The organism is Streptomyces sp. NPDC058000 (assembly GCF_042886435.1).
In the GTDB taxonomy this organism is placed as follows: Bacteria; Actinomycetota; Actinomycetes; order Streptomycetales; family Streptomycetaceae; genus Streptomyces.
The window spans coordinates 54,561-111,409 of sequence record NZ_JBHVQS010000013.1; the positions used below are offsets into that span (position 1 = coordinate 54,561).

Consider the following 56,849-nt stretch of genomic DNA (forward strand, 5'->3'; position numbering starts at 1 on the left):
TCTCGGCTGCCCCGCACCCCCCGCGGGGGTGGCCCGCCCCCCCGGCCCCCCCCCCCCACGCCCTGGACTGCCTCAGCCGCGCGGTGGTTCAGGAGGCGCCGCACCGGCGGTCTCGTGCCCCGGCGCAAGCTCGGCGACGTCCCCCCGATGTTCACCTGGCCGGCTGTCAACTCCTGTACGAGGAACCGGGGTTCGACGGCATGCGTCAGTACCACCATGGGAAGCAGCACGGGGGGGTGCCGCTGTGACAGAGCCGTTCGAGATGGGCGTGTTCGCACTGAGTGGTGAGGTGCGTCGACTCGGGCCTTACCGGCTGCTCGGCCAGCTGGCCACCGGCGGTATGGGCGTGATCTACCTCGGGCGGGATCCCGGTTCCGGCCGGATCGCCGCCGTCAAGACCCTGCTGGCCCCGGGCGGCGTCACCGCGGAGGCCCGCAAGCGTTTCGACCGCGAGGTCCGGCTCGCCCGCCGCGTCACGAGCACCAACACCGCCCGCGTGCTGGACTCCGACGTCGAGGCCGGTCGGCCCTGGATGGCCATGGAGTACGTGCCGGCGCCCTCGTTGGAGGCGCTGGTCGTACAGCAGGGGCCACTGGGGGACGAGCGCGCGGTGCGCTGGATCGGCGCCGGGGTGGTGCGGGCGCTGGCCGAACTGCACGGCAAGGGCATCGTGCACCGGGACGTCAAACCGCTGAACATCCTGCTACCCGCCGACGGTCCGAAGGTCATCGACTTCGGCATCTCCCACGCCAGCGACCTCACCAGCACCCGGCTCACCCTGGGGACCATCGCCTTCGCCGCGCCGGAACAGGCCGAGGGGCAGCCCAGCACCCCGGCCTCGGACATCTACGCGCTCGGCATCACGCTGTACTACGTGGCGTGCGGGAAACTGCCCTACCCGGAGACCCACGAGCCGCTCCAGCAGCTCAACTACGTGCGACGGGCCGCCACCAGCCTGGACGGGTTGTCCGCGGGCCTCACCGGGGTGATCGGCGAATGTCTCGCGGTGCGACCCGGCGACCGGCCGACCGCCGAGCAGCTGACCCGGCGCTTCGCCAAGGGCACCACCCGGGTCCTACCGCCCGGCTGGACGTCGCTGATCGGCCAGTACGCCGAGGAGGGCCGCCGGCTCCAGCGCGCCGCCGACCAGGCGGAGGCCGAGACGGTCACCCGCGGCTGGACCTCGGACCTGCCGGGCCGCACCAAGCTCCTCACCCAAGAGCGGCAGGACCGGGCGCGGGCACCGAAGCCGGTGCCGCGCCCGGAGCCGAAGAAGAGCGATCCGCCGCCGAAGCCGGGAGGCGGCGGGAAGAAGGAGGGCAAGGCCGACTGGGGCGCGATCTGTGGGGCGGTGCTCCTCGTTCTGGGCATCATCTGGCTGGTCCAGCACAACGTGGACCGGTCGAGGGACACTTCGGCCGGAACGCCGACGAGTAGCGCAACGACGCCCGGTAGCGACGGCCGGAACCTGAGCGCCGGCACGTCCAGCGGAGGCGCGGGCACGTCCGGCGGAGGCGCGGGCATCGACCCTCGCCCCACCACCTTCAGCCCCAGCCCCAGTCCGTACAGTCCCAGTCCCACGCCGCCCAGTGCCGAGGACATCGCCTTCGGCCGCGTCTCCACTGACGAATGCCTGGACAACTACCCCGGTACGGGCCTGGACTGGACCCCGTCCACCCCGACGGTGACCAGCTGCTCCGGCAGCGACGCCTATTACCGCGTGAAGTCGATCGAACAGTACGGGAGTTGCGCCTCGGACGATATGACGTGGTTCCACGGCAACCGCGACGGCACCCACACCAACCTCTGCCTGAATCGCAACTACGCCGACGGCCAGTGCATGTTCGCCGAGGCCAAGGGCCAGACGCTCTCCGTCTACCGGAACGCCGTCACCCCGTGCGGCGCCGGCATCCCGGACAAGTACCAATACACCGTGCAGGTCACGAGGGTGTACCCCAACGGTGCGCCGAACGACGCCTGCGGGAGCGACCGTCAATGGAAGGTCGACGACGGCAGCGTCTACTGCGGCAAGGCCATCTGGAAGCGCCACGGTCTGCCCAACATGTAGCGGAACGGCATACGGGCCTGCGCTCGCGGCCCGCTCGCCTACCCGCCTACGTGTTCGTGGCCGCGCCGCAGCCGCTGGGTCACCCGGTGGCCACCTCCACCAGCACCTTGCCGACGATGTTGTGCTGCACCGCGGCCTGCGCGTCGCCGGCCTTCTCCAGGGGGAAGCGGTGCAGCGGCAGTCCGGCGTCGTCCCCCACGTGCAGTGCGCCGTCCGCGACGGCTGCCGTGACGGCGGCGACGGCGTTGGCCTTCGCCGCTTCGGGGAGCGTGTAGACCAGCACCCCCTGCCACCGCAGGTTGGCGAACAAGAAGGGATGCACGGGGAGGTTGAGGGTGTCGCCACCGGTGTCGGCGAAGAACGCGATGGTGGCGTGGGGCGCCGCGACCTGGTGGTTGAGGGCGGCGTTCACCGCGGGGGCCACTTCGACGATGAGGTCGACGCCGCCCGGGGCCAGCTCGCGGATCGCCGAAGCCGCGTCGTCCGTGCGGTAGTTGACCACGTGGTGGGCGCCGGCCGCCCTGGCCAAGGTGGCCTTGTGCGGGCTGCTGACGGTCGTCACCACCGTGGCGCCGGCCCATCGGCTCAGTTGTATCGCCGCGTTGCCCACGGCACCGGCGCCGCCCGCGACGAGCACGGTCCGACCCGCGAGTGCGCCGGGAGCGAGGCGCCGCGGGCCGTCGTCGGCGACGGTCAGGCAGCGGTGGGCGGTGAGCGCGGGGATGCCCAGGCTCGCGCCGAGCTCGAACGAGGCGTGGTCGGGCAGGGCGACGGCCTGGGCCTGCGGAAGGACCACGTATTCCTGGGCGGTGCCGTTCGCGCGCTGCCAGGCGGCCTCCCAGATCCAGACCCGTTCGCCGATCCGGTCGGTGGGCACCCCGGCGCCGACCGCATCGATCGTTCCGGCGCCGTCCTGGTGGGGCACCTGGCCCTGATCGTCCGCGGTGCGTCCGAGGGTCGAGACCGTACGGGCCTTCCAGTCGGTCGGGTTGACCCCGGAGAGGTGGATCCTGACCCGGACCTCGCCGGGTCCGGGTGTGGGAATCGGCCGCTCTTCCAGGCTGAGGACGTCGGGGCCGCCGTGCTGTCGGTAAACAATCGCCTTCATACGACGGTTCAAGTCGCCGGTCGGCGGATTTCTTCCCGGCGCGGGCCGACGCCGGCTCCGCGTAGCCGTGCTGAGTACCCTTTCCGCGCGTACGTCCGGCCCTGTTGCCCGCCGACGGCCCTCAGATGCATGGTGGCCGCACTGCATCGATCATGGATGAGAAGGATGTTGAGGATGTCGGAAGAGAGGCTTCGCATGACGCACACCGTCCAGGAATGGCATCTGGCCGCACGCCCCGTGGGGCGCCCGGATCCCGGTGACTTCCGCCTCGTGGAACGGGAGTTGGGGTCTCCGGCCCAGGGGGAGGCGCTGGTCCGGAACACCTTTCTCTCGGTGGACCCCTACATGCGGGTGCTGATGGGCGCCCCGCAGCCGGGTGTGCCCGGCTACCCGTTGAACCGGCCGCTGACCGGCGGGGCGGTCGGTGTGGTCGTGGAGTCCCGGGCCGCGGGTCTGGTCCCCGGCGATCTGGTGCTCAGTGACTTCGGCTGGCGCACCGCGGCGGTCGCCCCCGCCCGGCAGTTCACCAGGCTGGAGCGGGTGGCGGGGGTGCCGGACTCGGCGTTCCTCGGCGTACTGGGAATGCCCGGGCTGAGCGCGTACGTCGGGCTGACCGAGGTCGCCGGGTTGCGCGAGGGGGAGCGGGTGTTCGTCTCCGGTGCGGCCGGTGCGGTGGGCAGCCTGGCCGGTCAGATCGCGCGGCTGCTCGGGGCGGAAGCGGTGATCGGCAGCGCCGGATCCGCGGACAAGGTGGCGTACCTGACCGAGGAGCTCGGCTTCACCGCCGCTTTCAACTACAAGGACGGTGACGTGCGCGCATCGCTCGCCCGGGCCGCTCCCGGCGGTATCGAGGTGTACTTCGACAACGTGGGCGGCGACCACCTTGAGGCCGCCATCGACGCCCTCGCCGTGGACGGCCGGGCCGCGCTGTGCGGAGCGATCTCCGGCTACCAGCTCAGCGAGCCGCCGCCGGGGCCGCGCAACATGATCGAGTTGGTGAAGAAGCGGCTCACCCTCCGCGGCTTCGAGGTCGGCGACCACATGGGCCGCCACCCGCACTTCGCCCGGTTGATGGGTGCCTGGCTGGCCGACGGGAGGATCACGTACCGGGAGACCGTCCAGGAGGGCATCGCCGGCGCCGTGGACGCCTTCCGCGGTCTCCTGGACGGCCGCAACACCGGGAAGGCAGTGGTCCGCGTCTGAAGCGTCCGGCCCGTCGCCCGCTACAGATCGCCGGCCCGCCACCGGGCCTCCTCGGCGTCCAAGTCGGCGCGGCGTGGTGTGCGGTGGCGCACCGCGGCCAGCCAGGTGTGCAGGTGCGGGCCGAGTGCGTCGGGGGTGGTCGGGGTCGGGTGACCGCCGTCGGCGAACAGCGCGAGGAGTCCGGCCGCGGCCGGGTCGTCCGGGTCGCAGGAGGCGCAGAGCACGGACTCCTTGAGGCCGTGGATCGGCTGTCCGGAGCGGTTGTGCCAGGTGTGGGGGTAGCGCGCGACCAGCAGTACCGGGGTCCGGCAGCGCGGGCAGGGCGGGGAGGCGGGGTCGGCGGTCCGTAGCGCTATGGGGTCCGGTCGGTCGGGGGTGGGCTTCATACGAGGCCCGCCCAGGCTTCCGCGCCGAACGCGCCCTTGACGTCGGAGGCGAGGGTGGTGGCGTTCACCTTGGCGGGCAGGGCGTAGACGGTGGTCTTGGCCGTGCCGCGGACGCTGAGGTGGACGGGGGAGTCGCCGGGGTGGTCGGTGAGGAGGCGCTTCAGTTCGCGCACCCCTCCCTCGGTGATCCGGTGGGCGGGGAAAGCCAGGCGCACCGGTGGCCTCCCACCGTGCTCGGCCGCGGAGACGTCCAGTACGGCCAGTTCCCGGCCGAAGACGTTCAGGGTGCCGTCGCGGTCCTCGATCCTGCCCCGGACGCAGATGACGGTGTCCTCGGACAGGGCGTGTTGTACGAGTTGGTAGGAGGCGGGGAAGAAGAGCACCTCGACGGCGGCGTCCCGGTCCGCGAGGGTGACGATGGCCCAGGCGTTGCCCTGTTTGGTCACCTTGCGCTGGATGCCGGTGATCAGCCCGGACAGCTGTACCTCCCCGGTGGTCCGGCCGGAGGCGAGCAGCTCGGCGAGCGAGCAGTCCCGCGCGCCCGCGAGGATGTGCTCGGCCCCGTCCAGCGGGTGGGCGGAGACGTACAGGCCCAGCATCTCGCGTTCGGTGGACAGCAGTTGGCGGCGCGGCCACTCCTCCTCGTCGAGGGGGAGGTCCAGCCCGAAGGCCGGCCCGTCGCCGTCCCCGCCGCCCAGTTCGGCGAAGAGGTCGTCCTGGCCGAAGCTCGCCGCCTTCTTCACCGGGATGATCGCGTCGATGGCGTCCTCGTGGACGGTCGTCAGGCCCTTGCGGGAGTGGCCCAGCGAATCGAAGGCGCCGGCTTTGATCAGGGATTCCACGGCCCGTTTGTTCAGCGCGGGCAGATCGACCTTGTCCACGAAGTCGGGGAAGGAGGTGAACTTCCCCTTCCGGCGGCGGGCGTCGACGACGGCTTCGATGACGGCGTCGCCGACGTTGCGGACGGAGCGCAGCCCGAACCGCACGTCGTCCCCGATCGCGGTGAACTCCGCGACGGATTCGTTGACATCGGGCTGGAGGACCCGGACGCCGTTCTTGCGGGCGTCGGCGAGGTAGACGGCGGCCTTGTCCTTGTCGTCGCCGACCGAGGTGAGCAGCGCGGCCATGTACTCGGCCGGGTAGTTGGCCTTGAGGTAGGCGGTCCAGTACGAGACGAGGCCGTAGCCGGCGGTGTGGGACTTGTTGAAGGCGTAACCGGAGAACGGCAGCATCACGTCCCACAGGGCCCGGATCGCCTCGTCGGAATAGCCGTTGCCCCGCATGCCACCGTGGAACGTCTCCCACTCCGCAGCCAGCACCTCCGGTTTCTTCTTGCCCATCGCGCGGCGCAGCATGTCGGCGCCGCCCAGGGTGTAGCCGGCCAACTGCCGGGCGATGGCCATGATCTGCTCCTGGAAGATGAGCAGGTGGTGGGTGGAGCCGAGGATCGGCTCCAGGGCCTCCTTGAGCTCCGGGTGGATCGGGGTGGGGTCCTGTTTGCCGTTCTGGCGCAGTGCGTAGTTGGTGTGGGCGTTGGCGGCCATCGGGCCCGGCCGGTAGAGGGCGTTGGCCGCGGCGATGTCCTCGAAGCGGGTGGGTTCCATCAGCTTGAGCAGGGCCCGCATGCCGCCGCCGTCGAGCTGGAAGACGCCGAAGGTGTTGCCCGCGGCCAGCAAGCGGTACGTCCGGGCGTCGTCCAGCGGGATCACGACGGTGGAGGGGTCGCCGTCCAGGGGGTCCACGGTGGCCAGGTTGACGCCCCGGTTCTCGCGGATGTTCGCCAGCGCCTGGTCGATGACGCCCAGGTTCCGCAGCCCCAGGAAGTCCATCTTGATCAGGCCCATCGCCTCGCACGACGGGTAGTCGAACCCGGTGATCTTCGTGCCGTCCGCGGCCCGCATGTGCAGCGGGATCCGCTCGGTCAGCCGCGTCTTGGACAGGATCACCGCGGCGGCGTGCACCCCGGTGCCGCGGGTCAGGCCCTCCACTCCGCGGGCGGTGTCGATCACCTGCTGCACGTCCGGCTCGGTGGCGTACAGCTGCCGGATCTCGCCGGCCTCGGCGTACCGCTCGTGCGCGGGGTCGAAGAGGGCGGCGAGCGGGGCGGACTTGCCGTTCTGGTCCGGCGGGAGCGCCTTGGTGATCCGTTCGCCGTGCGAGAAGGGGTAGCCCAGGATCCGTGCGGAGTCCTTGATCGCGTTCTTGGCCTTGATCTTGCCGAAGGTGTTGACCAGGGCGGTGAACGCGTCGCCGTACTTCTCGGTGACGTAGCGGACCATCCGGTCGCGCTGGCGGTCGTCGAAGTCGAGGTCGACGTCCGGCGGGTTGATGCGCTCGGGGTTCAGGAACCGTTCGAAGAGCAGACCGTGTTCCAGCGGGCACAGTTCGGTGATGCGGGTCGCGTAGGCCACGAGGGAGCCGGTGGCCGAGCCGCGGCCCGGACCGATCGGGATCCTGTTGTCCCGGGCGTACCGGCAGATGTCCGCCACGACCAGGAAGTACGAGCTGAAGCCCATCGGCCCGATGACCGCCATCTCGGTCTCGAACCGGTCCATGACCGGTGGGGGGACCGGGTCCCCGTAGCGCATGGTCAGGCCCTTGAGGACCTCCTTGCGCAGCCAGGACTCCTGGGTCTCGCCGTCGGGTACGTCGGGGAACTGCGGCATCTCGTCCACGTAGTCGAAGACCGCGTCGTAGGGCTCGACGCGCTCGGCGATCAGCAGCGTGTGGTCGCAGGCTTCCGGGAGTTCGGAGAAGAGGCGGCGCATCTCGGCGGCCGACTTGAGGTAGTAGCCGGAGCCGTTGAAGCGGAACCGGCCGGGGGCGTTCTTGTTCTTGCCGACGCCGATGCACAGCAGGTTGTCGTGGGCGTCGGCCTGGTCCTCGGTGACGTAGTGCGCGTCATTGGTGGCCAGGAGCGGGATGGCCAGTTCCTTGGCGAGGCGCAGCAGGCCGTCGCGGACGGTGCGCTCGATGTCCAGACCGTGGTCCATCAGCTCCAGGAAGTAGTTCTCCGGTCCGAAGATCTCCTGGTAGGCGCCGGCCGCGGCCCGCGCCTCCGGGTACTGGTTGAGCCGCAGACGGGTCTGGATCTCGCCGGAGGGGCAGCCGGTGGTGGCGATGATGCCGTCCGGTCGCTGCGCGATCAGCTCGCGGTCCATCCGCGGCTTGCCGGCCGGGAACTGGCCCTCGTAACTGGCCTGCGTGGAGAGCCAGAACAGGTTCCGCAGGCCCTGGACGTCGCGCGCCCACATCGTCATGTGGGTGAAGCGACCGCCTCCGGAGACGTCCTTCGACCCCTCGCCGTCGTTGCCGACGGCGCGCCGGCCTCCCGGCCCCCAGAACTCCTGTTTCCGGGCGAAGCGGGACGACGGCGCCACGTACGCCTCGATGCCGATGATCGGCCTGACGCCGTCGAAGCCCTTCGCGACCTGCGCGAACTCATAGGCCCCGAACATGTTCCCGTGGTCGCTCATGGCGATCGCCGGCATCTGCTGCCGGGCGACCTCGGCGAACATCGGCTTCAGCTTCTGTGCGCCGTCCAGCATCGAGTATTCGGTGTGGTTGTGCAGGTGGACGAAGGAGTCCGGCATGGCTGCGTCACCTCCGGGACGGGTGGGCGGCCCCACCCGGCCGGAGCCGCGGTGGTGGCCTTACGGGTGGCCGACGTCGTCAACGGAGCTGGCCGGAGCGGAGCGGACCGACGGCGCGGAGGGCGCGGACGCCTCGGATCGTTGTGGCACCTGGGACAACCATGTGTTGTCCGCTATGCTGCCGGGCTCCGCCGTGCGTCCGGCCCGCGAACGCCGACCGTGGCCTCGCCCGGTGCCGGCCGGCACCGGGTTGAACGGCCATGTCCTGTGCAATTCCTGGGAGTCCGAACCAGGCCCCCGTTGACGCCCGCCATCAAAGCCGCCATCCGGCTGGCAGATCAAACAACCGTGACGTCGGCGCGCCACAACGAAGGGTTGTGGCGATAGCCTAGGCGGCGTGGACCTCAACGCTGTGCGCACCTTCGTCGCGGTCGCGGAGACCGGGCAGTTCCAAAAGGCCGCTCTCGACCTCTCGCTCACCCAGCAGGCCGTTTCCAAGCGCATCGGCGCCCTGGAGGACGCCCTCGGCGTGCGGTTGTTCACACGTACGGCGCGGGGTGCCGGTCTCACCATCGACGGGCAGGCGTTCCTGCCGCACGCCCGCGCCCTCCTCCAGGCCGAGGAGCGGGCGGTCGCCTCCGTCCGGCCCGGCAGCCGCGCGCTCCGCGTCGACGTACTCGGCCGGCGGCTGTCGACGGCCGGCCTGCTGCGCGACTTCCACCGTGCGCATCCCGGGATCGCCCTCGACGTCGTCACGCTCTTCGACGCCGACGCGGCGATCGCCGCCGTCCGGGCAGGCACCATCGACGCCACCTTCCGCGCCGTCACCATGCCCGGCCGTCAGCTGCCCGACGACATCCGGGCCACCCTGGTCTTCGACGAGGCCCTCCAGCTGTGCGTCGGCCCGGCCCACGAGTTCGCCGCCGCTCCCGCGGTCACCCTCGCCCGGCTCGCCGGGCGCCGGATCTGGATGCCCGGCAACGCCCCCGGCACGGAGTGGCGGGCCTACTACGACGATTTGGCCGCCGCCTTCGGCCTCACCATCGACACGATCGGCCCCGACTTCGGCGTCGAGGCCCTCCTGGACACCCTTGCGGACTCCGCGACGCTGGCGAGCTTCTTCGGCCAACGGACGCCCCTCGTCTGGCCCACCGGCCACGACCTGCGGCGGATCCCGCTCCACGATCCGACCCCGGTGTACCCGCACTCGCTGCTCTGGCGCGGCGACAACCCGCACCCCGGCCTCATCGCGCTCCGCGACCACCTCGACGCCCTGCCCCCCAACCACCCCGACACCGAGACCTGGCGCCCGAGTTGGGCCCAACGCCCCGCGCCACCCCGCTAGGGCCGGCCCGGCGGGCCGGCGTGGGCCCGGGGCCCGGCGGGCGGGGTCAGTCGTCCGCCAGGGGTTTCCGGTAGACCGTGGAGCTGCGGCGGACCGTCATGCCCACGCGCAGGTACAAGGCGAGCGCGCCGGTGTCCGAGTGGGTCCACAGGGTGCAGGCCCGCCGGCCCTGCCGGTGGAAGGCGCGGAAGGCGTGGCGCAGCAGCAGGCGGGCGATACCCCGGTTGCGGTGGTCGGGGTGGACCGCGACCTGCTCGATGTAGCCTTCGCCGGCCTCCGGGAGGTCCAACGACATGACCGCGCCGATGAGTTGGTCGCCGCTGTAGGCCAGCGCCGACAGGGCGGGGGCGAAGGCGGGCCGGTCGACGGTGTGCCGGGCCCACTCCTCGTAGGACTTGCGGCGTGGCTGCCACTCGTCGAAGGCGTCCTCGATGAGGTGGTGGGCGGCGGGCGCGTCGCCGGAGCGGAACGGCCGAACCGTGAGGCCCGCGGGCGGTGCGGGCACCGCCGGCTCGTCGGTCAGGGGGAACTCCAGCTGCCAGGCCGTCACCAGCGGCTGGTAGCCGCGGGACCGCACGAGCGCGACGGCGTGGGTGTCGTCGTCCGGCACGGTCTGTACGATCCCCTCGCTCCCCGCCTGGCGGGCCCGGGCCTCGACCCAGTCCAGCAGTGCGGTGCCCAGGCCGCGGCCCCGGTGCGCGGGGTGGACGTCCACTTCGGAGCGCCGGTTCACCCAGGCCCGGGCGGCCAGTTGGCCCGCCGGGTCGTGGACCAGCAGGGTGTCCCGCTCCGGGTCCAGGCCCGGTCGGCCGAGGTCCGCGGCGATACCGCCGGGATCGGTCTGCACCCGGCCGTACAGCGCGCGCTCGCAGGCGGCGACCAGGCGGTGGATCGCGGTCACGTCGTCGGCCGTGGTCGGCCGCCCCTCGTAACCCGCGGGCAGCGTCGGTAGGAGAACAGGCACCGGCGGAGACTACTCCCGGTTCGGGGACCCCGCCACGGCCCCTTGGGCGGTGTCCGCCTCGGTGTCGATGGTGGTGCGGCCCACCAGGCGTTCGTAGCGCTGCCGGGCGGCCTGCGGGGTGCCCAGGCCGAGGCCGAAGGAGATCTCCTGCCAGGTCATGCCGCGGCCGCGGGCCATCTGGAGGAGTCCGGCCTCCAGCTCGTCCATCTCCCCGCGCACCATCGGGACCAGGCTCAGGGCGGCGGTGACGTCGGCGCGGTCCACCTCTGGTTCGCCGTCCTGGAGGAGGGCGGCCCCGCTGAGCAGGAACGAGACGAGGCGGACGGCTTCGTGGGGGCCGACGAAGGCGGGGTGCACCTGGCGCCGGCGCTGCTCGTCGGTGGCCGCATGCCGTTCGGCGATCCGGAAGAGGGCGGCGTGGGCGCGGTGCGCGCGGGCCTGGCCGGGGTCCGGGGGAGTGAACGGGTCGGTGGATTCGGTGGATTCGGCGGTCTGGTCGGATTGAGCGGTGGGGGTGGGCTGTTGGGGCTGTCCCGAAGTCGCTGACATAGTGTCAGGATGCCGGCTTGCGTGACCCGTTGTCAATGACATGTTGTGAACGGATCGTTTAAGCTGGGGGGCGGGGGATCGGGGGAGCCTTTTCATCCTCGTCTGGCAGGTGCACGAAGGGTGCTTCGGCGACACCGACCTGTCCGGGCTCGGCGTGGTCGCACTGGGCGAGTTCACCGGCAACATGTGGATCGGGACCCCAAGCGCTGATGTCGCTGGCGTTCGTCATCGACGCCCGGGCGGACACCGCCCAACGGCACGCCCTGGAGCGGACCTTCACCGACGAGGAGTGCGGCTGGCAAGCACTTCGCGTTCGACTGGCGCCCGCAGTGACGGAGCCGGCCGGGCGGGGGTGGCGGACGCTGGTGGACTTCCGACATTGTCGGTCCCCCTCCTGAAGGAGGGGGAGTAGAGAGAAACGGATTCTTGTCCGGTGGTTGAAGCTGTCAACCATTCTGGCGCTGTCGGGCATGCGAACGGCCACCCTCCGTGACGGTTGGAGGGTGGCCGTTGGGTTCGGGCGTCAGCCCGTGAGTTCAGCTATGCACACAGCAGATGCCCGTGGTCATGAAGCAAGTCGCCAACTTCGGAGACCTCCTTGAACTCTTCAAGCCGATGGAGCACAACACGAGCACGTGAGGTGATGCGGTCGCTGGCCATGTCTGTGGAAGCGATCACAACGCGTCGGGCTTCCTCCGCCGCCTGTTCAGGTTCGTTGGCGTCAGCGAGAGCGACGGCGAGCCATGACCGGTATAGGGCGACTTCCCGGGCGTGCGTGGCGTCATAGCGGGTGAGGACGTGGGTCAACAACGGGACGGCCCGCAACGGACGATGCAGCTCGGTGAACACCCGGGCGTCCATCACCTCTAGCTCTTCCCTGCTCACCCAGTAGGCCCACGTGGGTGCTTCCACGTCGTCGGCATCTGCTAGTGCGTCGTGTGCCTGCCCGAGAGCCTGCATGGCAGGTTGCGCCTCTCCGACGCGTGTGTGAGCCCACGCGATCCGGTCGAAGAACAGTGCACGTGTCTTGGCCGGAGCGTCGGCCCCAGCTTCATCAAGTGCAGCACGGGAGAGATCAAGGCCCGCACGTTCTTGTCCGGTGTTGCTGAACTGGTAGGCGAGACTCCCCGCAAGGTTCGCGACCAAGGGGCCGTTGTCCGCCTGCCGTGCCGCGTCGATGCCGATGCGGTAAACGCGTTCAGCCTGGGCGTGCTGTCCGCCGTCGCTGGCGATCCAACCCGCGATTTGAGCAAGTTCGCCAATCTGGGACAGGAGAGCGCTGCCTACTGCCTCTGTATGGGTGCTCTCGCGATACTGCCGCATCGCGGAATTGAGTTCGCGGAACACGGGCGTCATCAGGTCTCCCCCGGTAAGCACGTCATCGGCGAGCCGAAAGCCGTGTACCCGGGCGGCAAGGGTCGCTACGTCCTCCTGGCCGATGCGGCGGCCTGACCTTGTGCTGAGCGGCGCTAGTGAGTCGCCTGGCGGAATCAGCTCAGCAAGGATCATGGCGGCCCCGAACGGCGGTCCGTCCGATTCTCCTCGGGCGTAGCTGGCGGCCCGCTCTAGTTCCCCAAGGGGAACCCCCAGGACTTCCGCGACGAACTGAAGCCAGGAATCAGGAATGCGCCCTCCGCGCTCCCACCGGGACACCTCGTTCCGCGTGAGGGACTGCGTGCCGGAGACATCGCACAGCATCGCAGCGAACTGCCGTTGACTCTTATGCGCATCCTTTCGTAGCCGTGCCAAGTACGCGCCGAACCACTGTCGCCGGTCATTACTCACGTGCTGGCCCCCCTCTCCACTCCAGTGTGGCCCCTCCCTGGCCCCCCGTGCGGCTCCTCTCTCAGATCACCCCCAACGGTTGGATGAAGGTTCTGTCATCGGCAGACCCCCGCGACCGTGGCGACGGCCCGGGGGCATGGCCATCAACCGGTAGGAGGTTGACGACATGCGCAAACATAGCGCGTGGATCTTCGAACTGCTGTTGGATCTGCTCTTCCCCGCACGGGGCCGGCATCGGTCGGCCGACGCACCGCCCGCCGCTGAGTGCCCGGACACCCCCACCCTCACCATCCCCCGCGTACCTGCCGAGCAACGGCTGTTGCGGGGTGAGGACGTGGCGTTGCTCCGGCCGTACATCCTCACGCCCGAGGAGCGCCAGGAGCGGCGGTTGCAGCGGGGGCGGCGCCGGTCGTTGTGGCTGGCGGTGCACGGTGTTGATGCTGGGCCGCGTTGGATTCACGGTGTGGAGGTGGGGTGCTGATGCCCCGTCTGTGCGGTCCTGTCCACCTGTCGGACGTTACTGCGAAGTCTGAACCCAAGCCCGTTGCTGGGTGCGACGTGTGCGGGGCGCTGGATCGGCAGCGCACACGAGCGCGAGCCGCCGGGGACAACTCGCAGGTGTCCGACTGCAATGTTGAGATGCGTCGTCACCCCCACGCGAAGGCGGTGCGCCCATGAGTACGGGTGCCTGGACGCGGTGGTGCGAGCGGCTTGAGGAAGCGTGGAACCGGCACGTCAGGTATCCGGAGCTGTATCGCCAACTCGACGCCATGCGGGCGGACTTCCAGGTGCGTACCGCGTGGGTGGATGAGCTGACCGACGAAGAGGTGGAAGAGATGCAGCGTGGCCTGGCTGCATGCATCGACGCCATGCAGGACACGGCCAGTGAGGTCGTGGAGCGTCCGGAGGGCACGCCGTGAGGGCGCGAGAGAGGTTCTTGGAATGGACGCTCCAGGACCGTCCGAAGCTGGGCGCGACCGTCAGGCACGTGGGGACGTGCCAAATCTGCTCAGAATTCTGTGTCGATACTCCCACCGCCGATGAAGCCCGGGAATGGTGTCTGGGGCACGTGGACGCAACAGGCCACACCTACTTCGAGCTGACGGCGACCGAGTACTTGGACGCCGTAGTGGCTGACCATCCGGCGGGGGACGGCAATCCGTCGTAGACCTGGGCGGGGCCGTCGTGGCACGGGGCCGGCTGGCCCGGTGACCCGGTCGCGGCGTCACCCCGGCCCCGGCCCCGGCGCTACGCCGCCGCGTGGAAGAGGGCCGCCGCTTCCCCGCGGGAGCCGACGCCCAGCTTGGTGAGGATGTTGGCGACGTGGAACTTCACCGTGGACTGGCTGATGTGCAGCTCCTCGGCGATCATCCGGTTGCGGTGGCCGAGCGCAAGGTGCGCCAGTACCTGCAACTCCCGCTCGCCCAGGGCGGTCAGCGGGTCCGGCGCCGGATCCTGGAAGGCGCGCAACGGGATGGCCGCCGTCACCGTGGTGCCCCACCCCGGTACCGCGTCGATGTCCAGGCGGCCGTCGAGGACGTCGAGCCGTTCCCGGACCCGGGCGGGGGCGAGGTCGTGCGCGGTGAGGGTGCCGGGGCCGTCGTCCCGCACCGTTGCGCGCAGTGCGTCGTCGGTGAGCTCCCAGGCGACCCGGACCCGGCGCACCGCGTCCTGTTCCAGTACCACCAACAGGACCGCCCGGACGACGGCCCGCGCGGTGTGGGCGACATCGGCGGCCACGCTGCGCGGCGAGTCCGGCGGGCCGAACTCCAGCCGGACCGAGCGGTAGCGGACCAGCGGCCGCAGCGACTCGGTGAGCAGGGCGAACGCCTGGTCGGCCGGCTCCTCGGCGATCTGCTGGTCGCGCTCGGCCGCCGTCCGCAACTCCACCAGGGCGGTGGCGGCCAGATCGGTCGCCGCGGCGCGGGCCCCCGCATCGTCCAGACTGCGGCTGCGCAACACGCTCAACAGCCCGGTGAGCACCGCCGCATGCGCCTCGCCCAGTTCGGCGATCACCCGCGCCCGAGTCCCGGCGGCGGTCCGGGACCGGGCCAGCGCGCCGGGCACCGCCTCCGCGGCCATCCGGTCGAAGTGGCTGGTGACGACGTTCCACAGGGCCTGGACTACGGCGGTGACGGAGTCGTCCAGCGGGGCGGCGGGGCCGTCCTCCGGGACCGTACGCACCAGGAGCAGGACCGCGCCGCGCGGCGTGGCGTCGCTGGTGACGGCGAGTACGGGGTGGTCGGCGCCGGCGAGCGGGAGGGTGCCCTGCCACGGCCGGCCCGGGTCGCCCGAGTCCAGCAGCGGGGCCAGGTCCGCGGTCGTCAGGCGCCGGGTGAGCGCCGGGTCGCCGTGCGCCTTGAACGGAGTGTGGGCGCAGTGCGTGGAGAGTTCGGCCGCCGCCCGGTGCGGGACAACGTCGGCCAGGATCGCGGACAACCGCGGCAGGATCTGCCCCAGGGGGGTGCGGATCACCTCGTAGGCGGCGCTCAGGGCGGGCACGGGGCCGGTCAACTCCATGGAGGGCAGCGTAGCCAGCGGTGGCCGGGAGCGGCCTGGCCATCGGGCCAGGTGGGACTGTCCCGATGGCCGGGCACGGTCGTCCCGGCCGTCCGTGAGGCTGAGGGCGGCAGGCCGCAGCCGCCGGGTGACCGACGCCGGCACTGCCCTGCCGCGGCGACTCCTTCCCGGACGGACCACTTCGTGCCAACCAGGTCCAAGTCCAGTCCAGGTCCAAGAAGCGGGATGCGAGATGCGGGATGAGGGAGTTCGAGAAGAAAGAAAACAAGAAAACAAGAAGACGAGAAGCGCGAAGACGAGAAGCAAGCCCAAGATCATGATCACGGGGAGCGGGTTCACTATGCGAGCGATTGTCTACTACCGGTTCGGCGGGCCCGAGGTGCTGGGCCTCGGGGATATCGAGAAGCCGGTGCCGGCGGCCGACGAGGTCCGGGTGAAGGTGGTGGCCGTGGGGGTCAACCCCCTTGATTACAAACGGCGTTACGGCTTGATCGAGCAGCACTTCCCGACGGCCTTCCCCGCCGTACCGGGCCTGGAGATCGCCGGGGTCGTGGACGCGGTCGGCGACGGCGTCACCGCGTTCGCCGTCGGCGACGAGGTCTTCGGCTGGTCCAGGACGGGCGCCTACGCCGAGTACGCCATCGCCGGCACCCTGGCGCACAAGCCCGCCGAGCTGAGCTTCGAGGCCGCCGCGACGCTGCCGGTCGCCGCGGCGACCACCGACCGGGTGCTGCGCGAACTCGGCCTGAAGGACGGGGAGACGCTGCTGCTGCACGGCGCCGCCGGTGCCGTGGGCCAGGCCGCCGTACAACTCGCGGTGGCCGCCGGGGCCACGGTGATCGGCACCGCCTCCCCGGCCAACCACGACTTCCTGCGCACGCTGGGCGCGATCCCGGTGGCGTACGGGGCGGGCCTGGAGGAGCGGGTGCGGGCGGTCGCCCCACAGGGCGTGGACGCGGTCTTCGACGCGGCCGGCCAGGACGCCCTGCCGGCCTCGATCGCGCTGCGCGGCGGCACCACCGACCGGATCGTCACCATCGCCGACATGAACGCCGCCGCCCACGGCGTCCCGTTCTCCGCGGTCGCCGCCCAGCCGGAGGTGGTCCGGGAGGGTCTGGTCCGGTACGCCCGGCTCGCCGTCGAGGGCCGGCTGGTCGTCCCGGTCGTGCGGACCTTCCCGCTCGCCGAGGCGGCCGCCGCCCAGCAGTTGAGCGAGGAGGGGCACGTCCGCGGCAAGTTGATCATCACGGTGTGAGTTGGGCGGGCCCGGGCGGGCCGTTGCGGGGCCCGGGCCGCCGCCCCGGTCGCAGGGCGGGGGCGGGCCCCGGTTGCGGCCGGGCGGGCCCGTTGGTAGCGCAGCGTCCGGATGCTCCTCCAGGGCCGCGGCCCTACCCTCGGGGTATGCCGGGTCTTCGCGGAGCCCTCGCGGTGCTGGCGTCGGGTGCGCTGGCCGGCGCCCTGGCAGGGATTCCGGCCCCGGTGGTGGCCGCTGGCCCGGGGCCTTCCGCTGGCCCGGACCTCACGCGCTTCGCCACCCAGCGGCCGGACTGGCAGCCCTGCCCGGCGGGCTTCCCCGGCACCAGCCCGTCTGGCACCGGCTCGTCTGGCACCGGCACCGGCCCGTCCGGCCACAGCTCGCCACTGCCACCGCCACCGTCACCAACGCCCGGCACCGCGTCGCCGTCCGCCACCGCGGGCCGCTTCCAGTGCGCCCGGCTGGAGGTACCGCGTGACTACCGCCACCCGGAGCGCGGCACGCTGCGCGTCCAACTGGTCCGGCTGCCCGCGACCGGGCCGGGGAAGCGGCTGGGCTCGCTGGTCATCAACCCTGGCGGCCCCGGTGATTCAGGCGTCAACTACCTCATGGACAACAGTGACGCCTTCGACCACCTCGGCCAGCGCTACGACCTGGTGAGCTTCGACCCGCGCGGCACCGGCCACACCGACCCGATCTCCTGCGGCACCAGCTACACCCCCGCCGGCGGCAACGGCGCGGCCGGCCTCGCCGCCAACGAGAAGCGCATCAACGAAGCCTGCGGCCGGTACTCCGGCGCGCTACTGCCCTGGGTCGGCACCCCCGACGTCGCCCGGGACATGGACGTCCTGCGGTCCGCCGTCGGCGACCGCAAACTCAACTACCTCGGGTTCTCCTACGGCACCCGGCTCGGTGCGAACTACGCCCACGCCTTCCCCCGGAACGCCGGCCGGCTGGTCCTGGACAGCGTCGAGGACCCGACCAAGAACACCTGGCAGACCGCGCTCGCCCAGGCACGCAGCTTCCAACGGGTGCTCGACGACTTCGCCGCCGACTGCGTCCACACCAGCGGCTGCCCGCTCGGCGCGGACACCACCGCCGCCAGACAGCAACTGACCTCCTGGTACCAGAAGTTGACGGAACATCCGATCTCCGCACAGGGCACGAAAGTCGACGGTACGACCTATGTCTACGCGCTGCGGGAGGCCCTCTACAGTCGGGCGAGTTGGCCCTCGCTGCGGGACGCGTTGGCGCAACTGAGCCACGGGGACGCCACCGGGATCCTGCAACTGAGCGGCGGCGGCAGCGGCGGCAGCGGCACCGGACGGGCCGGCCGGGACGGCGGCGGCCGCCCCGCGCGCGGCCTGACCGAGGCCATGCCCTCCCAGGACCAACTGGCCCTCCGGGCGATCAGCTGCCGGGACACCTCCGAGCGCTACGGCCCCGCCGACTACCCGCGCGCCGCGAGCGAACTCACCCAGGCGTCCTCGCTCTTCGGCCCGGACATTGCCCCGACGCTGCTGGACTGCTACGGCTGGCCCGTCCCGGGCGACGACTCCTCCCGTGACGTGGCCGCCCACGACGCCCCGCCCGCCCTGCTCGTGGCCACCACCGACGACCCGGCCACGCCGTACGAGGGCGCCGCGCACATGGCCCGGGCGTTGGGCAACGCCAGCGTGGTGCTGACGTACCACGGCGAGGGGCACGCCGCGTACGCCTCCGGCAACCCGTGTGTACGGCAGAAGGTGGACGCGTTCCTGATGGACGGTGTGCTGCCGGTGGGCGGCAGCGGCTGCCGCTGACGGCCCGGGCGCCGGCCGCCCCCTCCGTGGGGCTCAGCCCGCCTTCCGCCCGCGGCCGGCGGTCTGCTTGTCCGCGGCCGTCTTCCGAGCCGCGCCCGCCGTCTTCTTCGCACCGGCACCCTCCGCCGCCGCGGACTTCTTCCCCGTCGCCGCCCCGCCCGTCGCCACCGCGCCCTTCGTTCGCTTCGTCGTGCCCGCCGCGGTCGACTTCGCGGGCTGCCGCTCGGCGGTCTTCCGGGCGGCGCCGGTCTTGCGGGCCGCGGTCTTCGCCGCCGTACGGCCCGCCGACCGCGCTCCACCGCCCGCCCCGCCCGCCCCGGCGTCCCCGTCCGCCTCGACGGTCTCGCCGCGGGCCCGCTGCGCGGCCCGCACGCTGTCCTGGAGGGCCGCCATCAGGTCCATGACCTGCCCCGCCGGCTGCTCCTCGCCCGCCTCGAACTCCGGCTCGCGGTGCGCGAGCTTGGCCGCCACGATCTCCTCCAGCGCCTCCCGGTAGTGGTCGTGCGTGTCCTCCTCGGACAGTTCGCCGAAGGAGTCCATCAGCGTCTCGGCGGCCCGCACCTCATTGGCGGCGACCTTCACCTCCCGCTCAGGGAGGACGCCGGTCATCGGACGGATCTGATGCGGCCACAGCAACACCTGCATGACCAGCACGTCCTCCACCGGCCGGATCATCGCCAGGCTCTCCCGGCCGTGCAGCGCGATCTTGCCCAGCCCCACCCGCTGGTGCCGCTCCATCGCGTCCCGCAGCAGGGCGTACGGCTTCGCCGCCGCCGGGCCGTCGACGCCCAGGTAGTAGCCCTTGCCCATCTGGAGCGGATCGATGTCACCGCCCGCGACGAAGGCCAGGATGGTCAGGGTCTTGGCGGTCGGCAGCGGCAGCGCGTCCAGGTCGTCGTCGGTCAGCGGGACGAGGGTGTCGTCGTCGGTCCGGTAGCCGCGGCCGATCTCGTCGGGGGAGACCTCGGTCCCTTCGAGGGAGCAGACCGGCTGGTTACGTACCCGCCCGCCGTCCGCCGTGTGGAGCCGCACGAAGCTGACCGAGGCGGCGGTGTCCGTGGCGTTGTAGGCGGCCACCGGGATCGTGACCAGGCCGAAGCTGATGGAGAACTTCGCGGTGGGGCGCATGGGGGGAGCCGCCTTCGTGGTGCGGTTCGGTGGCCCTTTCATGCTAGGAGTCCGGACCCCCGCCCACCTCCCGAGCCGGTCCGCACGGGCCGGCGCCGCCACCGGACGCCCGGGCGCCGCGACCGCACCGACCGGGTACCCCACCCGCGTGAACGGCTCGCACCCCCACCGCACGGCCACCGGGCGCCCGGGCACGGGAGCCGGCCACCTGCTGACGCATCGTCAGCTATGCGGCGAAGGACGGAGGACGGAGGACGGATGACGGGCGGGGCGAGGAGCGACGGGCGATGGGTGACGGCGGTGATCACCCGGTCCAGGTCCACTCCGCGACCTCCGGCAGGTCCGTGCCGTGCTCCCGGATCCAGGCGTGGTGCCGGGTCCGGGCGTCCGCCATCGCCTGCCGCAGCGCCACCGCGCGGACGCCCAGCCCCGGCACCCGGTCCACCACGTCCATCACCAGCCGGAACCGGTCGAGGTCGTTGCGGACGACCATGTCGAACGGCGTGGTGGTGGTGCCCTCCTCCTTGTAGCCGCGGACGTGCAGGTGCTGGTGGCCGGCGCGGCGGTAGCAGAGCCGGTGGATCAGCCAGGGATAGCCGTGGTACGCGAAGATGATCGGCCGGTCCCGGGTGAACAGGGCGTCGAACTCGGCGTCCGGCATCCCGTGCGGGTGGACGCCGGCCGGCAGCAGCCGGGCCATGTCCACGACGTTGACCACCCGCACCGCCAGCTGCGGCAGATGGCGACGCAGCAGGTCGGCGGCGGCCAGCGTCTCCTGTGTCGGCACGTCCCCGGCGCAGGCCAGCACCACGTCGGGGGCGCGGTCGCCGCCCTCGGAGCCCGCCCACTCCCAGACGCCGGCGCCACGGGCGCAGTGCACCCGCGCCTGGTCGAGGGTGAGCCAGTCGAAGCAGGGCTGCTTGCCGGCCACGATCACGTTGACGTAGTCGCGGCTGCGCAGCGCGTGGTCGGCCACCGACAGCAGGGTGTTGGTGTCCGGCGGCAGATAGACCCGGACGACCTCGGGGCTCTTGTCGAGGACGTGGTCGACGAAGCCGGGGTCCTGGTGCGAGAAGCCGTTGTGGTCCTGCCGCCAGACGTGCGAGGTGAGGAGGTAGTTGAGGGAGGCGATCGGGCGCCGCCAGGGCAGTCGGCGGGCGGTCCGCAGCCACTTGATGTGCTGGTTGACCATCGAGTCGACGATGTGGGCGAACGCCTCGTAGCTGGAGAACAGCCCGTGCCGCCCGGTGAGCAGATAGCCCTCCAACCACCCCTGACAGAGGTGTTCGGAGAGCACCTCCATCACCCGGCCGTCGGGCGCCAGGTGCTCGTCGGTGGGGAGCGTCGTCGCCTGCCACGCCTTGGCGGTGACTTCGTACACGGCGTCCAGCCGGTTCGAGGCGGTCTCGTCCGGGCCGACGAGCCGGAAGTCGCGCCGCTCGGCCGTCGCCGCCATGACGTCGGTCAGCAGTCGGCCGAGCACCCGGGTCGGCTCGTGCAGGGCGGTGCCGGGCTTGTCGACCTCGACGGCGTGCCGCTCCAGCGGGGGCAGCGGCAGGTCGCGCAGCAGCAGACCGCCGTTGGCGTGCGGAGAGGCGCCCAGCCGACGGCGGCCCTCGGGCACGCACTCCAGCACCTCCGGGCGCGGCCGTCCCGCCTCGTCGAACAGCTCCTCCGGCCGGTACGAGCGCAGCCAGTGCGCCAGCTGGTGCCGGTGGTCGGCGTTCTCGCGGACCCCGGGCAGCGGGACCTGGTGGGAGCGCCAGGTGCCCTCGACGGGCTGCCCGTCCACCTCGTGCGGGCCGGTCCATCCCTTGGGGGTGCGCAGCACGATCATCGGCCAGTGCGGGCGCCCGGTGTCGCCGTCGGTGCGGGCCCGGCGGTGGATCGCCGCGATCCGGTCCAACGCCCGGTCCATGGCCGCGGCCAGTGCCTGGTGCACCACGGCCGGGTCGTCGCCGGCGACGTGCAGCGGCTCGTGGCCGTAGCCGCGCAGCAGCGCGTCGAGCTCGTCCTCCGGGATGCGGGCCAGCACCGTCGGATTGGCGATCTTGTAGCCGTTGAGGTGCAGGATCGGCAGCACCGCTCCGTCGTGCACCAGGTCGAGGAACTTGGTGGCGTGCCAGGACGCGGCGAGCGGCCCGGTCTCCGCCTCCCCGTCGCCGATCACGCAGGCGACCAGCAGCTCCGGGTTGTCGAAGGCCGCACCGTACGCATGGGTGAGGGAGTAGCCCAGCTCACCGCCCTCGTGGAGGGAGCCGGGGGTCTCCGGTGCGACGTGGCTGGGCACCCCGCCCGGGAACGAGAACTGGCGGAACAGCCGCGCCATCCCGGCCCCGTCCCGGGTCACGTCCGGATACGTCTCGGTGTACGTCCCGTCCAGCCAGGAGTTGGCCAGGACGGCCGGGCCGCCGTGCCCCGGCCCCCAGACGCACAGCGCGTCCAGGCTCCGGGCCTTGATCACCCGGTTGAGGTGGGCGTGCACGAGGTTCAGGCCGGGGGAGGTGCCCCAGTGTCCGAGCAGCCGGGGCTTGATGTGTTCCGGGCGCAGCGGCTCGGTCAGCAACGGGTTGGCCATCAGGTAGATCTGCCCGGCGGCGAGGTAGTTGGCGGCCCGCCAGTACGCGTCGAGGGCGGTCAGCTCGGCCGGGTCGAGCGGGGCGGCCGCGTCCGCCGCCCCGGCTGCTGAGGGTTCCGGGGCGGCGGTCGTCGGGGTTCCGGGGTGTCCCACGGTCTGCTCCTCATGTTGCGCGGCGCGGACGGCGACACCGCCGCGGTTCCCGCTGACTGTTGCGCCGGGGCCGGTCCGGTGGGTCAGGGCCGGACGGGTGCGGGGGCCGGTCCGGCGGATCATGGCCGGGGCCGCGGCGTCTGGCACGGCACTCCCCCAGCTAACGCTGGGAGGTGCCCCCACGCCGCGTTGCCGAAACGTCCCAATAGCTCCGCTATCAGGCCGCTCCGGCGCCTTGCGATGCACCGCACCAGACGCCGCGGCCTATCCGACCCTGATCCACCGGACAGGCCCTAGCCGTTGCGCCGGTCGGCGGTCCGGGGCACGGTCCGGCCCGCCGCGAGGTAGCGCTCGGCCTCGATGATCGCCTCGTGGACGGTGCGTCGGCCCATCAGCACGCACAGCGTGTAGGCCAGGTCCTCCAACTGGCGCCGGGCCGCCGGATCGTGCGGATCGGCCAGCACCACCCGTTCCCAGACGCGGTAGCGCCGCAGCAGCGCGGTGAGTACGGACTTGTCCGGCAGCAGCATGCCGTCTTCTCCCGACATCGGCCCGGCGTCCCCGGGGCGGCTGACTGGCGCGCCAAGACGCGCCCGAACCCGAGTGGCTCCCACCTTGCGCCGGCCGTGCGGCCCCTGCAACCGGACGGCCCGCCGCGGCCGGCGTACCGGGCTGCCGGGCGGGTTCAGTCGGGTGGCTCGGGCGCCGGGTGGTCGGCCGGGATCCGGCGGCTTCGACGAGGCGCACTACCGGCGCCCCGGGAGCCTCCTCGCCACGCGGAGCGCGCCCGCCGGGCATGCTCCGCGCAGCGCTTCGTCGACGCGCCGGTCCGGGCCCGCTCCGCCGACGCCCTGCACCGCGATCGGGCCGACGGCACCTGGGCCGCCCCCCACGGCGCCGTGCCCGAAAAGTCCTTCCTGGAGGGTTAGTTGATCATGATCCGTGCCTTGCCGGCGTGCCCCCTGACGGGCCGGCGGTCGGCACCGATCGCACTTTCGGGGCCGCTGTGCTCCTCTGGTAGCGAGGCCCGTCCCGGCCGGAGGACGGACCGCGGACCACCCGAGGAGCGCCGCGCCATGCCTCCGATCACTTTCCGCATCGCGATCATCGGGGCCGGCCCCGGCGGGCTGGTCTGCGCCCGGGTGCTCCAGCGGTACGGGGTGCCGGTGACCGTCTTCGAGCGGGACCTCGGCCCCGTGGGAGCCGCGCCGGACGGGCCCCTGGAACTGCGCGCGGCGACCGGGCAGGCGGCGCTGCGGTCGGCCGGCCTGGAGAAGGCGTTCCGCGCCGCGTCCCGCCCCGCCGGCCAGGAGGTTCGGCTGCTCGACCACACCGGCGCGGTGCTCCACCAGGACGCCCCCGGGCCCGGCCCGGCCGCCGAGCGCCCCGAGATCGACCGGCGTGAGCTGCGCCGCCTGCTGGTGGACTCGCTCGCGCCCGGCACCGTCCGGTGGGGCAGCTACCTGCGGACACTGCACCCGCGCGGCGGCGGCCGCCACCAGGCCGTCTTCGACGACGGCGGGACCGCCACCTTCGACCTGGTGATCGGCGCCGACGGCACCTGGTCCCGGGTCCGGTCGCTGCTGTCCGAGGGGATGCCGCACTACTCCGGCGTGACCTTCGTCGAGACCGGCCTCGACGACGTCGACACCCGGCACCCGGAGATCGCCCGGCTGGTCGGCCGCGGCACCATGATGGCGCTGTCCGGGGGCAAGGGGCTGCTCGCCCGGCGCGACGGCCGCGGCCGGGTCAGGGTCTACGCGGCCTTCCGGGGCTCCGAGGACTGGGCGCGGGCGGCCGGGGTGAGCACCACGGACACCGAGGCGGTCCGGGCCGCCCTGCTGGCCGGGTTCGACGGCTGGGACGACCGGCTGCTGGCGCTGCTCCGCGACAGCGACGACGGGTTCGCCAACCGTCCGCTGTTCGCGCTGCCGGTGCCGCACACCTGGCCGCACACCACGGGCCTGACGCTGCTCGGCGACGCCGCGCACGTGATGACGCCGCTCTCCGGCCCGGGCGCCGACCTGGCCCTACAGGACGGCTGCGAACTCGCCCAGCACCTCGCCGAGGCGCACACCTGGCAGACCGACCCGGACCAGGCGGTCCGCGTGTACGAGGCGGCGCTCTTCCCCCGCTCGACCACGGCCGCCGAGGCGGCCGCCCGCGACCTGGACACCGCCCTCGCCCCGGACGCCCCGCGCACCCGCCACCGCCTGCCCCGCCGCCGGCAGCTGCACCCGCACCAGCCCTGACCCCGCCCGCCGCGCCGGGTTGCGGGCCCGCACCGCCCGTCGGACGATCGGCAGCACGGGGAAGTCGGGAGCGGCGCGGTCCGGTGCGCCGCCCGCCCAGTCGTGGCGCCGAGGGACGGAGCAGCGCGTGAAGATCACCGAGCCGATGCCCGGTGCGCCGTGTTGGGTGGAGCTGGGCACCTCGGACGTGGCCGCGGCCGCGGTCTATTACCGCGAGGTGTTCGGCTGGCACGCCACGATCGACTCGCGGGCCGAGGCCGGCGGCTACACGGTCTTCTCCGTGGGCGACGCCCAGGTCGCCGCGGCCACCCCGCTGTACGCGCCGGGCCAGCCGACCGCCTGGACCGTCACCTTCGCCACCGGGGACGTCGAGGCGCTGGCCACCGCCGTGTCGGAGTCCGGCGGCAGCGTGCTGGTGGACCCGCAGGACGTCTTCGAGTTGGGCCGGTTCGCGGTGCTGGCCGATCCGGCGGGCGCGGCCTTCGCGGCCTGGCAGGCCCGGTCCTTCGCCGGCGCCGAGCTGCTGAACGAGCCCGGTTCGCTCGGCTGGGTGGAGTTGGCCACCGGCGACGCCGAGGCCGCGGTGGCCTTCTACTCCCGGATCTTCGGATGGACCGTCAGGGCCCACGGCACGTACACCCAGTGGGGGGTCGACGGCGCCGACTTCGGCGGGATGAGCACCGTGGAGGCGCGCGACCGGGAGGACGTCCGGCCGCACTGGCTGCCGTACTTCGCGGTCGAGTCCGTCGACGGGACCGCGGCGCGGGCCGCCGATTCCGGGGGGATGTTGCTGATGGCGCCGACGGACGTCCCGGACGGGCCGCGGATCGCGATGGTGCGCGATCCGCAGGGCGCCGTCTTCGGCATCCACCAGGCGGGTACGGAAGGCTGACCGCGCGCACCGGCGCGCCGGGGGACGAGTGATTTCCTTCGCCCACCGGCCCCACACGACGTCACACGATCGGCCTCGCGGTCGTCGTTTCACCACACCGCATGGGGTGTTTGCGCGTAATGTCCGCAGCGCACCAATGGGTGGCATTGCGCGGCACGACATCGCGCGTCAAGAACAGGAGACCCCTATGTCCACGACCGACGTCCTCGTGGCCCGAGGCACGAAGCTCGCAGCGGGTGCGGGTGCACTGACCACGGCTGTCGCCCTGGGGGCGACGCTGCTCGTAGCGGCTCCGGCCCAGGCGGACCCCCAGCCCCAGCCCCGCCCCCAGTCGCAGCCCAGCTTCCAGAAGCAGACCGGTCCGGCCACCGCGTACGGCACCGTCACCGCCGCCCGCGGGATGAACGAGCGCGAGTACCCGAGCACGGACTCCGCGTCGAAGGGCGATCTCCGCAACGGCGCCCGGCTCTACCTGGTCTGCAAGGTCCGCGCCCAGAACATCCGCGGCAACGAGCTCTGGTACCTGGTCCGCGGCAGCCGGCGGACCTGGATCTCGGCCAAGCACGTGACGAACCGAGGCGTCGTCAAGTACTGCAAGGACGACGTCCGCGACCGCACCCAGACGGGCGACTCCGCCAAGCACGAGGGCTGAGGCCGCCCGCGGCGCGGCGGTCCCGCAACGGGCCCGGCACGGCACCCCTCCAGGGTCCGCGCCGGGCCCTTCGCGCGCCCGCGCAAGGCCGGCCCCCGCCCGCACCCTTCCGAATTTCTGGAACGCGTTCTACTGTGCCCCCGACCCCGGAAACCGACGGGCCGTCAGCACCCGGGCGGCCGCCGGCGACGGGACGACCCGACCGGACGACTGGTGGAGGGGCCGTGCACCTGGACTACACCCCGGAACAGCGGCGGTTGCGCGCCGAACTGCGGACGTACTTCGCCGCGTTGGTACCGGACAACGCCTATGCCCGGTACGCCGATCCGGCCGCCCAGAAGCGCTTCTACCGCGACACGGTGCGGCGGCTGGGGACCGACGGCTGGCTGGGCGTCGGCTGGCCCACGGAGTACGGCGGGCGCGGGATGACGCCCATGGAACAGTTCATCTTCTTCGACGAGGCGGCCCAGGCCGGGGTGCCGCTGCCGCTGATGGCGCTGAACACCGTCGGCCCCACCCTCATGCGGTTCGGCACCGACGAACAGAAGGCGTACTTCCTGCCCCGGATCCTCTCCGGCGAACTCGACTTCGCGATCGGCTACAGCGAACCGGACGCCGGCACCGACCTCGCGGCCCTGAAGACCCGCGCGGTGCGCGAAGGCGACGAGGAGACCGGCCACTACGTCGTCAACGGCCAGAAGATCTGGACCACCAACGGCGACACCGCCGACTGGGTCTGGCTGGCGGTCCGCACCGATCCGAACGCCCCGCCCCACAAGGGCATCACCATGCTCCTGGTCCCCACCAGTGACCCCGGCTACTCCTGCACCCTCATCAACACGCTCGCCTCGCACGACACCACCGCCAGCTACTACGAGAACATCACCGTCCCCGCCACCCGCCGCGTCGGCCAGGAGAACCAGGGCTGGCGGATCATCACCAACCAGCTCAACCACGAACGGGTCACCCTCGCCGCACACGGCACCATGGCCATCCGCGCCCTCCACGACGTCCAGCGCTGGGCCGCCGGCACCAAGCTCGCCGACGGCCGCCGGGTCATCGACCTGGGCTGGGTACGCGGGCGACTGGCCCGTACCCACACCAGGCTGGAGGCCATGAAACTCCTGAACTGGCGGATGGTCGACGCGCTCCAACAGGGCACCCTCACCCCCCAGGACGCCTCCGCGGTCAAGGTCTACGGCTCCGAGGCCCGCCGGGACGCCTACGCCTGGCTGATGGAGGTGGCCGGCGCGGCCGGACCGCTGACGGAGGGCTCGGCGGGCGCGGTGCTCCACGGCGAACTGGAACGCGGCTACCGCTCCGCGGTCATCTTCACCTTCGGCGGCGGCAACAACGAGATCCAGCGCGAGATCATCTCCTGGATCGGCCTCGGTATGCCCCGCGTACGGCGCTGATCCGCTGCGACCGGACATGTCCGTCGGCACAAGGCGGGACGATGGCTGGATTCGCCGCTCCGGCGGGCGCGGACGGCCCGGAGCCGCCCTGCCGCCCTGCCGTCCAGCGCAGTGGTCGACGATGGAGCCATGGCAGGAGATACGGGCGAGATCGTTCTGAGCAAGCAGGATCTTCGTGAGGTCACCGCGTTCGCCGCGGCCTGTGCGGAGGCGGTGATCGAGAGGTTCGAGGCCGATCAGCCGGACGACGCGCGGCCTCGACACGCGATCGATGCCGCCTGGGAGTTCGCTCGCGGTGGCGAGCGGGGGAAAGCTCTGCGCGACACGGCGTGGGCGGCGCTCAAGGCAGCCAAGAGCGCGGACACCGCGGCCGCGCGCGAGGCAGCGTGGGCGGCGATGTCCGCGGCAGGCGCCGCCTACCTGCACCCGTTGGCCAAGGCCACCCAGGTCAAGCACCTTCTCGGCGCGGGCGCTCACGCGGCCAGAGCGGCCGAACTCGTCGCCGGTGACGAGCGGACCGTTGGCGCCGAACACGTCGCGCACGTGGCGCTGCGCGCGACACCGGTCGTCGTCGACGTGCTCAACCGCTATCCGGCGGCTCCGGCTGGCGGTGGACGGGTGGGGGAGTTGATCCGCCTACTGGACGCCGCCCTTCGTCACCCGGACAGGCCGTAGGGCCTGCCCGGTGGGTCAGGGCCGGACAGGCCCTGACCGCCACTGAGCAAGCGGGGATTACGGAACACCGCCGCGAAAGCCGGCGCTGGTCCCCTCGTGACGATCCGCCGCAGCACGTCCGGCCGGTACCGGCGCGGCACGGACCGGTACGCGGCAGGGGACCTTCAAGCTCCGCGAATCCGCCGCCATACTGGATGGGCACGACACACAGGGGGATCCACGCGGCTGAACGCGGGAGCGGGGGCGGCGACAGGGATGGCGGAGCACAGGCTGATTCAGGGACGTTACCGCCTGCTCGAAACCATCGGGCGGGGCGGCATGGGAGAGGTGTGGCGGGCCCGGGACGAGGCGCTGGGCCGGCTGGTCGCGGTCAAGTGCCTCAAGCCCATGGGGCAGGAGCAGGAGCCGGGGTTCCTACGGGTGCTGCGGGAGCGGTTCCGCCGCGAGGCCCGGGTGGCCGCGGCGCTCCAGCACCGCGGGATCACCGTGGTGCACGACTTCGGGGAGGACCACGGCATCCTCTTCATCGTCATGGAGCTACTGAACGGCCGTAACCTCAGTCAGCTGCTGGACGACAACCGGCGCCAGCCGCTCCCCGTCCCGGACGTGATCGAGGTCGCCGAACAGATCGCCGCGGCCCTCGCCTACACCCACGAACAGGCCGTGGTGCACCGCGACCTGAAACCGGCCAACATCGTCCGGACCACCGACGGCACGGTCAAGATCTGCGACTTCGGCATCGCCCGCCTCGGCCACGACATCGGCTTCACCGCCCGGCTCACCGGCACCGGCATCGCCATGGGCAGCCCGCACTACATGTCGCCCGAGCAGATCGGCGGCGGCACCGTCGACCACCGCAGCGACCTGTACTCCCTCGGCTGCGTGCTCTACGAGGTCGCCACCGGCGCACCGCCGTTCGCCCAGGGCGACGCCTGGGCGGTCCTGGTCGGCCACCGCGACACCGCCCCGGACCCGCTCCGGACGACCCGCCCCGACCTGCCCGAGGCGTACGAGCGGATCGTCCTCGACCTGCTCGCCAAGGACCCGGACGACCGGCCGCGGGACGCCGACGAACTGGCCAAACGGCTCGCCGACGCCCGCCACCGCCGCACCCCCCGGGGCACCGGCCCGGCGCCGGACGACCTGACGGTGCCCACCCCGCGGCTGCCCTCCTGGACCCGCGGCATCACCGCCGGCGCCCCGGCCGTCGGCACCCGGCCACCGCGTCGCACCCCGGCGGACCGGGCCGTCGCGGTCCTCACCGACGTCTGGACCGGCGTCGGCGACCCGCTGCGCGGCGAGGCGTCACCGGCCCTCGGCCCCGACCGGCCGGCCCCACCCCGCGACCACCACGCCCTGCTCGGCACGCTCACCGGACGGCTGGCGAACGCCCACGCACTGACCCGGGCCGGCCGGCACTTCGAGGCCCAGGAACTCCTCACCGAGGTGCTGGCCGGCCGGGAACGGCTGCTCGGCCCCGACCACCCCGACACGCTCGGCTGCCGCCACCACCTCGCCGTCGGGCTCGGCCGGCTGGGCCGCCTGGAGGAGTGTCGGACCACCGTCCGCGAGGTCGCCGAGGCGCGCGCCCGGGTGCTCGGCCTCCACCACCCCGACACCCTCGACACCCGCTGGCAACACGCCGTCGTCTCAGGGCAGTTGGGTCGATGGCCGGAGGCTTTGACGGCCTATCAGGGGGTGGCGGCGGGGCGCACCGCGGCGCTCGGCCCGGACCACCCGGACACCCTCGCCGCCCGCTACGAGACCGGGGTCGCCCTGGGCCGGCTGGGCCGCAGCGCGGAGGCACTGGCCCACTACCGCGACCTGGTCGCGGCCCGCACCCGCGCCCAAGGCCCCGACGACCCCGAGACCCTGCGCGCCCGGCACGGCCTGGGCGTCAACTACGGCCGCCTGGACCGCTGGCCGGAGGCGCTCACCGAGGCCCGCGAGATCGCCGCGGCCCGGGCCCGGGTGCTCGGCGCCGACCACCCGGACACCCTGGCCAGCCGCCGGGAGATCGCCGTGGCGCTGGGCCGCCTCGGCCGCTGGGCCGACGCGCTGGACGCCTACCGCGAGGTCGCCGACGCCCGCGAACGGACCCTGGGCGCGGCCCACCTCGACGCGCTGGCCAGCCGCGGCGAACAGGCCCAGTGCCTGGCGCGGCTGGGGCGGACCGACGAGGCGGACGCCCTGCACCGCCGGGTCGCGGCGCTGCGCCGGGAGCGCGCCGGACACCGGCGGTAACGGCCGGCCCTACGGACTGCCGGGCCGGCGGATCAGCGTTCCGGTCGGACCCGGTAGAGCACCGTGGCGTGCGGCGGGACGTTCCGGGCGATGAGAGTCCGGGCGGTCCGCCCGTTCCGTCCGGTGACCAGGTCACGCAGCCGGTACGAGTGGGCCGCCGGCAGCCCGGCCGCGCCCGCCGTGATCGACAGCGTGCGGGTGGTGCTGCCCCCGTTGAACAGCGCGATCGCCCGGTCGCCGTTCCGCAGCGGCTTGGACAGCACCGCCGCGTCCCCGTCCTGCTGCACGATGTGGCCCTGGACGCCCAGCGGGTCCTGGTTGACCGCGATCACCTCGCGGTTCCCCAGGATCGCCAGCGCCTCCGGGGAGAGCTTGCCGAGGTCCGTGCTGGAGATCAGCGGGGCGGCCATCACCGACCACAGCGACATCTGGCTCTGCATCTCGTTCCGGCTCAGACCGGAGTCGCCGACCAGCAGGAAGTCGGGGTCGTTCCAGCGTCCGGGGCGCTGGAGTTCGGCGAGGTTGGCGTTGTAGCGGAAGTTGCCGGCGATGGACGCCCACTTCGCGGCCGGGGTGCTCTGCTGCACCGCGATGTCCGCCCCGCCGCGCCACAGGTTGCCCAGCTCCGCCGACCACTTGATGACCCGGTGCCAGACCGCGTCGCCGGAGAACTGGAAGTAGGCGGGCGCGGAGATCGAGAAGGTGATGGGCCGCCCGGTCGCCCGCAGCGCCCGGCTCTGCTGCGCGTACAGGTCGTGGTACACCTGCTCCTTGCTCTGCCCCTTGGGCACCGGGACGTTGCAGCCGTCCGCCTTGAGGTAGTCCACCCCCCAGCTCGCGAAGAGCTTGGCGTCCTGCTCGAAGTGGCCGAGGCTGCCCGGGTACTTCCCGCAGGTCAGCGTGCCGACGTCCTCGTAGATGCCGAACTTCAGGCCCATCTTGTGGAGTTCCTGCCCGACGTGGGCCATACCGTGCGGGAACTTCGCCAGGTCGACGACCAGCTCGCCCTTGGGGCCGCGCTGCTTGGTCATCCAGCAGTCGTCGATGGTGACGGTGCGGTAGCCCTTGTGTGCCAGCCCGCTGCGGACCAGCGCCCGGGCGTTGTCCAGGACGACCTGCTCGTTGAGGCCGCCGCACTGGTAGTACGACCAGTTGTTCCAGCCCATCGGGGGCGTCGGCGCCAGGTTCGGGTACCCGGACTCGAACTGGGCGCCGGGTGCGCGGGACGGGGCGGCGGAGGCGGGAGCGGTGGCCGAGAACAGTCCCGCCGAACAGGCGGTGACGGCGGTGAGTCCGGCGAGGGTGCGGCCGATGCGGGATACCGACGGATGGGACACGAGTCACCTCACGTGGTAGGTGGGTCGGCCGGGAAAAACGGCCGACGGGCGGTTCCAGGGCGCGCACGGCCGGACGCTAGAAGCAGCCTGACGACCGGTCAAGAAGCCGCACCGTCCGGAACAAACGATTCATTCCGCTGCCGCCGCGCGTTTCCCATCTGGCGACCACCGGCCCCCCGTGCTACTCAAGGGGCATGCCGGAACGGACTTCGTACGACGTCGTGATCGTCGGTGGCGGCCACAACGGGCTGGTGGCCGCCGCCTATCTCGCCCGCGCCGGGCGGAGCGTGCTGGTGCTGGAGCGGTTGGACCACACCGGCGGCGCGGCCGTCTCCACCCACGCGTTCACCGGGGTCGACGCCCGACTGTCCCGCTACTCCTACCTGGTCAGCCTGCTGCCCCCGAAGATCGTCCGGGACCTCGGGCTCCGCTTCGCGGTCCGCAAGCGCACCGTCTCCTCGTACACCCCCGCCGTGCGCGACGGCCGCCCGACCGGCCTGCTGGTCGGCGGCGGCGAGGCCCGCACCCGCGCCTCCTTCGCGCAACTGACCGGATCCGACCGGGAGTACGCCGCCTGGGAGGACTTCTACGGCACCACCCGCCGGCTCGCCGAGCGGGTCTTCCCCACCCTCACCGAACCGCTCCCCACCCGCGCCGCACTCCGCGCCCGGGTCGCCGACGACGCCACCTGGCACGCCCTCTTCGAACGTCCCCTGGGCGAAGTGATCGAGGCGACCTTCCGCGACGACCTGGTGCGCGGCGTGGTCCTCACCGACGGGCTGATCGGTACCTTCGCCACCGCCCACGATCCGACGCTCCGTCAGAACCGGTGCTTCCTCTACCACGTGATCGGCGGTGGCACCGGCGACTGGGACGTCCCCCTCGGCGGCATGGGCGCCCTCACCGACGCGCTCGCCGACGCCGCCCGCCGGGCCGGCGCCGAGCTCGTCACCGGCTGCCCGGTCACCGCCCTCGCCACCGACGGCCGCACCGCGGAGGTCACCACCGAAGGGCACGGCACGATCGGTGCCCGCCACGTCCTGGTCAACGCCGCGCCCCGCGAACTGGCCCGGCTGCTCGGCGAGCCCGCGCCGCCGCCCGCCGAAGGCGCCCAGCTCAAGGTGAACATGCTGCTCACCCGGCTACCCCGGCTCCGCGACCCGCGCACCGACCCGCGCGAGGCGTTCTCCGGCACCTTCCACATCGCCGAGGGATACGCCCAGTTGGAGACCGCCCACCGGGAAGCCGCGGCCGGCCGGCTGCCCGGCGCGCCCCCGTCGGAGATCTACTGCCACTCCCTGACCGACCCCTCCATCCTGGGCCCCGACCTCGTCCGCCAGGGCTACCACACCCTCACCCTCTTCGGACTGCACACCCCCGCCCGGCTGTTCACCACCGACACCGCCGAGAAACCGGCCATCCGCGACCGCCTGCTGGCCGCCACCCTCGCCCAGTTGGACGCCCACCTCGCCGAACCGCTCGCCGACTGCCTGGCCCGGGACGCCGACGGCCACCCCTGCGTCGAGGCCCGCACCCCCCTCGACCTCGACCGCGAACTGGGCCTCCCGGGCGGCAACATCTTCCACCGCGAGCTGGCCTTCCCCTACGCCGACGACGCGGACGCCCTCACCACCGCCGCCGCCCGCTGGGGCGTCGCCACCGTCCACGCCAACGTCCTGCTGTGCGGCGCGGGCGCGCTCCGCGGCGGCGGGGTGAGCGGCATCCCCGGCCACAACGCGGCGATGGCGGTACTGGGGGAGGGGTGAAGGGTGAGGGGTGGAGGGGTGAGGGCGGTGGGGAGCGGGGCGCTGTCCGCGGTCTGCTCACCCGGCCCCCGGACCCGGCACGCGGCCCCCGGCGGCGAGTTTCTGACGTAGCATCAGGAAATCTCTTCCCTCGTGCGGCACGCTGCGGCATCCTGCGCCCATGCAGACGGAGCTGAGCAACGCGCTGGGAGTCGAGCACGCCGTCTTCGGGTTCACGCCCTTTCCCGCGGTCGCCGCGGCCATCACCCGGGCCGGCGGCTTCGGGGTGCTCGGCGCGGTCCGCTACACCGCGCCCGCCGAACTGGCCCGGGACCTCGACTGGATGCAGGAGCACACCGACGAGCTGCCCTACGGCCTCGACGTCGTCATGCCCGCCACGAAGGTGGAGGGCGTCAGCGAGGCCGACGTCGAGGCGATGATCCCCGACGAGCACCGCCGGTACGTCGAGGCGCTCTTGGACAAGCACGACGTGCCGCCGCTCGCCCCCGGCGAGGCGTCCGGCTGGCGGATCACCGGCTGGATGGAACAGGTCGCCCGCACCCAGCTCGACGTGGCCTTCGACTACCCGATCAAGCTGCTCGCCAACGCCCTCGGCTCCCCGCCCCCCGACATCATCGCCCGCGCCCACGACCACGGCATCCGGGTCGCCGCGCTGGCCGGCAGCCCACGCCACGCGCTGCACCACAAGGCCGCCGGCATCGACGTCGTGGTGGCCCAGGGGTACGAGGCCGGCGGCCACACCGGGGAGATCGCCACCATGGTGCTCACCCCGGAAGTGGTGGCCGCCGTCGACCCGTTGCCGGTGCTCGCCGCCGGCGGGATCGGCACCGGCGAGCAGATCGCCGCCGGGCTCGCCCTGGGCGCCCAGGGCGTCTGGCTCGGCTCGATCTGGCTGACCACCGAGGAGGCCGACCTGCACTCCCGGCGGCTGACCGCGAAACTCCTCGCCGCCGGCCCCGGCGACACCGTCCGCTCCCGCGCCCTGACCGGCAAACCCGCCCGCCAACTGCGCACCGCCTGGACCGACGCCTGGGACGACCCCAGCGGCCCCGGCACCCTCCCGATGCCGCTCCAGGGCCTGTTGGTCGCCGAAGCCAACTCCCGCATCCAACGGCACGAGGTCGAGCCGCTGCTCGGCACCCCGGTCGGCCAGATCGTCGGCCGGATGACCAGCGAACGCAGCGTCCAGGCTGTCTTCGACGACCTCACCCGCGGCTTCGAGCGCGCCATCGACCGCATCAACCGCATCGCCGGCCGCGCCTGACCCGCCGACCCGCCGATGTGCCACCGCCCGAGGAGGACACGACCATGACCGACACCCCCAACGGCTTCTGGGCCCAGGCCACCGCCGACCCCGGCCGGACGGTCCTGATCGCGCCGGACGGCGAGGAGTGGACCGCCGGCCGGCTGCACGCCGCCACCAACCGGCTGGTCCACGGGCTGCGCGCGGCCGGACTGGAACGCGGCGACGCCTTCGCCGTGGTCCTCCCCAACGGCGTCGAGTTCTTCACCGCCTACCTCGCCGCCTCCCAGGCCGGCTTCTACCTCGTCCCGGTCAACCACCACCTGGTCGGCCCGGAGATCGCCTGGATCGTCGCCGACTCCGGTGCCAAGGTGCTGATCGCCCACGAGCGGTTCGGTGACGCGGCCCGGCAGGCGGCCGACGGGGCGGGCCTGGCGGCCGAGGCGCGCTACGCCGTCGGCACCGTCGCCGGCTTCCGCCCGTACGCCCAACTCCTCGACGAACAGCCGGAGTCCGCGCCCGCCGACCGGACCCTGGGCTGGGTGATGAACTACACCTCCGGCACCACCGGCCGCCCCCGCGGCATCCGCCGCCCGCTGCCCGGCAAACCCCCCGAGGAGACCCACCTCGGCGGCTTCCTCGGCATCTTCGGCATCCGGCCGTTCGACGACAACGTCCACCTCGTCTGCTCGCCGCTCTACCACACCGCCGTCCTGCAATTCGCCGGCGCCTCCCTGCACATCGGACACCGCGTCGTCCTGATGGACAAGTGGACCCCACCGGAGATGCTGCGCCTGATGGAGCGGCACCGGTGCACCCACACCCATATGGTCCCCACCCAGTTCCACCGCCTCCTCGCCCTCCCCGAGGACGTCCGGAGCGGCTACGACGTCTCGTCGATGCGGCACGCCATCCACGGCGCCGCCCCCTGCCCCGACCACGTCAAACGCGCCATGATCGACTGGTGGGGCGGCTGCGTCGAGGAGTACTACGCGGCCAGCGAGGGCGGCGGCGCCTTCGCCACCGCCGAGGACTGGCTCAAGAAGCCCGGCACGGTCGGCCGGGCCTGGCCGATCAGCGAACTCGCGGTCTTCGACGACGACGGCAACCGCCTGCCGGCCGGCCAACTCGGCACCGTCTACATGAAGATGACCACCGGCGGCTTCACCTACCACAAGGACGCGGACAAGACCCGGAAGAACCGCATCGGCGACTTCTTCACCGTCGGCGACCTCGGCTACCTCGACGAGGACGGCTACCTCTTCCTCCGCGACCGCAAGATCGACATGATCATCTCCGGCGGGGTCAACATCTACCCCGCCGAGATCGAGTCGGTGCTCTTCGCCCACCCGGCCGTCGCCGACGCCGCCGCCTTCGGCATCCCGCACGACGACTGGGGCGAGGAGGTCAAGGCCGTCATCGAACCCGCCGACGGCCACCGGGCCGGACCGGAGCTGGCCACCGAGATCCTCGACCACTGCGCCCGCCGACTGGCCGCCTACAAACGCCCCCGCTCCGTCGACTTCACCACCGCCCTGCCCCGCGACCCCAACGGCAAGCTCTACAAGCGGCGGCTCCGCGACCCGTATTGGGAGGGCCGGGAGCGCGCCGTGTGACCCACCGCCGCCCCGGACGCCGCACCCCTGAGGCAACGGGAACGGCCCCGGCCGCAACGGCTAGCCTGGACCCCTAACGCGGCTCGTGCCGAGGAATCTCATCGGAGCGCACGCACGGTCCTCAGGGGGAAGTCGAACAGGTGGAGCAAGGGGCAGAAGACCTCGGGGGTGAGCTGCGGCAGCTGTACCAGGTCGCCGGAAGTCCGGCCGTGGACAAGCTCGTTGAGCTGTCCCAGGTGCGGCTGCCGGTCGGCCAGTGGCCGACCCCGTCGACCGTCCACGGCTGGTTCCACGACGGTGCGGCACCCACCTCGTGCGCGGCCCTGCTGGTCTTCGTGGAACTGTTGGACGGCTTCGCCCGGCAGGCCAGCGACGGCGCCCACCTGCCGCGCTCCGCCCAGTGGTGGGAACTGCTGTGGTACCGCACCACCCGGCCGCCGTCGCACACCCCGGACGGCACCGGCGGAAGCGCTCCGACGGTCGGGAACAGCGACAACGTCGTCGAGGGCCACGCCCAACTCCTCGGCCCCACAGTGCAGGCCGGCGCCATCAACGGCGGTGTGCACGTCCACCCGCCGGCCGACCCCGGCGCCGCGCCGCCCCCGCCCGGCCTACCGCCGCAGCGGGACCCCCCGGGTCGTCATCCGGGTGCAGCGGGGCACGGAGACGATCGAGTTCTACGATGAGGGGCTGGCCCGCATCTGGATCACCGCGGTGCTCGACCAGCGGCACACCGAAGACGGGAGGCGGGACGATGAGCACTGACCACGGGATCGATCCGGTGACCGCACTGCGGGCCGCGGAAATCCTGGAATCCCCGCGCCGGCTGCACCAGGGGCTGGAGGAGACGGACGACGCGATCGCCACGCTGGACAAGGTGCTCACCGCCACCCCTCCGGGACCGCTGCGCATCACCATCCTGTCCAACCTTGGCCTGATCCGCATGGTCCGGTTCCAACTCACCTCCTCCCTGGCCGACCTCGACGCAGCCATCCACTGCTTCCGGGAAGCGCAGACCGCACACACCGCCCAACTCCCCGAGGGCAGCCACCCCGAGCTGAGCGCCACCATCCCGAACCTGATCGGCGCCCTGCACGCCCGGGCCGAATACACCGGCGACTGGGACGACCTCGACGAAGCGATCGTCGTCGGCCGCGAGGCGGCGGTCCGCATCCCGCACGGTCTGCCCCAGCGCTCCGCGGCGCTCGCCAGCCTCAGCAGCGCCCTGCGCATCCGATACGAACGCGACGGCTACGAGGGCGATCTGACGGAGGCCATCGACCTGGGCCGGCAAGCCAGCGCGGACCTGCCCGTGGACCACCCTCGGCAGGGCGCGGTGCTGTCCAACCTCGGCAGTTCCCTGATGGCGGCGGGGCTGCTGGCGGACGCCGTCCGCGCCTACGAGCAGGCCGTCGCACGGTTCGAGGCGGTGGGCAACCGCCACGGCCGGGCCCGCACCCGCACCAACCTCGCCGCGGCGCTGGCCCAGGCCGGCCGCATCGACGAGGCGCTGGAGGTGTCCTGGCAGGCCCTGGCGGGATTCCGGGACCTCGGGGACGCGTCCGGCGAGGCCCGGGTGAAGAAGAACGTCGCCTCGTTCCTGGCCGGGTGGGAGGAGTCCGCCGCCCGGGACGCGCAGCAGACCCGGGCCGTGTACGAGCGCGTCGTCGAGGACTGCGTGCGGATCCTGGGGGCGGACGACGCCACCACCCGGAGCCTGACCGACCGCCTGGCCGCGCTGCCGCACGGCGCGGCACCCACCGGCGAACTGCCCTGACCCGCCCGGGTCCGGTGCCTTGACCGGCTCCCGGACACGCCCCAGGATCGCCGCATGAGGGATGCCACGGATGCAACGGGCGCGCGGCGCAACACGGTCGACGGGGTCCTGCGGCGCAGCGCGCGCCGGGTGCCGGAGCGGACGGCGGTCCGGTACGCCGGACGGAGCTGGAGCTACCGCGCACTGGACGACGCGGTGACCGCCGCCGCGCGGGTACTACTGGCCGAGGGCCTGCGCCCCGGCGACCGGGTGGCGTCCTACGGGCACAACTCCGACGCCTACCTGATCGGATTCCTGGCCTGCGCCCGCGCCGGCCTGGTGCACGTACCGGTCAACCACGGCCTGACCGGCGAGGAACTCCACTACATCCTGACGCAGTCCGGCAGCGCCCTGGTGCTCACCGACCTCGCCCTGGCGTCCCGGCTGCCGGACACGGTTCGGGCGGTGCCGCTGCACGGCGCGCCGGACGGGCTGCTGGAGCGGCTGGCGCGGCAGCCGGCGGAACCCGGGGATCCGACCGGTGCCGGCGCACTTCCCGAGGCGTCCGACGACACCCTCGTCCAGTTGCTCTACACCTCCGGGACCACCGCCCTCCCCAAGGGCGCGATGATGACCCACCGGGCCCTGGTGCACGAGTACACCAGCGCGATCGTCGCCCTCGACCTGAAGGAGGGCGACCATCCGGTTCACTCGCTGCCGCTCTACCACTCCGCGCAGCTGCACGTCTTCCTGCTGCCCTATCTGGCGGTCGGGGCGGAGAACACCATCGTGGACGGACCCGACCCGGAGCGGATCTTCGCGCTGGTGGAAGCGGGCCGGGCGGACAGCCTGTTCGCCCCGCCCACGGTCTGGATCGCGCTCGCCAACCACCCCGGCTTCGGCGACCGGGATCTGACCGGGCTGCGCAAGGCGTACTACGGTGCCTCCGTCATGCCGGTGCCCGTACTGGAACGGCTCCGCGCCCGGCTGCCGCGGCTGGCCTTCTACAACTGCTTCGGGCAGAGCGAGATCGGCCCGCTGGCCACCGTCCTGGGCCCGGACGAGCACGCCGGCCGGATGGACTCCTGCGGCCGCCCGGTGCTGTTCGTCGAGGCGCGGGTGGTGGACGAGGACGGCCGGGAGGTGCCGGACGGCACCCGGGGCGAGGTGGTCTACCGCTCGCCGCAGCTGTGCGCCGGGTACTGGGACAAGCCGGAGGAGACCGCGGAGGCGTTCCGGGACGGCTGGTTCCACTCCGGCGACCTGGCGGTCCGGGACGCGGCCGGCTACTTCACCGTGGTGGACCGGGTCAAGGACGTCATCAACTCCGGTGGTGTCCTGGTCGCCTCGCGCCAGGTGGAGGACGTGCTCTACGCGCATCCGCAGGTCGCCGAGGTCGCGGTCATCGGGTTGCCGGACGAGCGGTGGATCGAGGCGGTGACCGCGGTGGTGGTCCGGCGCGCCGACGGCGCGGGCGAGGCGGCCCGGGCGGCCGACGCGGACGGGAACGGCGTGGTGGGGGAGGCGGAGCTGATCGCCGCGGCGCGGGAGCGGCTGGCGCCGTTCAAGGTGCCCAAGCGGGTGGTGTTCGTGGACGCGCTGCCGCGCAACGCCAGCGGCAAGGTCCTCAAACGTGCGCTGCGCGAGCGGTTCGGCACCCGCTGAGCGGCGCGCGCACGGCGACTGTCAGTGCCCCCTGCCATGCTGGGAATCGGCATTGACCACCGTGTGATCGGAGCTCCCTCATGCTGACGACCCACTACATCCCTGGCTCGCCGAACTGGCTCGACCTCGGCGCCCCCGACATCGACGCCGCCGCTGCTTTCTACGCCGCGGTCTTCGGCTGGACCTTCCAGTCGGCCGGCCCCGAGGGCGGCGGCTACGGCTTCTTCCAGCTCGACGGCAAGACGGTGGGCGCGGTCGGCCCGCTGACGGAGGAGGGTGCCGGTTCGGCCTGGACCGCGTACTTCCACACCGCGGACGCGGACGCCACCTGCAAGGCGGTGGAGCAGGCCGGCGGTCGGGTCCGGGTCGCCCCCATGGACGTCTTCACCGCCGGCCGGCTGGCCATGCTCACCGACCCGACCGGCGCCGACTTCGCGGTCTGGCAGCCGGGCGACGTCAAGGGCCTGGACGCCGTCATGGAGCCGAACACCATGTGTTGGACGGAGCTCTACACCACCGACGCCGCCGCGGCCAGGGAGTTCTACCGCACGGTGTTCTCGTGGACTTACCAGGACATGCCGATGGGTGGCGACCTGGTCTACAGCATCGCCTCCGCCCCCGGCGCCGGTCAGGGCGAGGACACCGCGCACGGCGGCATCCTGCAGCTCCAGCAGGACAATCTGGACGCCGGCTCGACCTCCGAATGGCACCCGTACTTCGGCGTGACCGACTGCGACGCCACGTACAACGCCGCCATCGAGCACGGCGCCACCCCCCTCATCCCGCCGATGGACACCCCCGGCGTCGGTCGGTTGGCCATGGTGACGGACCCGGCCGGCGCCCCCTTCGCGCTGATCAAGGGGGACCCGTCGATGACCTGACGTCATCCGTCCCGGCGGGCGTCCACGATGCGCTTGAACTTCCCGACCGAGCGCTCCAGGGTCTCCGGATCGACGATCTCGACGGCGACGGTGACCCCGATGCCGTCCTTCACGCCGCGGGCGATCCGGTCGACGGCGGCCGTCCGGTCGTCCGCCGTGGCGTCCGGCCGGGCCTCGGCGCGGACGGTCAGCTGGTCCAGCCGTCCCTCGCGGGTCAGCCGCAGCTGGAAGTGGGGGGCGACCCCCGGGGTGCGCAGCACGATCTCCTCGATCTGCGCCGGGAAGAGATTGACCCCGCGCAGGATGATCAGGTCGTCGCTGCGCCCGGTGATCTTCTCCATCCGGCGGAAGGCCGGGCGGGCGGTGCCGGGCAGCAGCCGGGTCAGGTCCCGGGTGCGGTAACGGATGACCGGCATGGCCTCCTTGGTGAGGGAGGTGAGGACCAGTTCGCCGTGCGCACCGTCCGGCAGCACCTCCCCGGTGATCGGGTCGACCACCTCCGGATAGAAGTGGTCCTCCCAGATGTGCAGCCCGTCCTTGGTCTCGACGCACTCCTGCGCCACGCCCGGGCCCATCACCTCCGACAGGCCGTAGATGTCCACGGCGTCGATGGCGAACCGCTCCTCGATCTCCCGGCGCATCTCCTCTGTCCAGGGTTCGGCGCCGAAGATGCCGACCTTCAGCGAGGTCGAGCGGGGATCGACGCCCTGCCGCTCGAACTCGTCGAGCAGGGTGAGCATGTACGACGGGGTCACCATGATGATCTCGGGGCGGAAGTCCTGGATCAGCTGCACCTGACGGCTGGTCATCCCGCCGGACGCCGGGACGACGGTACAACCGAGCCGCTCCGCGCCGTAGTGCGCGCCGAGCCCGCCGGTGAACAGCCCGTAACCGTAGGCGACGTGGACGGTGTGCCCGGGCCGGCCGCCCGCCGCGCGGATCGATCGGGCCACCAGGTCCGCCCAGTTCGAGAGGTCCCGTTCGGTGTAGCCGACGACCGTGGGGCGCCCGGTGGTGCCGCTGGAGGCGTGCAGGCGCCGCACCCGCTCCTTGGGCACGGCGAACATCCCGAACGGGTAGTGCGCCCGCAGGTCGTCCTTCGCCGTGAACGGGAAGCGGGCCAGGTCCGCCATCGAGCGGCAGTCCTCGGGCCGCACCCCCGCCCCGTCGAACGCCTCCCGGTAGAAGGGGACGTGTTCGTAGGCGTGTCGCAACGCGGCGCGCAGCCGGGTGACTTGGAGTGTGTGCAGGGCGTCCGCCGAGAGCCGCTCCGCGTCGTCGCACCAGTCGGCCCCGCAGGCCCCGCCGATCGTCCCGCTGTCCGTCGCCACTTCCGGCATGGATCTCACCGCCTCGTCTCCCTACCGATCATTCGGTAGCTGCGTGCGGCTCCAAGTAATCAGCGCGCGGCGAACACGTCAAGGGGCGTGCCGCGGACGGCCCACGAGTAGCGTCGGGCGCATGGGTGACGTACAGAAGGTGCAGGTTGATGGCGTCCGGTTGGCATACCGCGTCTGGGGCGAGGCGGACGCCCCGCCGGCGGTACTGCTGCACAGCCTCGGGGAGGACGGTGAGGACTGGCGCGGCGTGGCCGGCCGACTGGCCGCAACGCACCGGGTCTTCGCCCTCGACCAGCGCGGTCACGGCCGCAGCGACTGGCCGGGGGAGTACGGCTTCGAGCGCTGGCGCGACGATGCGATCGGTTTCGTCCAGGCGCTCGGTCTCGGCCCCGTCACGCTCATCGGCCACTCGCTGGGCGCCACCGCCGCCCTACTGCTGGCCGCTCGCCGCCCGGACCTGGTCTCCCGGCTGATCGTGGAGGAGCCCGCCCCGCCGGTCCCCGCCGACCCGCCGCAGCAGGTCCCGCCCCCGCCGCCCGGCCCCGCGGCCTTCGACTGGCAGGCCAAGATCGCCGTGGTGGCCGAGCGGAACGCCCCCGCTCCGCACTGGCGCGAGGAGCTGCCCGCGATCACCGCCCCCACCCTCGTCATCGCCGGCGGTCCCACCAGCCACATCCCCCAGCAGCACCTCGCCGAGCTGGCCGGGGCCATCCCCACCGCCTGCCTGGTCACCATCGGGGACGCCGGCCACCTCGTCCACGAGGAGCGCCCGGGGGAGTACCTGGCGGCGGTGATGTCGTTCCTGGCGGGAAGTCGGTGAGGGCTCGGCGGGCGGGCTGAGCACGGTACTTGACGGAGCGTCAGAGACGAACGTCGGGGTCTCGGGCGTGCCCTGGTGGGGCGTTGGGCGGTGTCCCGGTGGAGTGTCGAGCCGGGCCCCGTCGGGGCGTGGAGCGGTGCCCCGGCACGGTGTCGTGCGGTGCCTGCCGGGGAGTGGGTGTCGGTGGGGTCGGGGCGGCCGTAAGCTCCCAGCGTCCGCAACCCTCCCGCGGCCCGCGCGCCGTGCGCCGGGCCGCGGTTTCGAGAAAGGCTCGATGTGCAGGTGACCACCTCGATGCGCCGTGCGCTGCTCGCCGGGACCGCCGCGGCGGTGCTGTTCACCGGGGCCGGGAGCGCCGTCGCGGCGCCGGCCGCCGGGGCCGGGCGGCCGGCAACCGGGCCGGTCGGTGCCGCGCCCGCGCCGGTCGGGCAGCTCCGGCCGCTGGCCGCGCTCTCCGCCGAACGGCTGGCCACCGCCGACCTGGTGGCCGCGGCGAAGTGGGGGACCGGCAGCCCGATCGACGACCCGGTCCGGGAACGTGAGGTGCTGGACGCGGTGGCGGCCCAGGCCCGCCAACTGGGCGCCGATCCGGAGGCGACGGTACGGATCTTCCGGGACCAGATCGAGGCGAGCAAGCTTGTCCAGCGCGGGCTGCACCGCCGCTGGACGGCGGACCCGACGCAGGCGCCCACCACCCGGCCGGATCTCGCCAGGGTCCGCGCGGAGATCAACCGGATCAACGGGGAGCTGGTCCGGGCCATCGCCGCGTCCCCGCAGGCCCGTACGGCGCCGAGCTGCGTGCCGTGGCTGACGGTGTCCGCGCTGCGGGTGGGACAGGAGCGGCATCTGGACGTGCTGCACGCGGCGGGGCTGGCCCGGTCGCTGCGCTCGGTCTGCGCGGGCTAGCCGGCGGAGGGCCGGGCGAGCGTCCGGGCGGGCGTCCGGGCGGCGGCCGGGCCGGTCGGGCCGGTCGGGCCGGGCGAGCTGGAGCGACGCACCGGGCCGCGCCGGCCATCGGGCCGCCGGACACCCCGGATCGACCCCATCGGCCCCACCGGCGTCACCAACCCCACCAGCCCACTGGCGTCACCGGCCCACCGACCTCGCCAACCCACCGACCCTGCTGGCCCCACCAGTCCCACCGGCCCTACCGACCCCACCCGCCCGTGGCTCACCCCACCCGCCCGTGGCTCACGCCTCCCGCCCGTGGCTCACCCCACCCGCCCGCGGCTCACGCCTCCCGTTCGCCCGTCGCCACCGCCTTCGCCCAGCGGTAGTCCGCCTTGCCGCTGGGCGACCGCTGGATGTGGTCGGTGAAGACGACCTGGCGCGGGACCTTGTAGCCGGCCAGCCGGGTCCGGCAGTGCGACTGGAGGTCTGTGAGCTCCAACGGACGTGCATCCGGGCGGAGTTGGACGACGGCGGCGACGCGGTTGCCCCAGCGGCCGTCCGGGACGCCGGCCACCAGCGCGTCGTAGACGTCCGGATGCGCCTTGAGTGCCTGCTCGACCTCCTCCGGATAGATCTTCTCCCCACCGGAGTTGATGCACTGCGAGCCCCGCCCCAGCACGGTGACCACACCGTCCGCGTCGACGGTGGCCATGTCGCCGAGCAGCACCCACCGGTCGCCGTCCGCCTCGAAGAACGTCTCGGCGGTCTTCGCCGGGTCGTTGTAGTAGCCGAGCGGGACGTGCCCGCGCAGCGCGAGGCGGCCCGCCGCGCCGACCTCCGCCGGCCGGAGCGTGGCCGGATCCACCACCGCCATACGGGGGTTGACGTTCAGCCGGAAGCCCTTGTCCGGGCCGGAGTCGTCGGTGGCGGTGCCGTTGAAACCGGACTCCGACGAGCCGAAGTTGTTCAGCAGCAGCGCGTTCGGTACCAGCGCGCTGAACTGCGCGCGGACCGTGTCGGAGAGGATCGCCCCGGAGCTGCTGACGCTGAACAGGGACGAGCAGTCGGTCCCCTTGAGCGGGCCGCCGAGCGCATCCACCAGCGGCCGCAGCATCGCATCGCCCACCAGGGAGACGCTGGTCACCCGCTCCCGCTCGATGGTGCGCAGCACCTCTTTCGGCGCGAACTTGCTGTGCAGGACGACCTTCTGGCCGAAGTGGAAGGCGATGAACGCGGTGAGTGTCGAGGTGCCGTGCATCAGCGGGGGCGTCGGGAAGAAGACCAGGCCCTCGCCGCCGGCCGCCACCCGCTCGGCCAGTTCCTGCGGGCGGCCGACCGGCTCACCGGTCGGTGCGCCGCCGCCCATCCCGGAGAAGAAGATGTCCTCGTGGCGCCACATCACGCCCTTGGGCATGCCGGTGGTCCCGCCGGTGTAGATGACGATCCGGTCGTCGGCGGAGCGTGGCCCGAATCCGCGGGCGGGGGAGCCGGACGCCGTGGCCTCCGTCATCGGTACCGGCGCGATCCGCGGCTCGGCGGCCCCGGCGGGCGGGGTGCCGACCCGTACCAGGTGCCGTAGCTTCGGTGCCTGCGGCAGGGCGCCGGCCACCCGCCCGGTGAACTCCGCGTCGAAGACCAGTGCCACCAGGTCGGCATCCCGGTAGAGGTAGACCAACTCCTCTTCGACGTAACGGTAGTTGACGTTGACCGGGACGGCGCGGATCTTCAGGCAGGCGTAGACGGACTGGAGGTACTCGGCGCCGTTGTAGAGGTGCAGCCCGACGTGGTCGCCGGGGCCGATGCCCTGGTCGGCGAGGTGGTGGGCCAGTCGGTTGGCGGCGCGGTCCAGCTCGGCGTAGGTGAGTCGCCGCTCGGCGCCGGTGCCCGGATGGTCGAGGTGCACCAGCGCCTCGCGGTCGGGAACGGTGTCGACGATCGACTCGAAGAGGTCGGCGAGGTTGTACTCCATGGCTCCTCCAGACCGGGCGGGCGTCGGCTCGGCGTCATTAGAACGCCGTCGTCGAGTGCAAGGAAGGGCCGGCGCCAAGAAAACTGACTGGTCGTCAGAAAAGCCTTGAACTCGTCGTGCGGCTACTGCAACCTGTTCTACGTCGTGAGACGGGAGGACGGAATGGGCGGGACCGAACACGCCGCGACCGCACCGGCTCGGCCGGAGGACGCGGGTACCGAACACCTCACCGTGACGCGCACCGGCGCGACACTGGTGCTCACCCTCAACCGGCCGGAGGCCAAGAACGCACTGTCCCTGCCGATGCTGGTCGGCCTCCATGACGGCTGGCTCGCCGCCGATGCCGACGACGGCATCCGGTCGATCGTGCTGACCGGCGCCGGCGGCTCCTTCTGCGCCGGTATGGACCTCAAGGCGCTGGCCGGGGGCGGGATGGCCGGCGAGGAGTACCGGGAACGGCTGCGCGCCGACCCCGATCTGCACTGGAAGGCGATGCTGCGCCACCACCGCCCGCGCAAACCGGTGATCGCCGCCGTCGAGGGCCACTGCGTCGCCGGCGGCACGGAGATCCTCCAGGGCACCGACATCCGGGTCGCCGGCGAGAGCGCCACCTTCGGGCTCTACGAGGTCCGGCGCGGCCTGTTCCCCATCGGCGGCTCCACCGTGCGCCTGGCCCGCCAGATCCCCCGCACGCACGCCCTGGAGATGCTGCTCACCGGCCGCCCCTACCCGGCACCCGAGGCGGCCCGGATCGGCCTGATCGGCCAGGTCGTCCCCGACGGTACCGCGCTGGCGAAGGCCCTGGAGATCGCCGAGCGGATCAACGCCTGCGGCCCGCTCGCCGTCGAAGCGGTCAAGGCGTCCGTCTACGAGACCGCCGACCTGACCGAGGCCGACGGGCTCGCCGCCGAACTCGCCCGCGGCTGGCCGATCTTCGACACCGCCGACGCCAAGGAGGGCTCCCGCGCCTTCGCCGAGAAGCGCCCACCGGTTTTCCGGCGCGCCTAGGGCCTGTCCGGTGGATCATGGCCGGGTCCGCGGCGTCTGGCACGGCACCTCGCCGCGTTGCCGAAACGTCCCAATAGCTCCGCTATCAGGCCGCTCCGGCGCCTTGCGATGCACCGCACCAGACGCCGCGGCCTATCCGACCCTGATCCACCGGACAGGCCCTAGGGCCTGCGCGCACAGGCCCGCCCCCACCCGACCGAGGAGTCCGCCATGTCAGAGGTCCTCACCGCGCCGCTCGTCGTCGAATTCCCCTTCACCCGCTCGCTCGGCCCGGTCCAGAGCGCGTTCCTCACCGGGCTGCGCGAACGCACCGTCCTCGGGGTCCGGGCCCGCGACGGCCGGGTGGTGGTGCCGCCCGTCGAATACGACCCGGCCACCGCCGACGAACTCCGCGACCTGGTCGAGGTCGCCCCGACCGGCACCGTCACCACCTGGGCCTGGAACCCGTCCGCGCGCCGCGGCCAGCCGCTCGACACCCCCTTCGCCTGGGTCCTGGTCCGGCTCGACGGCGCCGACACCGCCCTCCTGCACGCCCTCGACGCACCCGGCCCGGACGCCGTGCGCACCGGTATGAGGGTCCGGATCCGCTGGGCCGCCGGACGCACCGGCGCGATCACCGACATCGCCTGCTTCGAACCCGCCGACAGTGAAGTGACGGAGCGTCAAACGCGTCCACACAGCGGAGAGTTCGCTGACCCGGTCACCGGAATCACCGCCCCGGCCCGGCTCGACTACACCTACGCACCCGGCCGCACCCAGTCCCGCTACATCCGGGCACTCGCCGAACGGAAGACCGTCGGCGAACGCTGCCCGGCCTGCCGCAAGGTCTACGTCCCGCCCCGCGGCGCCTGCCCCACCTGCGGGGTCGCGACCGGCGAGCCGGTCGAGGTCGGCCCCCGCGGCACCGTCACCACCTACTGCATCGTCAACATCAAGGCCCGCAACCTCGACATCGAGGTGCCCTACGTCTACGCCCACATCGCCCTGGACGGCGCCGACCTGGCGCTGCACGCCCGGATCGGCGGCATCCCCTACGACCAGGTGCGGATGGGGCTACGAGTGGAACCCGTCTGGCCCGACGGCGCCCTCCCCCACAGCCCTCAAGGCATGGGAGGCGCCCCCTTCCCCGACCACTACCGCCCCACCGGCGAGCCCGACGCCGACTACGACAGCTACAAGGAGCTGATCTGATGCCCGAGCCAGTGCGCGGCCCGGTGCGCGAGGTCGCCATCGTCGCCTTCGGACAGAGCGAACACCTCCCGGACAGCGCGGCGACCTCCGAGGTCGAGATGGTGATGCCGGTCCTGCACGACGTTCTCGCGCAGACCGGCCTGGCGGCCCGGGACATCGGCTTCACCTGCTCCGGCTCCTCCGACTACCTCGCCGGCCGCGCCTTCTCCTTCACCATGGCCCTGGACGGCGTCGGTGCCTGGCCGCCGATCTCCGAATCCCACGTCGAGATGGACGGCGCCTGGGCGCTGTACGAAGCCTGGGTCAAGATCCTCACCGGCGAGGCCGACACCGCATTGGTCTACGCGTACGGCAAGTCCTCGCCCGGCGACCTCCGCGAGGTCCTCACCCGCCAACTCGACCCTTACTACGTAGCCCCGCTCTGGCCCGACTCCGTGGCGCTCGCCGCCCTCCAGGCCCAGGCACTCCTCGACGCCGGACACACCGACGCACGCGAACTGGCCGCGATCGGCGCACGCAGCCGCGGCGGCGCGGACGCCGCCCCCGGCCGGCAGGTCGTCGGCCCGCTGCGCACCGGCGACTGCCCGCCGGTGGTGGACGGCGCCGCCGCGGTGATCCTCGCCGCCGGCGACACCGCCCGCCGCCTCACCGGCCGCCCTGCCTGGATCCGCGGCCTGGACCACCGCATCGAGGCGCACAGCCTGGGCGTCCGCGACCTCACCGACTCGCCCTCGACCCGGCTCGCCGCCGAACGCGCCGGGGCCTTCGACGCACCGGTGGACACCGCCGAACTGCACGCCCCGTTCACCTCCCAGGAGGTCGTCCTGCGCCGCGCCCTGCGGCTCGACGCACCCGGCAGCACGGTCCGCATCAACCCGTCCGGCGGCGCCCTGGCCGCCAACCCCGTGATGGCCGCCGGACTGATCCGCCTCGGCGAGGCCGCCGCCGCCATCCAACGCGGCGAGGCGGACCGCGCCCTGGCACACGCCACCTCGGGGCCGTGCCTACAGCAGAACCTGGTCGCCGTCCTGGAGGGGGAGCGATGAGCAACGCAGCGACCGCGAAGGAGCCGGTGGCCGTCGTCGGCATCGGCCAGACCAAGCACGTCGCCGCCCGGCGCGACGTCTCGATCGCCGGACTAGTCCGTGAGGCCGCGCAACGCGCCCTGGAAGACGCCGAGTTGACCTGGCCGGAGATCGACGCGGTGGTGATCGGCAAGGCCCCCGACTTCTTCGAGGGGGTGATGATGCCGGAGCTCTACCTCGCCGACGCGCTCGGCGCCGTCGGCAAACCGATGCTCCGGGTGCACACCGCCGGCTCGGTCGGCGGCTCCACCGCCCTGGTCGCGACCAACCTCGTCGCCGCCCGCGTACACCGCACGGTCCTCACCCTCGCCTTCGAGAAGCAGTCCGAGTCCAACGCGATGTGGGGCCTGTCCCTGCCGATCCCCTTCCAACAGCCGCTGCTGGCCGGCGCCGGCGGATTCTTCGCCCCCCACGTCCGTGCTTACATGCGGCGCACCGGCGCCCCCGACACCATCGGCTCCCTGGTCGCCTACAAGGACCGCCGCAACGCACTGAAGAACCCCTACGCCCACCTCCACGAGCACGACCTCACCCTGGAGAAGGTCCAGTCCTCGCCGATGCTCTGGGACCCGATCCGCTACTCCGAGACCTGCCCCTCCTCCGACGGCGCCTGCGCCATGGTCCTCACCGACCGGGCCGGCGCCGCCCGCTCACCGCGTCCGCCGGCCTGGGTGCACGGCGGCGCGATGCGCAGCGAACCCACCCTCTTCGCCGGCAAGGACTTCGTCTCCCCGCAGGCCGGCAAGGACTGCGCCGCGGACGTCTACCGGCAGGCCGGGATCACCGACCCGCGCCGCCAGATCGACGCCGTCGAGATGTACGTCCCGTTCTCCTGGTACGAGCCGATGTGGCTGGAGAACCTCGGCTTCGCCGACGAGGGCGAGGGCTGGAAGCTCACCGAGTCCGGGGTCACCGAACTCGACGGCGACCTGCCCGTCAACCCCTCCGGCGGGGTGCTCTCCACCAACCCCATCGGCGCCTCCGGAATGATCCGCTTCGCCGAGGCCGCCCTCCAGGTGCGCGGCCAGGCAGGCGACCGTCAAATCGACGGCGCACGGCGGGCGTTGGGGCACGCCTACGGCGGTGGCGCACAGTTCTTCTCGATGTGGTTGGTGGGCGCCGAAACCCCGGCGAGCTGACCCTCCGGCGCCCGCCGGACGTCCCCTGTCCGTCCCCGGGCCCAGTCGTTACCCTGGCCACGGACGACGACCGGGAGGAGCGATTACGTGGCCGAGACCATCACCGACCAGCGGCTCGCGGGCGGGCCCAGGCCCGAACTCGACCTGACCCACGCCGACTGGCATACGAGCACGCGGGGCGTCGGCGGAGACGTCCAGATCGCCTTCGTCGAGGGGTACGTCGCGATGCGCAACGGCCGCAGCCCGGAGATACCGGCGCTGATCTTCACCCCCGCCGAGTGGCGCGGCTTCGTCCTCGGCGCCCGCGAGGGCGAATTCGACCTGACCTGACGGACATTGACGCACCGTCACCGACGGTCCGCCCCCGCCCCGCGGCGGGGGCGGACCCGTCAGGTGAGCACCACGCACCCCCGCGCCCGCAGGGCCCGGACCGGCGCCGCCGCGTCGTCCACCGCGTTCCAGCGCAGATCCAACTTCTCCAGCGCCGGCAGGTCGGCGACCCACGCCGGCAGGTCCCCGATCCGATTGCCGCGCAGATCCAGCCACCGCAGCAGCGGCAGCCCCCGCAGCGCCCCGGGGACCTGCGGCAGCGCATTGTCGCGCAGCTCCAGCACGCGCAGCGCGCCGAGCCCCGCGACCCCGTCCGGCAACGCGGTCAGCGCATTGCCGCCCAGCCACAGCTCACGCAGCCGGCGCAGCCGCCCCACCGACGCCGGCAACGCAGTCAACTCGGCCCGCTGCACACGGAGTTCGACCAACCCCGCCATCGCCCCGATCCCCTCCGGCAGCCGCCCGAGCGGATTGTCCCCGGCGTTGAGATAGCCCAGCCGGTCCAGCCCGCAGAGCGCGTCCGGCAGGGCGGTGAGACGGTTGTCGTGGACGTAGAGGTAGCGGGTCAGGCACCCGGCCAACGCACCGAGCTCCGCGGGGAGCGACGCCAGTGCGTTGTGGCCGAGGTCGAGGGTGTGCAGGCGGCGCAGCCGACCGAGCGCGGCGGGGACCTCGGTGAGGTCGTTGTCCGCCAGGATCAGCACCGCGCAGTCCAGGTGCCGCCACACCTCACTCGGCACCGAACTCAGGCCGGCCTGCCAGTAGTTGAGGTGATCCGACGGCGGCCGCACGGTCACGGCCACGGATTCAGCTCGGGCAGCGGGCCGACGACCCCCGCGCGCTCACCCACCAGCGGGGCGTGCGGGGCGCGGCCCGCCCACCAGGCCGCGAGCGCGGTGAGTGGACCGCGCACGGTCACCACCGGACCGTCGGCAGGACCGTACCGGCGCTCCGCCGCGGGATCGTCCGTCGGCGCCAGGACGAGCCGGACGCCCTCGGGCGCACGCGGCGCCAGATGGTCCAGGAGGTGGTGGCACAGTTCCCGCGGCCACTGGTCGGTGCCGGGGCCGAGCCCGGCGTCCGTCGTGTGGATCGTCAGCTCCCGCCACCAGGCCAGCAGCGCGTCGCGCAACGCGCCGTCGCGGTAGCCCACCGGACGGGACCAGTCCTCCGGGCCGACCGCCGCCCAGGCCGCGGACGCCTCCGCCAGCGCGTCCTCGACCGCCGTCCGCAGGGCCGCGGCAGTGCGCCGGGAACCCTCCTCGATGGCGGCGGCGCGGGCCGGCCAGCCGCCGTCGTACGGCTCGATCAACGCACCGCGCAGGGCGTAGCGGGCCTGGCGGGCCATCGCCAGGCCGATGCCCTCGATATGCGCGAGGACGTGGGCGCGGGACCAGTCCGGCAGGGCGCTGGGCTCCCGCACCACGGCGTCGGTCAGGCCGGGCAGCAGCGCCCGCAGCCGCGCGTGCCCGGCCTCGACCGCCTCGCGTACGGCCTCGGCGGTCGGCTCCGCCACCGGCGTCGCGGCGGCGTCGGGGGCGTCGTTCGTCAGGGCCACAGCAGCTCCTTCGTCCAGGTGGTGCCGGCGCGGCGGTATGCCAGCCGGGTGTGGTTGCGGTCCTTGGCGCCCTGCCAGAACTCCACCGACTCCGCCCGAACGGTGTGCAGCGTCCACGCTGCCGGCACCAGTCCGGGATCGTCGGCCAGTTGCTCGGCGGCGCCGGCCATCGCGGCGTCCCGTTCGGCCAGGGACGTCAGCGGTTGGCTCTGCCGGCCGAGCAGCGCCTCGGCGCGTGCCCCGGCACTCCGGGCCAGGAAATCGGCCGCGGACCGCTCCGCGCCCTCCCGCACCACCGGGCCCCGCACCCGCACCTGGCGGGCGAGCGATGGGGGCACCCCCGCGCCCTTGAGGCGTGGGGGACAGTAGAAGGTCAGTGCCGCATACGGGCGGGCGGCCAGCTGGCGGCCCTTGACGCTGCCGTCGTGCGCCGCGAAGCGCCAGCCCGCCGCGTCGACGTCCTTGAGGATCAGGGTGCGCGCGGACGGCGTGCCGTCGGCGTCGGTGGTGGCGAGCGTCATCGCGTGCGGCTCGGGGACCTGTGCCCGGATGGCGCCGAGCAGCCATTGGGTGAACAACTCCACCGGATCGTCGGGCGTCGCCGCCGGGTCGAAGGCCGGCAGCTCACCCCCGAACACCGGCAGATCGCGGAGCAGTTGACGGAGATCGGCCATGCCTCCCCCTCAGGTAGCTAATGGTTGAGCGTGACCGTACCATTAGCAGTATGGAAGCAACACGGCTCGCCCTCGATCTCGCCGTCACCATCCGGCACGACGGGCACGGCGGCGTCGCCGACGACCTGACCGACACCGCCGGGCTCACGACCTGGGTGCGCGACCGCGCCACCGCACTGGACTGCGCCGAGGACGGCCCGCCCGCCGCGGACCAGGCACTGCTCACCGCCGTACGGGAGCTGCGCGCCGCGGTCCGCTCGCTGTTCGCCCGCGCCGTCCGCCCGGGCCCGCCCAGCTCAGCCGACGCCCACCGACTGCTCCCCGAGGACCAGGCGCTGGCCCGCCTGAACGCCGCCGCGGCCCGGGTCCCGACCGCCCCCCGACTCGTCTGGGAGCCGGACGCACCCCCCGTGCTGCGCGACCTCCCGCTCGGCTCCCCGCCCGCCGCCGACCGGCTCACCGCCGCACTGGCCCGGGCCGCCCTCGCCTTCCTCGGAGGCCCGGACCGCGAGCGGCTGCGGGCCTGCCCGGCCCCGCGCTGCGTGCGCTACTTCGTGAAGGACCACGCCCGCCAGGAGTGGTGCACACCGTCCTGCGGCAACCGCGCCCGGGTCGCCCGCCACCACGCCCGGCACCACCGGACCGAGGACGGCTGAGGACGCCGCCGACCTGCACCGGAGGCGGGCATCCGGGCCGGTGTGCCGGGTCGGGCCACGTACGATGGCGGCATGTCCTTCCTCCGCCGCCGCAGCGCAGCCACGCCCGCCGGTCCAGACTTCGACGTACTCGCCATGGACCCGGGGGACTGGCCCGGCAATCTCGGGGCCGGGCTGCTGCCCGCGCCCGACGGGAGCTGCCAGGGCGTCTTCCTCCGCTACGACCTGTTCGGCGGCCGCGGCCCGGCGATGATCATCGGCAACCTGCCGGAGGGCTCCCCGGCCCGCGAGGTTGAGGAGGGGCAGGTGCCCTTCGAGGTGGCCCAACTGCTCGCGGCGCTCGAAAACGACGAGCCGGTGACGGTCGTCGAGACCGAGGACACCCCCGTGATGCACCAGGACAACCTCCTGATCGTCAAGCGCATCAAGTGTTCCGAGAGCCGTGTCTCCTGCGTGCAGTTCGACCGCAATGACGGCGTGCTGGTGACCATCGCCAGCTGGGACCGCCCGATCACCGACGATCTCTACGCCCTGCTCAAGCCACTGCCCGCGGAGCTGTTCCAGCAGGGCTGACCCGGTGGACCGGTCGCTGCACGCAGCACGCGCCCGGTGGACGGCTTCGGGCCGCCACCGGGCGCGTCGCGTTCCCGCACCACCCGAGGGCTACGACCCCGAGGACCGCACGTCCACGTCGGCCGCCCGCACGTAGCCGACCCGGTGCCCGAGCTGGATCTCGTAGTACACGTCGTCGCCCCGGACCACCGCGTGCTTGGTGATGTCGAAGGTCGGCGAGTAGAAGTACTCCGACTGCACCCGCCCGCCGACCGCGTACTCCTGCCCCGCGAGCAGGGTGTACGGCAGCGGGGTGACCGCCTGCACCGGCACCTGCGACGGGTACGCCTCCTTCTCCGGGTACGCCCGCCCGTAGACCGGGATCGCCGCCCGGCCCGCCTTCGGCGTGGCCACCTGCCCCTTGGCGTTCACCGCCGTCGGGTGCGAGCGCGGGTTGTGGAACCACGCCCGCTGCCCGAGGTACCAGATCGCCGTCCAGTCACCGGACCGCCCGGCCACCGCGAACCGCTGCCCGGTCGTGGCCCGCGCCGCGGTGTCGTTCACCCCGGTCGTGGTGGCGGAGCCGTCCGGGTGCAGCCCGACGTCCTGGATCAGCGGCGCGCTCTCACGGGGCGCGGTGTGCAGCCGGACGGCGGTGGAACCGTGGGCCGCGCAGGGCTGCCCGGCCTTCTCGCACCCGGTGTAGACCGGCCGGTTGCGGTCGTAGGACGGACGGATGGTGACCAGGCCGCCGTGCGAGCCCGCGGTCCGGGTGAACGGCTTGCCCAGCAGCGTGAAGTAGTGCGCCCAGTCCCAGTACGGGCCGGGGTCGGTGTGCATCCCGGGAATCGTCGACGGGATCGTCCCGGGCACGTTGTCGTGGCCCAGGATGTGCTGCCGGTCCAGCGGGATGTCGTACTCCTTCGCCAGGTACTTCACCAACCGGGCCGAGGTGCGGTACATCGCCTCCGTGTACCAGGCGTCCGGCGCGGCCAGGAACCCCTCGTGCTCGATGCCGATCGAGTGCGAGTTGACGTACCAGTTGCCCGCGTGCCAGGCGACGTCCTTGGTCGGCACGTGCTGGGCGATCAGCCCGTCCGAGGAGCGGACGGTGTAGTGCCAGGACACGTACTTGGGGTCCTTGATCAGCCGCAGTGTGGTCTCCCACGACCCCTCGGTGTCATGGATGACGATGCTGTCGATCCGCTGGTCCTTGGGCCGGTCGGCCAGGTCGTGGTTGCCGTAGTTGGTCCCGTTGTCGTACTGCTCGTACGGCGCCGGCCAGGACTCGCACGCCACCGACCAGGGGCACTCCAGCGCCCCGCCGGCACCGGGCGCCGAGGCACGCTGGGTGGTGGCGGCCTTGCCGAGACGTTTCTTCTGACCGGCGTCGGCGGCCAGCCGCGGCGCGGCGGTCAGCGCCACCCACTGCCCCGCGTCGGTGGTGCGGCGCTGCCCCTGCCGCATCACCTCGAAGACGTCCCGGGCGAACGCCGCGCCACCGCGCGCATCGTCCGCACTCCCGTAGCGCGCCACCGCCGCGTACCACTTGGCCGGATCGCCGCTGGTCGGCAGCCCCAGCGTGCGCTGGGTGGCGGCGAGCAGCGCGGCGCCGCCCAGCACGTTCGCGGACGGGTCGGACCGCAGCTTCGCGGCCGACAGCCCGGTCAGCTTCGCCGCGGTCGGCAACGTCCGCAACCGGGCCGGGAGTTCGGCGGGCAACACCGCCCGCCGCGCCTGCAAGGCCGTCCGCAGGGGCCGCGCGGTGTCGCCGCGGGCGTCCTCGACGTCCGCGCTGAACTCCGGCGCCCGCGCCACCGCCGACCGGGCGTCGGTCAGGTGCATCGGCCCGTAGCCCCCGGAGACGCTCGGCGCGCCACCGTGGCTGTCCCAACGGGACTCCAGGAAGGAGACGCCCAGCAGCACGCTGCGCGGGACGTGGTAGCGCGCGGCGGCGTCGCTGAAGGCCCGCTGAAGGGTGCCGGACGGGGGCTGCCCGGCCCCCGCCGACGGGGCCGCCGCGACCAGCGGCACCAGCAGCGCCGCCGCGGCGACGGCGGTGACCGGTCTGCGCAGGGCGGGACGGCGGGTTCTCGATGCGTCTTCCGGTGCGGATCCTCGCAAAACAGCCTCCTCAAGCCGGCCCGAGCCGGGGCGGTGTGACGGTGGTGTGCCAGGGCCTGCCCGGTGGAGCGTGCATCGGCCAGGCCACGGCCGCGCGGGAGAACCCGAGACTAAGGCCCAGGTCGGCCGAGAACCATAGCTGTGCCGACGCACCGTCAATCACCCGTCCCGCTCGGGATTTCGCATGTCAGGGCATCACCGCCAGGAGTCTTCCCGGAGCGGGCCCGGGACCTGCGGGGCATCAGTGGAATGGACCAATGCATGGGTGAGCGGCGCGGCCCGGGTACGGGCGCGCCGCTCACAGATTTCCCCTCGGGGGGTGCCGCCCGGCACCCCCCGGCGGTCAGCGGGTGCCGACCGCCGCCCGCACCGCCCGCCGCGCCATCTGCGCGTCGTCGTGCAGCCTGCGCAGCAGCAGCCGCTGCTCCTCGCCCGCCGCGGACGCCCCGGGCGCTCCGGTGCCCGGATTGGTGGCCGGCGCGGGTTCGCGCATGGTCCGCTGGACCGCGGTCTCGTAGCGCCGGATCTCGCGGGTCAGCACCAGCATCAGGTTCACCAGGAAGGCGTCCCGGGCCGTGGTGCCCGGCGCCTGGGCGAGTTGGCTGATGTGCCGGCGGGCCACCGGCGCGTCGCCGAGCACCGTCCACAGGGTCGCCAGGTCGTAGCCCGGCAGGTACCAGC

Annotated in this window: 48 protein-coding genes and 1 pseudogene (1 of these 49 only partly in view); 31 read left to right on the forward strand and 18 right to left on the reverse strand. The window is 72.9% G+C overall.

Annotated elements, in window-relative coordinates; all coding sequences use genetic code 11:
• Positions 1 to 244: 244 nt before the first annotated feature.
• On the forward strand, positions 245 to 2,068 hold the full coding sequence (locus ACFVT2_RS16260; RefSeq protein WP_390017649.1) for a serine/threonine-protein kinase: 1,824 nt from the start codon (positions 245 to 247) through the stop codon (positions 2,066 to 2,068).
• A 79-nt stretch (positions 2,069 to 2,147) separates the two neighbouring features.
• Here the strand turns inward: ACFVT2_RS16260 and ACFVT2_RS16265 are convergent, their stop codons facing one another.
• Entirely contained in the window at positions 2,148 to 3,176 is a 1,029-nt protein-coding gene (locus ACFVT2_RS16265; protein WP_390017651.1) for an NADPH:quinone reductase, read from the reverse strand.
• A gap of 195 nt (positions 3,177 to 3,371) precedes the next feature.
• Between ACFVT2_RS16265 and ACFVT2_RS16270 the strand changes: the two genes are divergently transcribed.
• Positions 3,372 to 4,379 carry an NADP-dependent oxidoreductase gene (locus ACFVT2_RS16270; RefSeq protein WP_390017653.1) on the forward strand — a complete coding sequence of 336 codons (1,008 nt, stop codon included), beginning with the start codon at positions 3,372 to 3,374 and terminating at the stop codon, positions 4,377 to 4,379.
• Between the two features lie 20 nt (positions 4,380 to 4,399).
• Here the strand turns inward: ACFVT2_RS16270 and ACFVT2_RS16275 are convergent, their stop codons facing one another.
• Together ACFVT2_RS16275 and dnaE are read right to left on the reverse strand one after the other, a co-directional pair.
• Positions 4,400 to 4,765 carry a DUF6300 family protein gene (locus ACFVT2_RS16275; protein ID WP_390017655.1) on the reverse strand — a complete coding sequence of 122 codons (366 nt, stop codon included), beginning with the start codon at positions 4,763 to 4,765 and terminating at the stop codon, positions 4,400 to 4,402.
• Positions 4,762 to 8,358, reverse strand: a complete 3,597-nt coding sequence (gene dnaE, locus ACFVT2_RS16280; RefSeq protein WP_390017658.1) for a DNA polymerase III subunit alpha — start codon at positions 8,356 to 8,358, stop codon at positions 4,762 to 4,764. The genes ACFVT2_RS16275 and dnaE overlap by 4 nt, the downstream gene beginning before the upstream one ends.
• Positions 8,359 to 8,755: 397 nt before the next feature.
• Between dnaE and ACFVT2_RS16285 the strand changes: the two genes are divergently transcribed.
• Positions 8,756 to 9,703: a LysR family transcriptional regulator gene (locus ACFVT2_RS16285; protein ID WP_390017661.1), complete on the forward strand. Its 948-nt coding sequence runs from the start codon at positions 8,756 to 8,758 to the stop codon at positions 9,701 to 9,703.
• A gap of 46 nt (positions 9,704 to 9,749) precedes the next feature.
• Here ACFVT2_RS16285 and ACFVT2_RS16290 read toward each other — a convergent pair whose 3' ends face one another.
• Together ACFVT2_RS16290 and ACFVT2_RS16295 are read right to left on the reverse strand one after the other, a co-directional pair.
• Entirely contained in the window at positions 9,750 to 10,667 is a 918-nt protein-coding gene (locus tag ACFVT2_RS16290; RefSeq protein WP_390017664.1) for a GNAT family N-acetyltransferase, read from the reverse strand.
• 9 nt (positions 10,668 to 10,676) lie between these two features.
• Positions 10,677 to 11,216 carry a DNA-binding protein gene (locus ACFVT2_RS16295; protein WP_390017666.1) on the reverse strand — a complete coding sequence of 180 codons (540 nt, stop codon included), beginning with the start codon at positions 11,214 to 11,216 and terminating at the stop codon, positions 10,677 to 10,679.
• Between the two features lie 94 nt (positions 11,217 to 11,310).
• Between ACFVT2_RS16295 and ACFVT2_RS16300 the strand changes: the two are divergent.
• Both ACFVT2_RS16300 and ACFVT2_RS16305 read left to right on the forward strand, forming a co-directional pair.
• Positions 11,311 to 11,412, forward strand: a pseudogene (locus ACFVT2_RS16300) (DUF1326 domain-containing protein); the annotation flags it as partial.
• A 13-nt stretch (positions 11,413 to 11,425) separates the two neighbouring features.
• Complete coding sequence (locus tag ACFVT2_RS16305) at positions 11,426 to 11,614, forward strand: hypothetical protein (RefSeq protein WP_390017668.1); 189 nt, start codon at positions 11,426 to 11,428, stop codon at positions 11,612 to 11,614.
• A gap of 142 nt (positions 11,615 to 11,756) precedes the next feature.
• Here ACFVT2_RS16305 and ACFVT2_RS16310 read toward each other — a convergent pair whose 3' ends face one another.
• Entirely contained in the window at positions 11,757 to 13,001 is a 1,245-nt protein-coding gene (locus ACFVT2_RS16310) for a helix-turn-helix domain-containing protein (RefSeq protein WP_390017671.1), read from the reverse strand.
• Positions 13,002 to 13,167: 166 nt separating this feature from the next.
• Between ACFVT2_RS16310 and ACFVT2_RS16315 the strand changes: the two genes are divergently transcribed.
• Positions 13,168 to 13,482 carry a hypothetical protein gene (locus ACFVT2_RS16315; RefSeq protein ID WP_390017673.1) on the forward strand — a complete coding sequence of 105 codons (315 nt, stop codon included), beginning with the start codon at positions 13,168 to 13,170 and terminating at the stop codon, positions 13,480 to 13,482.
• Positions 13,483 to 13,675: 193 nt separating this feature from the next.
• On the forward strand, positions 13,676 to 13,921 hold the full coding sequence (locus ACFVT2_RS16320; RefSeq protein ID WP_390017675.1) for a hypothetical protein: 246 nt from the start codon (positions 13,676 to 13,678) through the stop codon (positions 13,919 to 13,921).
• Between the two features lie 328 nt (positions 13,922 to 14,249).
• Here ACFVT2_RS16320 and ACFVT2_RS16325 read toward each other — a convergent pair whose 3' ends face one another.
• Complete coding sequence (locus ACFVT2_RS16325; protein ID WP_390017677.1) at positions 14,250 to 15,521, reverse strand: LuxR C-terminal-related transcriptional regulator; 1,272 nt, start codon at positions 15,519 to 15,521, stop codon at positions 14,250 to 14,252.
• Positions 15,522 to 15,861: 340 nt separating this feature from the next.
• Here ACFVT2_RS16325 and ACFVT2_RS16330 point away from each other — a divergent pair, with 340 nt between their 5' ends.
• Both ACFVT2_RS16330 and ACFVT2_RS16335 read left to right on the forward strand, forming a co-directional pair.
• Entirely contained in the window at positions 15,862 to 16,776 is a 915-nt protein-coding gene (locus tag ACFVT2_RS16330; protein WP_390017680.1) for an NADP-dependent oxidoreductase, read from the forward strand.
• Between the two features lie 146 nt (positions 16,777 to 16,922).
• Positions 16,923 to 18,578, forward strand: a complete 1,656-nt coding sequence (locus ACFVT2_RS16335) for an alpha/beta hydrolase (protein WP_390017683.1) — start codon at positions 16,923 to 16,925, stop codon at positions 18,576 to 18,578.
• A 33-nt stretch (positions 18,579 to 18,611) separates the two neighbouring features.
• Here the strand turns inward: ACFVT2_RS16335 and ACFVT2_RS16340 are convergent, their stop codons facing one another.
• The 3 genes from ACFVT2_RS16340 to ACFVT2_RS16350 all read right to left on the reverse strand — a co-directional run bounded on the left by ACFVT2_RS16340 (position 18,612) and on the right by ACFVT2_RS16350 (position 22,985).
• A complete protein-coding gene (locus ACFVT2_RS16340; RefSeq protein WP_390017686.1) occupies positions 18,612 to 19,706 on the reverse strand; it encodes a Ku protein in 1,095 nt (364 codons plus the stop codon).
• A gap of 304 nt (positions 19,707 to 20,010) precedes the next feature.
• Positions 20,011 to 22,437 carry a phosphoketolase gene (locus ACFVT2_RS16345; protein WP_390017689.1) on the reverse strand — a complete coding sequence of 809 codons (2,427 nt, stop codon included), beginning with the start codon at positions 22,435 to 22,437 and terminating at the stop codon, positions 20,011 to 20,013.
• A 293-nt stretch (positions 22,438 to 22,730) separates the two neighbouring features.
• Complete coding sequence (locus ACFVT2_RS16350) at positions 22,731 to 22,985, reverse strand: DUF5133 domain-containing protein (RefSeq protein ID WP_390017692.1); 255 nt, start codon at positions 22,983 to 22,985, stop codon at positions 22,731 to 22,733.
• A 528-nt stretch (positions 22,986 to 23,513) separates the two neighbouring features.
• Between ACFVT2_RS16350 and ACFVT2_RS16355 the strand changes: the two genes are divergently transcribed.
• The 6 genes from ACFVT2_RS16355 to ACFVT2_RS16380 all read left to right on the forward strand — a co-directional run bounded on the left by ACFVT2_RS16355 (position 23,514) and on the right by ACFVT2_RS16380 (position 30,567).
• Positions 23,514 to 24,689 (forward strand): FAD-dependent oxidoreductase, encoded by a 1,176-nt coding sequence (locus ACFVT2_RS16355; protein ID WP_390017694.1) that lies wholly within the window; start codon positions 23,514 to 23,516, stop codon positions 24,687 to 24,689.
• 127 nt (positions 24,690 to 24,816) lie between these two features.
• On the forward strand, positions 24,817 to 25,581 hold the full coding sequence (locus ACFVT2_RS16360) for a VOC family protein (RefSeq protein ID WP_390017696.1): 765 nt from the start codon (positions 24,817 to 24,819) through the stop codon (positions 25,579 to 25,581).
• A 187-nt stretch (positions 25,582 to 25,768) separates the two neighbouring features.
• The gene (locus ACFVT2_RS16365) at positions 25,769 to 26,233 is read left to right on the forward strand and encodes an SH3 domain-containing protein (RefSeq protein WP_390017698.1); all 465 of its coding nucleotides are present in this window, start codon (positions 25,769 to 25,771) and stop codon (positions 26,231 to 26,233) included.
• Between the two features lie 224 nt (positions 26,234 to 26,457).
• Entirely contained in the window at positions 26,458 to 27,648 is a 1,191-nt protein-coding gene (locus tag ACFVT2_RS16370; protein ID WP_390017700.1) for an acyl-CoA dehydrogenase family protein, read from the forward strand.
• Positions 27,649 to 27,777: 129 nt separating this feature from the next.
• Positions 27,778 to 28,323 (forward strand): putative immunity protein, encoded by a 546-nt coding sequence (locus ACFVT2_RS16375; RefSeq protein WP_390017702.1) that lies wholly within the window; start codon positions 27,778 to 27,780, stop codon positions 28,321 to 28,323.
• Between the two features lie 255 nt (positions 28,324 to 28,578).
• The gene (locus ACFVT2_RS16380; RefSeq protein WP_390017704.1) at positions 28,579 to 30,567 is read left to right on the forward strand and encodes a tetratricopeptide repeat protein; all 1,989 of its coding nucleotides are present in this window, start codon (positions 28,579 to 28,581) and stop codon (positions 30,565 to 30,567) included.
• Between the two features lie 32 nt (positions 30,568 to 30,599).
• Here the strand turns inward: ACFVT2_RS16380 and ACFVT2_RS16385 are convergent, their stop codons facing one another.
• The gene (locus ACFVT2_RS16385) at positions 30,600 to 31,904 is read right to left on the reverse strand and encodes a glycoside hydrolase family 27 protein (RefSeq protein ID WP_390017706.1); all 1,305 of its coding nucleotides are present in this window, start codon (positions 31,902 to 31,904) and stop codon (positions 30,600 to 30,602) included.
• A gap of 194 nt (positions 31,905 to 32,098) precedes the next feature.
• Between ACFVT2_RS16385 and ACFVT2_RS16390 the strand changes: the two genes are divergently transcribed.
• The 7 genes from ACFVT2_RS16390 (at position 32,099) to ACFVT2_RS16420 (ending at position 40,831) form a co-directional block, all read left to right on the forward strand.
• The gene (locus ACFVT2_RS16390) at positions 32,099 to 33,670 is read left to right on the forward strand and encodes a phytoene desaturase family protein (RefSeq protein WP_390017708.1); all 1,572 of its coding nucleotides are present in this window, start codon (positions 32,099 to 32,101) and stop codon (positions 33,668 to 33,670) included.
• Positions 33,671 to 33,830: 160 nt separating this feature from the next.
• Positions 33,831 to 34,934: an NAD(P)H-dependent flavin oxidoreductase gene (locus ACFVT2_RS16395; protein ID WP_390017710.1), complete on the forward strand. Its 1,104-nt coding sequence runs from the start codon at positions 33,831 to 33,833 to the stop codon at positions 34,932 to 34,934.
• A gap of 44 nt (positions 34,935 to 34,978) precedes the next feature.
• Positions 34,979 to 36,529 carry an acyl-CoA synthetase gene (locus ACFVT2_RS16400; protein WP_390017712.1) on the forward strand — a complete coding sequence of 517 codons (1,551 nt, stop codon included), beginning with the start codon at positions 34,979 to 34,981 and terminating at the stop codon, positions 36,527 to 36,529.
• A 140-nt stretch (positions 36,530 to 36,669) separates the two neighbouring features.
• Positions 36,670 to 37,215: a hypothetical protein gene (locus ACFVT2_RS16405; protein WP_390017715.1), complete on the forward strand. Its 546-nt coding sequence runs from the start codon at positions 36,670 to 36,672 to the stop codon at positions 37,213 to 37,215.
• A gap of 68 nt (positions 37,216 to 37,283) precedes the next feature.
• Positions 37,284 to 38,306, forward strand: coding sequence for a tetratricopeptide repeat protein (locus ACFVT2_RS16410; RefSeq protein WP_390017717.1), 1,023 nt, complete (start codon positions 37,284 to 37,286; stop codon positions 38,304 to 38,306).
• A gap of 54 nt (positions 38,307 to 38,360) precedes the next feature.
• Positions 38,361 to 39,950, forward strand: a complete 1,590-nt coding sequence (locus tag ACFVT2_RS16415; RefSeq protein WP_390017719.1) for a fatty acyl-CoA synthetase — start codon at positions 38,361 to 38,363, stop codon at positions 39,948 to 39,950.
• 80 nt (positions 39,951 to 40,030) lie between these two features.
• The gene (locus ACFVT2_RS16420; RefSeq protein ID WP_390017721.1) at positions 40,031 to 40,831 is read left to right on the forward strand and encodes a VOC family protein; all 801 of its coding nucleotides are present in this window, start codon (positions 40,031 to 40,033) and stop codon (positions 40,829 to 40,831) included.
• 2 nt (positions 40,832 to 40,833) lie between these two features.
• On the opposite strand, the gene paaK is transcribed toward ACFVT2_RS16420, so the two are convergent.
• Entirely contained in the window at positions 40,834 to 42,171 is a 1,338-nt protein-coding gene (paaK, locus tag ACFVT2_RS16425; protein ID WP_390017840.1) for a phenylacetate--CoA ligase PaaK, read from the reverse strand.
• Between the two features lie 121 nt (positions 42,172 to 42,292).
• Between paaK and ACFVT2_RS16430 the strand changes: the two genes are divergently transcribed.
• Both ACFVT2_RS16430 and ACFVT2_RS16435 read left to right on the forward strand, forming a co-directional pair.
• Positions 42,293 to 42,991, forward strand: a complete 699-nt coding sequence (locus ACFVT2_RS16430) for an alpha/beta fold hydrolase (RefSeq protein ID WP_390017724.1) — start codon at positions 42,293 to 42,295, stop codon at positions 42,989 to 42,991.
• Between the two features lie 276 nt (positions 42,992 to 43,267).
• The gene (locus ACFVT2_RS16435) at positions 43,268 to 43,897 is read left to right on the forward strand and encodes a chorismate mutase (RefSeq protein ID WP_390017726.1); all 630 of its coding nucleotides are present in this window, start codon (positions 43,268 to 43,270) and stop codon (positions 43,895 to 43,897) included.
• Between the two features lie 325 nt (positions 43,898 to 44,222).
• Here ACFVT2_RS16435 and ACFVT2_RS16440 read toward each other — a convergent pair whose 3' ends face one another.
• Complete coding sequence (locus tag ACFVT2_RS16440; RefSeq protein ID WP_390017729.1) at positions 44,223 to 45,851, reverse strand: acyl-CoA synthetase; 1,629 nt, start codon at positions 45,849 to 45,851, stop codon at positions 44,223 to 44,225.
• A gap of 162 nt (positions 45,852 to 46,013) precedes the next feature.
• Here ACFVT2_RS16440 and ACFVT2_RS16445 point away from each other — a divergent pair, with 162 nt between their 5' ends.
• The 5 genes from ACFVT2_RS16445 (at position 46,014) to ACFVT2_RS16465 (ending at position 50,604) form a co-directional block, all read left to right on the forward strand.
• Positions 46,014 to 46,859 (forward strand): crotonase/enoyl-CoA hydratase family protein, encoded by an 846-nt coding sequence (locus ACFVT2_RS16445; RefSeq protein WP_390017731.1) that lies wholly within the window; start codon positions 46,014 to 46,016, stop codon positions 46,857 to 46,859.
• 210 nt (positions 46,860 to 47,069) lie between these two features.
• Positions 47,070 to 48,050, forward strand: coding sequence for a Zn-ribbon domain-containing OB-fold protein (locus ACFVT2_RS16450; protein WP_390017733.1), 981 nt, complete (start codon positions 47,070 to 47,072; stop codon positions 48,048 to 48,050).
• Positions 48,050 to 49,096, forward strand: coding sequence for a thiolase domain-containing protein (locus ACFVT2_RS16455; protein WP_390017736.1), 1,047 nt, complete (start codon positions 48,050 to 48,052; stop codon positions 49,094 to 49,096). Before ACFVT2_RS16450 ends, ACFVT2_RS16455 begins: the two co-directional genes overlap by 1 nt.
• Positions 49,093 to 50,274: a thiolase domain-containing protein gene (locus ACFVT2_RS16460; RefSeq protein ID WP_390017738.1), complete on the forward strand. Its 1,182-nt coding sequence runs from the start codon at positions 49,093 to 49,095 to the stop codon at positions 50,272 to 50,274. The genes ACFVT2_RS16455 and ACFVT2_RS16460 overlap by 4 nt, the downstream gene beginning before the upstream one ends.
• Positions 50,275 to 50,361: 87 nt before the next feature.
• Positions 50,362 to 50,604, forward strand: a complete 243-nt coding sequence (locus ACFVT2_RS16465) for a DUF397 domain-containing protein (protein WP_390017740.1) — start codon at positions 50,362 to 50,364, stop codon at positions 50,602 to 50,604.
• Positions 50,605 to 50,663: 59 nt separating this feature from the next.
• Here ACFVT2_RS16465 and ACFVT2_RS16470 read toward each other — a convergent pair whose 3' ends face one another.
• From ACFVT2_RS16470 to ACFVT2_RS16480, 3 genes are read right to left on the reverse strand one after another with little or no spacing between them, the layout of a single operon-like run.
• Complete coding sequence (locus ACFVT2_RS16470) at positions 50,664 to 51,407, reverse strand: leucine-rich repeat domain-containing protein (RefSeq protein WP_390017742.1); 744 nt, start codon at positions 51,405 to 51,407, stop codon at positions 50,664 to 50,666.
• Complete coding sequence (locus ACFVT2_RS16475; protein WP_390017745.1) at positions 51,398 to 52,162, reverse strand: maleylpyruvate isomerase family mycothiol-dependent enzyme; 765 nt, start codon at positions 52,160 to 52,162, stop codon at positions 51,398 to 51,400. The genes ACFVT2_RS16470 and ACFVT2_RS16475 overlap by 10 nt, the downstream gene beginning before the upstream one ends.
• Positions 52,153 to 52,836 (reverse strand): pyridoxal 5'-phosphate synthase, encoded by a 684-nt coding sequence (locus ACFVT2_RS16480; RefSeq protein WP_390017747.1) that lies wholly within the window; start codon positions 52,834 to 52,836, stop codon positions 52,153 to 52,155. The genes ACFVT2_RS16475 and ACFVT2_RS16480 overlap by 10 nt, the downstream gene beginning before the upstream one ends.
• A 50-nt stretch (positions 52,837 to 52,886) precedes the next feature.
• Between ACFVT2_RS16480 and ACFVT2_RS16485 the strand changes: the two genes are divergently transcribed.
• Together ACFVT2_RS16485 and ACFVT2_RS16490 are read left to right on the forward strand one after the other, a co-directional pair.
• Positions 52,887 to 53,492, forward strand: a complete 606-nt coding sequence (locus ACFVT2_RS16485) for a CGNR zinc finger domain-containing protein (RefSeq protein WP_390017750.1) — start codon at positions 52,887 to 52,889, stop codon at positions 53,490 to 53,492.
• A 72-nt stretch (positions 53,493 to 53,564) separates the two neighbouring features.
• Entirely contained in the window at positions 53,565 to 54,065 is a 501-nt protein-coding gene (locus tag ACFVT2_RS16490; RefSeq protein ID WP_390017753.1) for a hypothetical protein, read from the forward strand.
• A gap of 90 nt (positions 54,066 to 54,155) precedes the next feature.
• On the opposite strand, the gene ACFVT2_RS16495 is transcribed toward ACFVT2_RS16490, so the two are convergent.
• Together ACFVT2_RS16495 and ACFVT2_RS16500 are read right to left on the reverse strand one after the other, a co-directional pair.
• Positions 54,156 to 56,168, reverse strand: a complete 2,013-nt coding sequence (locus tag ACFVT2_RS16495; RefSeq protein ID WP_390017755.1) for an N-acetylmuramoyl-L-alanine amidase — start codon at positions 56,166 to 56,168, stop codon at positions 54,156 to 54,158.
• Positions 56,169 to 56,511: 343 nt separating this feature from the next.
• Positions 56,512 to 56,849 carry the end of a phosphotransferase gene (locus ACFVT2_RS16500; RefSeq protein WP_390017758.1) on the reverse strand. 796 nt of this gene lie beyond the right edge of the window, so 338 of the gene's 1,134 nt are visible here — the last part of the coding sequence; its start codon lies beyond the right edge, outside the window; its stop codon occupies positions 56,512 to 56,514.

Coding starts and splice junctions, on each gene's coding strand:
- ACFVT2_RS16265 (WP_390017651.1), bottom strand. CDS start 3,176: ATGAAGGCGATTGTTTACCGACAGCACGGCGGCCCCGACGTCCTCAGC.
- ACFVT2_RS16270 (WP_390017653.1), top strand. CDS start 3,372: ATGACGCACACCGTCCAGGAATGGCATCTGGCCGCACGCCCCGTGGGG.
- ACFVT2_RS16275 (WP_390017655.1), bottom strand. CDS start 4,765: ATGAAGCCCACCCCCGACCGACCGGACCCCATAGCGCTACGGACCGCC.
- dnaE (WP_390017658.1), bottom strand. CDS start 8,358: ATGCCGGACTCCTTCGTCCACCTGCACAACCACACCGAATACTCGATG.
- ACFVT2_RS16295 (WP_390017666.1), bottom strand. CDS start 11,216: ATGTCAGCGACTTCGGGACAGCCCCAACAGCCCACCCCCACCGCTCAA.
- ACFVT2_RS16305 (WP_390017668.1), top strand. CDS start 11,426: ATGTCGCTGGCGTTCGTCATCGACGCCCGGGCGGACACCGCCCAACGG.
- ACFVT2_RS16315 (WP_390017673.1), top strand. CDS start 13,168: ATGCGCAAACATAGCGCGTGGATCTTCGAACTGCTGTTGGATCTGCTC.
- ACFVT2_RS16320 (WP_390017675.1), top strand. CDS start 13,676: ATGAGTACGGGTGCCTGGACGCGGTGGTGCGAGCGGCTTGAGGAAGCG.
- ACFVT2_RS16325 (WP_390017677.1), bottom strand. CDS start 15,521: ATGGAGTTGACCGGCCCCGTGCCCGCCCTGAGCGCCGCCTACGAGGTG.
- ACFVT2_RS16330 (WP_390017680.1), top strand. CDS start 15,862: ATGCGAGCGATTGTCTACTACCGGTTCGGCGGGCCCGAGGTGCTGGGC.
- ACFVT2_RS16335 (WP_390017683.1), top strand. CDS start 16,923: ATGCCGGGTCTTCGCGGAGCCCTCGCGGTGCTGGCGTCGGGTGCGCTG.
- ACFVT2_RS16340 (WP_390017686.1), bottom strand. CDS start 19,706: ATGCGCCCCACCGCGAAGTTCTCCATCAGCTTCGGCCTGGTCACGATC.
- ACFVT2_RS16350 (WP_390017692.1), bottom strand. CDS start 22,985: ATGTCGGGAGAAGACGGCATGCTGCTGCCGGACAAGTCCGTACTCACC.
- ACFVT2_RS16355 (WP_390017694.1), top strand. CDS start 23,514: ATGCCTCCGATCACTTTCCGCATCGCGATCATCGGGGCCGGCCCCGGC.
- ACFVT2_RS16365 (WP_390017698.1), top strand. CDS start 25,769: ATGTCCACGACCGACGTCCTCGTGGCCCGAGGCACGAAGCTCGCAGCG.
- ACFVT2_RS16375 (WP_390017702.1), top strand. CDS start 27,778: ATGGCAGGAGATACGGGCGAGATCGTTCTGAGCAAGCAGGATCTTCGT.
- ACFVT2_RS16380 (WP_390017704.1), top strand. CDS start 28,579: ATGGCGGAGCACAGGCTGATTCAGGGACGTTACCGCCTGCTCGAAACC.
- ACFVT2_RS16390 (WP_390017708.1), top strand. CDS start 32,099: ATGCCGGAACGGACTTCGTACGACGTCGTGATCGTCGGTGGCGGCCAC.
- ACFVT2_RS16395 (WP_390017710.1), top strand. CDS start 33,831: ATGCAGACGGAGCTGAGCAACGCGCTGGGAGTCGAGCACGCCGTCTTC.
- ACFVT2_RS16400 (WP_390017712.1), top strand. CDS start 34,979: ATGACCGACACCCCCAACGGCTTCTGGGCCCAGGCCACCGCCGACCCC.
- ACFVT2_RS16410 (WP_390017717.1), top strand. CDS start 37,284: ATGAGCACTGACCACGGGATCGATCCGGTGACCGCACTGCGGGCCGCG.
- ACFVT2_RS16415 (WP_390017719.1), top strand. CDS start 38,361: ATGAGGGATGCCACGGATGCAACGGGCGCGCGGCGCAACACGGTCGAC.
- ACFVT2_RS16420 (WP_390017721.1), top strand. CDS start 40,031: ATGCTGACGACCCACTACATCCCTGGCTCGCCGAACTGGCTCGACCTC.
- paaK (WP_390017840.1), bottom strand. CDS start 42,171: ATGCCGGAAGTGGCGACGGACAGCGGGACGATCGGCGGGGCCTGCGGG.
- ACFVT2_RS16430 (WP_390017724.1), top strand. CDS start 42,293: ATGGGTGACGTACAGAAGGTGCAGGTTGATGGCGTCCGGTTGGCATAC.
- ACFVT2_RS16440 (WP_390017729.1), bottom strand. CDS start 45,851: ATGGAGTACAACCTCGCCGACCTCTTCGAGTCGATCGTCGACACCGTT.
- ACFVT2_RS16445 (WP_390017731.1), top strand. CDS start 46,014: ATGGGCGGGACCGAACACGCCGCGACCGCACCGGCTCGGCCGGAGGAC.
- ACFVT2_RS16450 (WP_390017733.1), top strand. CDS start 47,070: ATGTCAGAGGTCCTCACCGCGCCGCTCGTCGTCGAATTCCCCTTCACC.
- ACFVT2_RS16455 (WP_390017736.1), top strand. CDS start 48,050: ATGCCCGAGCCAGTGCGCGGCCCGGTGCGCGAGGTCGCCATCGTCGCC.
- ACFVT2_RS16460 (WP_390017738.1), top strand. CDS start 49,093: ATGAGCAACGCAGCGACCGCGAAGGAGCCGGTGGCCGTCGTCGGCATC.
- ACFVT2_RS16480 (WP_390017747.1), bottom strand. CDS start 52,836: ATGGCCGATCTCCGTCAACTGCTCCGCGATCTGCCGGTGTTCGGGGGT.
- ACFVT2_RS16485 (WP_390017750.1), top strand. CDS start 52,887: ATGGAAGCAACACGGCTCGCCCTCGATCTCGCCGTCACCATCCGGCAC.
- ACFVT2_RS16490 (WP_390017753.1), top strand. CDS start 53,565: ATGTCCTTCCTCCGCCGCCGCAGCGCAGCCACGCCCGCCGGTCCAGAC.